Source organism: Pirellulales bacterium, assembly GCA_019636335.1.
In the GTDB taxonomy this organism is placed as follows: domain Bacteria; phylum Planctomycetota; class Planctomycetia; order Pirellulales; family JAEUIK01; genus JAHBXR01.
Genome location: JAHBXR010000011.1, coordinates 115344 through 173014 on the forward strand (window position 1 = coordinate 115344; position 57671 = coordinate 173014).

The window sequence follows — 57671 nt, forward strand, 5'->3', positions numbered from 1 at the left end:
AATCGCCGCTGGCGGAACGGTGTACGCCATCGAGATGGACGCTGAAGATCACGGCCTGATCGTCGAGAACGCCGAACGCTTCGGCTGTCGCAATCTCGTGCCGATCCACGGCCGCGCCCCCGACGCCTGGGCTGATATCCCCAGCCCCGATGCCATCTTTGTCGGTGGACAGGGGCGCGAAATCAGCCGCCTGGTCGAACTGGCCTTCTCGCAACTGAAGCTGGGGGGGCGTTTGGTGGCCAACGTCGGCAGCCTGCAAAACCTCTCCGAAGTGCATGCCCTGCTCGAGCATGGCGGCTCCGACGTCAAGGTGTGGATGGTCAACATCGCGCGCGGTACTTATCAACTGGAGCGGGTGCGTTTCGAGGCATTGAACCCCACCTTCCTGCTGGCGGCTGTTAAGGCCTGATATTGGCGATTGTCCGCGGATGGGATCTGGGATGAGAATTCGCCCCTTCCAAGAGTCTGACGAAGCCGAAGTGAGCGCCTTGTGGACCAAGGTGTTTTCGTATCCACAGCCCCACAATCAACCATCTCATATCATCCAACAGAAACTTGTCTTGCAGCGCGAGCTCTTCTTTGTGGCAGAAGAGGATCACGGCATTGTCGGCACGGTGATGGGGGGCTACGACGGACACCGCGGCTGGATCTATGCGCTGGCCGTGAGGCCCGAGTCGCGACGCCAGGGGTTGGGTACCGCTTTGGTGCGACATCTTGAACGGGAATTGTCGTTTCTCGGTTGCACGAAGATCAACCTACAGATCGTTGCGTCAAATGCCGCGACCGCGGAATTCTACAAGCAGCTTGGCTACCTGGTCGAAGAGCGAATCAGCATGGGCAAGGTGATCGCTTCCGCTCATCCGAACAATTGAAGAAGGCATCCATCGTGGCCAGCGAAGTTGCGAGTAACACGGTCGAGCGACTCGACGTGATCGCCGTGGGAGCGCACCCGGACGACGTCGAGATCGCCTGCGGCGGAACCCTCGCGCGGCTCGTCCGTCAGGGATATCGCGTCGGCATCATCGATCTGACCGATGGCGAACCGACGCCCCGTTCGCCGGGTCCCGAGGTGCGTCTGGAAGAAGCTCGCCGCGCGGCGGAAGTGCTGGGCGTGCAACTGCGGTTGAACCTTGGCATGCCCAACCGCCGGCTCTTCGATTCGTTCGAAGCGCGCGTGGCGCTGGCCACGGAGTTCCGCCGCTATCGTCCCCGGGTCGTGCTGGGCTTCGGCGACAAGACGCCGATGAACTCGCCCGATCACTGGCAGGCGATGCAGATTACCGATGCGGCGGTGTTTTATTCACGGCTGACAAAGTGGGACGAATACTTCGCCGGCCTGCCCGTGCATACGATCTCGGCCCAGCTCTACTACAGCCTGGCGTTCGGTTCGCCCGAGGGGATGTCGCACGGCAGCAATCTGGTGGTCGATATTGGCGAAACGCTGGAGACGAAGCTCGAGAGCGTGCGCTGCTACGAAACGCAGTTTCCGCCCGAGAAGGCCCATATCCACGAGCGGATCCGCGCGGTGGCACTGACCTTGGGGTTTGCCGCCGGCTATACGGCGGGCGAGTTGTTCAACGCCACGCGGATGCTCGGCACGCGCGACCTGATGCACTTCCTGCTGGGCGAACGTCCGGCCGATGCGCCGCGCCGCGACGACCCGCGCTAGCAGGCTGCTGAAAAAGGTCCGTCGTGGCCTTTTTCAGCCTCGCGAAGTGCGGAGTTGAACTCCGCACCGCTCGCAAAAGAACGACTTCCGTCGCTATTTTGTGATCGCATCCAGGCGATCCTAGCAGGCTGCTGACTTTTTCAGCAGCCTGCTAGTTCGGCGGCGTCTCGGGCTCGGCCCGTTTGGCGAACGTGCGAATCGCGGCATCGATCAGTTCGAGCGGATAATCGGGCGACGTGGGATTGGCGACCCCCTGAAAGACGATCCGCCGGTCGCCATCGTCGATCAGATAGACCACGGCCGCGATCGACTGCTCGTTCGGCAACGTCGCATGATAGGCCATCCGCGAAGCGGGGAAATCGCCGATCTTGCCATGCTCGGTCTTCTGCCGCTCCGAGTTGGGCCACGTGGTCGAAATATTCGCGAACATGGCCGCTAGCATGGCATCGTGAGCCGGGTATTGCTGGCTCGGCGGATGAAATGTCGCCGCGATGACGGCGGGCGTGGCGCCTTCTTGCGCCGGGCCTTGATAACCGATCATGAAGGGCTGCGGCGAATCGGGCCGATCCGAACCGCGGGCCGCTTCCGTGAATCCCACCGGCACACGCAGACCATAACCACCGAAGTCGGCCGGCTCGGCGACGAGCTTTTCGTCCCATTCGGCGCCGACCTCCCAGGAATCGTCCGCCGCGTCAGCAGCCGCCGGTTCGCTGGGTGCGGATGGTTCTTCGGCAGACACCGGTTCAGCAGGCGGCTCGATTGCTGGCGCATCGACGGGCGCCGCAGGCATCGACGGTTCTGGTGTGACGTTCGCCGCCGGGGCGGCCGCGGGGGCAGGCGTTTCGGCGACTGCGGTTGCCTGTGTCGATTCCGTCGCCGCCGGCTTGCCGCAACCGGTGCCCAGCGCGCCGAGGGACAATGCCAAGGCAAAGGTCATCGTGTGCCAGGCACGCGTCTCAAAAAACGACCGACCACACCGATAACGATTTGCTTGCATGGGAGTCCTTGGTTGGCGGGCCCGCTCAGCCTTGCACGACGGTGTTCGCGAGCGTGCCGATGGGTTCTATCGTAATCTCGATTTCGTCCTGGGGCAGCAAGGTGAAATCGTCTTTCGGCACGATTCCCGTGCCCGTCAACAGAAAGGCTCCCTCCGGAAAGCTATTGTCGCGGGCCAGCCAGCCGATGAGATCGTCGAACGTCCGCGCCATCTGCCCCAGGTTCGTCGTATCGGTGAACGCCACCTCGCGCTGGCGACGGACGGTGAGCTTGATTTCGGTCTGTTTCGGCAGGTCGTCGGCCAGCAGAATCGCGGGGCCCAGGGCACACGACCCGTCGTACACTTTCGCCTGTGGCAAATAGAGAGGGTTTTCTCCCTCGATATCGCGCGAGCTCATGTCGTTGCCGATCGTAAAGCCGACCAGCTTCATCCGCGAGTTGAGCACCAGCGTCAGTTCGGGCTCGGGCACGTTCCAGGCAGCGTCGCGACGAATGCGCACCGCGCCGCCGGGGTCGACCACCCGATGCGGGTTCGCCTTGAAGAACAACTCGGGACGCGGCGCCTCGTAGACGAGGTCGTAGAAGCGGGCGGCCCCTTCCGATTCCTCCATCCGCGCGGCGCGGCTGCGCAAGTAGGTTACCCCGGCAGCCCAGACTTCCTGCCGATCGATCGGCGCCAGCAGATCAATCTCGGCGGTCGTATAAGGCGTTGCCCGACGATCGACTAGTTCGTGAACGGCGGCGGCCGGATCATCGGCTTCGAGGATGTCGGCGAGCGTGGCGAAGGGCGTTCCTGGCTCCAGACGCAATGGCACGATGGCGTCGTTCTCCCAAAGCCCTGTTTTGATGCCGGCACTGGTTTGGAATTTGACAAGTTTCATGGACCGTCTCTGCAAAGTTCCGAATCAAAGTGGCACAGACTGCCAGCCTGTGCATTGGGAGTGTCAGCTCACTTCATGAGTGGAGCATGTCGCGGCGTTCAATACTGAAACTGCACAGGCCGGCGGCCTGTGCCACTTTGATGTCAAGCACCAATACAGCGCTTCTTTACACCTGTTGCGGTTCCTTGCCCGCGTGCGAAACGAGCAGGCGCATCAACCGCTTGATGTGCTGGCGATAAGTATAGTGCTCGATCTCGAGCAGGTGGCGAGTCGAATGAACGTAATGTATTCCGGCGCCGAGATCGGGCTGCGGCCCCGCCTTGATCTGCCGCACACGTGCGGCACGCTCCGGCGCGCGCTCTTGGGCGGCAACGTACTCGGCGATCAATTGGGCCTGGTAGTCGACGAGCCCCAGTTGTCCGCTGTCGGGCTGCAGTAGCCCCGCCACAAAGAGATTGTCGTAGCGGGGATGAAAAATGTGCAGATACAACAGTGGCTTGTCGTCGTGCCAATTCAGATGCGCGCGATCGATGAAGGGAAAGCTGATCTTGAAGCCGGTCGCGTAGACGATGACGTCGATCGCCTCCTCGCTGCCATCCGTGAAGCGCACGTGCGTGCCGGCCAACTCGGCAATATCGGGCTTCACCGTGATGTCGCCATGCCCGACGTAGTAGAGCATCTGCGAATTGACGATCGGGTGGCTTTCGAGCAGCTTGTGATCGGGCTTGCGTAGGCCGTAGTCTTGCGGACTGCCGAGCACTATCTTGGCCAACACGCTCGCCACGGTGCGCCGCACGGCGAGCGGCACGCGCCAGCGCAACAGGCGTTCGCCCAATTCGTCCGAAGGGCGGCCGAGAAAGTATTTGGGCAGGTAGTGGTACCCGCGCCGCGAGCTATGGAACGTCTGGGAGGCGTTCTGAGCCGACTCGACGGCGATATCGCAGCCGGAGTTGCCGGCCCCCACCACCAGCACGCGTTTGCCACGGATCGCGTCGGGCGTCTTGTACTGCGCGGAGTGCAGGACGAGTCCGTCGAAGTGGCCGGGATACTCGGGATATTTCGGATCCCAATTGTGCCCGTTGGCAATCACCACGCCGCGATAGCGCCGCCGCTCGCCCCCCGACAACGCGACGTCCCAGAATTCGCCGGCCGGCTCGATGCGCTCGATCGCGCGATTGAATTCAATCGCGCGGTAAAGATCGAAGTGCCGCGCGTAATCGCGCAGGTATTCCCACACCTGCGTTACGCCCGGGTAGTCGGGGTACTCGGCCGGCATCGGAAAGTCGGTGAACTCGGTCATCCGCTTCGAGCTGAGCAGATGCGTCGAGCGGCAAACGCTGCTGGCGGGCTTGCCGAAGTACCAGTTGCCGCCGACGTCGTCCTCGCGCTCGATCACCTCGACCGCGATGCCGCGCTCGAGCATGTTTTTGGCAACGGTCAGGCCCGATGATCCCGCACCGACGATACAGTAGGTCTTCGTACGATCGTGTGGGTCCATGAGGAGGATTTTATGCCGTGGTGCGGGGCAAAGAAGCGAACTGGCCGAGGCCGCGTTATTGTAACAGCCTCAACAAGCAGAGAAGTGGCCCCGTCCGCCGGCTTATGCCATACGAGTGCAAGCTGTACCCAGCACAGGCCGGCGACCTGGGCCACTTTTGTTGTGAGCGTCTGTTCTTATCTCGTAGCACGTATAGCCCTAACTGGTCATTTGACGACCAGGTGCGTGGAAAACAAGTCGTTTCGAGGTCCGATAGTCCGGCGAGCCGATCTTTGTCCACCCGGCAGATTCCGCTATGATCTAGCCGCCAGACCCCAAATTGTGCAGCTTTGCCGAACCCACACACGAACCAATTGCCGCGATGACCGACTTCCGCACTGAACACGATTCGATGGGGGACGTGCGCGTCCCCAAGCATGCGTACTATGGCGCCCAGACGCAGCGCGCCGTCGAGAACTTTCCCGTCTCTGGATGGCCCCTGCCGACGCCACTCATCCGCGCGCTCGGGCTCATCAAATACGCTGCCGCTGTCGCCAATCGGGATCTGGGCAAGTTGACGGGCTCGGGCAAGAACCCGCTCGACGACAAGCAGGTCGAAGCCTTGCTCAAGGCCGCGCGCGAGGTGTACGACGGTCGCTTCGACGCCGAGTTTCCGATCGACGTCTTCCAGACCGGCTCGGGCACCTCGAGCAACATGAACGCCAACGAGGTGATCAGCAATCGCGCGATCGAGATGCTGGGGGGGGATCGCTTCTCGCAAGCGAAGCCGGTTCATCCGAACGATCACGTGAACATGGGGCAGAGCACGAACGACATGTTCCCCACGGCCATTCATGTGGCCGTCGCGCTGGCGATCAAGAACGATCTGATTCCCGCGCTCGAGCGGTTGCAGGGCGTGCTCGAAGACAAGGCGCGCGCGTGGGACAAGATCATCAAGATCGGTCGCACCCATCTGGCCGACGCGACGCCGTTGCGTCTGGGCCAGGAGATCGGCGGCTTCGCGCGACAGATCGAATTGTCGCTCGACCGCGCGCGTCGCGCCATCGAGGCGGTGCTCGAGCTGCCGGCGGGGGGCACGGCGGTCGGCACCGGTATCAACACGCATCCCGAGTTCGGCAAGCGCGTGGCGGCCGAGTTGGCGCGCGAGACCGGTATTCCCTTCGTCGAGGCGGTGAATCACTTCGAGGGGAACGCGCAGCGCGACGGGCTCGTCGAGTGCCACGGCCAACTGCGCACGATCGCCACGACGCTGTTCAACGTGTCGAACAACATTCGCTGGCTCGGCTCCGGCCCGCGCTGCGGCTTCTACGAACTGAAGCTGCCCGATCGCCAGCCGGGCAGCTCGATCATGCCCGGCAAGGTGAACCCAGTCATGTGCGAGAGCATGATGCAGGTCACGGCCCGGGTCATGGGGAACGATCAGACGATCGCCGTCAGCGGCGCGGCTGGTGGCCAGTTCCAGTTGAACATCATGATGCCCGTCATGGGGCATACGACGCTGGAAAGCATTGCCATCCTGGCGGGGGCCACGCAGGCGTTCGTCGACTTCTGCGCCCTCGAGATGGAGGCCAATGAAGAGGCCTGCCCGGCTTCGGTCGAGAAGAGCCTCTCGATGGTGACGAGCCTCAATCCGCTGATCGGCTACGAGAAAGCGGCCGCCTTGGCGAAAGAGGCCTTCAAAACCGGCAAGACGATCCGCGAGCTGTGCCTGGAACAAAACATTCTCGCTCCCGACGTGCTCGAACGGGCACTCGACCCCTGGAGCATGACCGAACCGCACGGTTAATGTCTCTCGGTGAGCTTGCGCGGGGAACGCAACCAACCGAACTCCAACCTAGCGTGAACGATCAGGAGACCGAATCATGGCAGGTCGAATCAAGGCGTGGCGCGTCGCGGCGATGGCGGGCTGCCTGTCGCTGTGTTGGACGCTGGCGGCCGTGGCGCAAAACTCGTCCCAGGAAGGCGCCGTCGGGGCCGACGCCGTGCGCGAGGCGCACCGCATCAGCAAGACCGCCAAGACCGAGGAAGACTACAACGCCATCCTCGCGCTGTGCGAAAACGGTCTCACCACGATCACCGGCGAAGAGAACCTCAACTACACCAAGCAGCTCATGTCGTGGGCGTTGAACCGCCGCGGCGAAGTGCGCGCGGCCGACGGACGCGACCAGGAAGCCGCGGCCGACTTCGACCAGGCCATCGAGCTCGATCCCACGCGCTGGCAGGCCTGGCACAACCGGGGCGTCAGCCGTGCCATGTCGGGGGACTTCGAGGGGGCCATCGCCGATTTCGATCAGACGATCAAGCTCAAGCCCAACTACGCCAACGCCTGGTTCAACCGAGGAGAACTGCGCTACGAGCAGGGAGAATACGAAGCGGCCGTTGCCGATTACAACAAGTCGATCCAGCTCAACTCGGTCGACGCCGCCGCCTTCAACAGCCGGGGGCACGCCTTCTACCGCTTGGGCCAGTTCCAGAAGGCCGTCGACGATTTCACCCAGGCCATCCGCATCGAGCCGTCGAACGCCGCGGCCTATACGAACCGGGGCGATCTGTACGCCGATCTGGGGCAATTCGATCAGGCCGCGCGAGACTATCGTGCGGCCATCCGCATCGACCCGAACCTGGGGCGCGCCTATCAAAGTGCCGCCTGGCTGATGGGCACCTGCAGCGACGAGCGCTATCGCAACGCCCAATTGGCCGTCGATGCCGCCGTCAAGGCGATCGAGCTCGACGGAGCGGACGACTTCCGTTACCTCGACACGCTGGCGGCGGCCTACGCCAACGCGGGCGAGTTCGACAAGGCGATCGAGAACCAGGAGAAGGCCATCCAGCTCGCGCCGGAAGAGGTGGTCGAACGCTATGAAGAACGGCTCGCCCTCTACAAGGCCAACGAGCCTTATCGCGACACGCTCGACGACGAAAAAGGGGCTCCCGCGTCCGCGAACAACGCGAAGACCACGCCCGCTCCGGCTAGGCCGTCTGGTCCCAGTGCCCAGCGCAACCCGCTCCGCGACCGCCCGTTGTAGGCCGCTTGATGAAGTGGTCAGGGGTCAGTGGCTAGTGGTGAGGGGGCGTTCTGCTACGGGAGTCGGCGTCCGGACGGACTTGTCATAGCAGGTGCCACTGGTCGTAGCCGGCCAGATGGCTGCCGACCACGTAGAGGCCCAACAGCCCGTTCGTCACGCCGTGGGCCACCACGCAATCCCAGATGTTCCGCGTGCGGATCATCAGCCAGGTGACGAGCGAGAACCAGCAGAGCTCGGCCAGGATCTCGGCGGGGTGCATCGATACGGCCGCCGCGGTCGCCAAGGCGATGCCCAACAGGTGGGGCGTGCCGAAAGGGACCTTCCACCAGTCGGCAGCAGCGACGAAACGCATCACGAAGCCGCGCAGAAAGAATTCCTCGATCAAGGGGACGATGGCCACCAGGCCATAAAACCGTAGGGCGAGGAAGCCCCACGCCCAGGCGGGCTGATGCTGTAGCTCGACCAAAGGATTGAACGCGCTGCGCCGGCCGGCGTCGATCAGGCCGTCGAGCCCCACCGCTCCCAGCACCGTCGGTTCGAGCGCCAGGTGTGTCAAGGCGATCCAGACGAGGACCCCCACCGCGCCGACCAGGGGGGCCAGTGGACTTAAACGCCAGGGAAATTGCTTGTAGCCGGGCCACACGAACCCGATCGCCACCAGCGTGCAGGCGATCTTCAGCGTGTAGATGAGCGGGTAGGAACGGTACTCGATGCCCAGGTCGAACCAGGCTTTTTCTTCTCCGGCCCCGCTCGGAGGCGTCGGCTCGAAAGAGTTGCCCAGCATGTAGACGACAAAGGGGAGGACGAAGACGAGCCAGGGATGGCGCGCCAAAAGCGCCGCTCGGCCGCCTAAAGAGCTCTCGTCCAACTGTCCTGCTGGCGGCGGCGTGCCAGCAGAATCACCCGGAGAGGCCGAGCGATCCCCTGCGCCAGCGTGGTTTTGTGGTTCTCGATTCATGGCACCTAACGCTAGTTTCGATAAAGAGATGAGTCAAGCAACGGGGGGGCGAAACGGGGTTGGGCGGAGAGCATGAAGAGGGCTTTTCGCAGTCTGGTTGTAAAGTCTCGGTGAACCTTGCAAAATCGCCCTTCGCTAAACGGCGAAATCGATTACTATAGGTAGGTTAGAGCTGCGCCCTGGCGGGAATATACCGGTGGGGCCGTCGCAGAAGGCCCCGCCTGCGCGGGTCGCCCTGTACGCTTGGCGGGGATAATAGGCGTCCCGCTCGGTGGCAACCGGTCAGGGCGGATCGCGCTACACGCCACGTCGCCGTTGTGCGGCCACTTGGCATCCCCTGCTCCAAACAACCCCTGCCCCGCGCGGGCACAGGGCTGGTGTCGTTCGTTTCGTTATCGATCTCGTTGAGAAGATGCAAGCCATGGACTTGAGCAAGCTGCGTAACATTGGGATTTCCGCTCACATCGACTCGGGCAAGACGACGCTCAGCGAGCGCATCTTGTACTATGCCGGCCGCATTCACCGCATGCAGGAGGTGCGCGGCGAAGGTGCCACCATGGACCACATGGAGCTCGAGAAGGAGCGCGGGATCACGATTACCAGCGCCGCCACGAGCGTGACGTGGGACGACCACGCCATCAACCTGATCGATACGCCGGGGCACGTCGACTTCACCGTCGAGGTGGAACGCAGCCTCCGCGTGCTCGATGGCGCCGTGCTCGTGCTCTGCGCCGTGGGTGGCGTGCAGTCGCAGTCGATCACGGTCGACCGCCAGATGAAGCGCTACCACGTGCCGCGCCTGGCTTTCATCAACAAGATGGACCGCACCGGATCCGATCCGCACCGCGTGATCCAGCAGTTGCACGAGAAGCTCGATTGCGACGCCGTGTTGATGCAACTGCCGATCGGCAAGGAGCAGGATTTCCTCGGCGTGGTGGATCTCATCACGCAGAAGGCGGTCTACTTCGATGGCAACGACGGCGCCGACGTCCGCGAGGCCGAAGTGCCCGCCGAGATGAAGGAAGAAGTCGCCGCCGCGCGTCAACAAATGCTCGAGACGCTGGCCATGTACAGCGACGAGCTGATGGAGATGTTGCTCGCCGAGCAACCCATTCCCGAGGAATTGATCTATCCGATCGTCAAGTCGGCGGTGCAGGAGCAGGACCTGACCCCGGTGTTCATGGGGACCGCCTATCGCAACAAGGGGGTGCAGTGCCTGCTGGACGCGGTGGTGCGTTACCTGCCGTCGCCGCTGGAGCGCGAAGTCACCGCCCGCAAGTACGATCAGCCGGACGAGAAGTTCCCGCTCGACCCCGATCCCAAGAAACCCTCGGTGGCGATGGCCTTCAAGATCGTCGACGACCCGCACGGCCAGTTGACGTTCATGCGGATCTATCAGGGAACGATCGCCAAGGGCGAAACCTACTACAACCAGCGCACCGGCAAGAAAAGCCGCATTGGCCGCGTCGTGCGGATGCACGCCGACAAGCGCGAGGAAATCGATTCGGCCTCGGCCGGCGATATCGTCGCCGTGATGGGCATCGACTGCGCGAGCGGCGATACCTTCGCGAGCGAGCACAAGTACGGGACGCTCGAGAGCATGTTCGTGCCGGAGCCGGTCATCAAGATGGCCGTCACGCCGACCACACGCGACGGCGCCGACAAGATGAGCAAGGCCCTGCAGCGCTTCATGCGTGAGGATCCGACCTTCGTCGTCGGCACCGATGAAGAATCGGGCGAGACGGTGATCGCCGGCATGGGCGAGTTGCACCTCGAGATCTACGTCGAGCGCATGCGTCGCGAATACGGCGTGGCGGTCGAGGTGGGTGCGCCAAAGGTGAGCTACCGCGAAGCCCCGACCCAATTGGCCGAGTACGACTTCCGCCACAAGAAGCAGACGGGCGGTTCCGGTCAGTTCGCGCACATCAAGGGCAAGATCGAGCCGCTCCCCGAGGACTCGGAAGAAGTCTTCCTGTTCGAGGAGACGGTGGTCGGCGGTCGCGTGCCGCGCGAGTACATCCCCTCGGTCGAGAAGGGCTTCCGCGATTCGATCAAGAAGGGCCCCGTGGCGGGCTTCCAGATCGTGGGCGTGAAGTGCATTCTCGAGGACGGTTCGTACCACGAAGTGGACAGCTCCGACATGGCGTTCCAGACGTGCGCCCGCAACTGCTTCCGCGAGACGTTCCTGAAGACGAAGCCCGCCCTGCTCGAGCCGGTCATGAAGGTCGAGATCGAAGTGCCTTCGGCCGCGCAAGGTTCGGTCGTGGGAGACTTGACCAGCCGCCGCGGCATGGTGGTTTCGACCGAAATGAAGGGCCCCCTCGCCACGATCGAAGGCGAAGTGCCGCTGGCCGAGACGTTCGGCTACTCGACCGACCTGCGCAGCATGACGCAGGGTCAGGGCACCTTCACCATGGAGTTCGCCCGTTACCGCCGCGTGCCCGCCTCGATTCAGACCGAGATCGTGGCCGAGCGCAAGGCGCAGCTTGTCGGTGCGAAGTAAGACTACTTCGCGAACTTTACTGAGCGAGAATTCATGAAGAGGCACAGGCGTTTCGCCTGTGCCTCTTTTATTCCAGCTCACCACGATGCATCGTCGGGCGCGCGAGCCGCGACGGTGTCGCACGGCTGAACACCCTTGTCGATCACAATGGCGCGCGCACGCGCCGCTACGACTTGCTTCGCTCCGAGTGTTGCCAAGAGAGATTGCGTTGTCCGCCGGCATGGGCGCAGCGCGCGAAGAGCGCCCGACCGCAGCTTCCGCCGGTCATGCGACGCGCCCCTACGCCGCGGTGCAAGCAGCGCTCACTGCGCTCATCACTCGATGTTGATTTCAACGACACCGGCGCGCGCAATGCGACACGCACGAATAATGCGCGGCGTTCCACTAGAAGGAAAACGTTGGCACTTGCTATGGTGCGGACATGCTGCTGCTTTTTGCATGTCTGCGTCATGGCACGCGTCGGATGCTCTCGCGACGCCTTGCGCCTCGCAGGAGCGATTGCCCTCGCTCGGCACCGCGCCGCGCGCTGACGCTCGTCGAGTTGCTGGTGGTCGTGGCGATCATCGGCATCTTGATGGCGCTCCTGTTGCCCGCCGTGCAGGCCGCGCGCGAAGCGGCCCGTCGCATGAGCTGTCTGAACAACATGCGGCAGATCGGTCTGGGGGTACACAACTTCGTCGACTCGCGCAGCCGTTTTCCCGCGGGCTACGAATTCAAGATCATGGACGATCAGACGATCGGCAATCGCGGCTCGGTCGTGAATGGCTTCTTCACTCTGATCCTGCCCTACCTCGAGCAGAGTGCGATCGAAGGCATCTACGACTACGAGCAGGGCTACGATCACCTGGTGAACCAGCCGCTCGTCAACCTGCCGGTGTCGATCTATCAATGCCCTTCGACGCCAGGGGATCGCTCGATGAAGATCATCAACAATCTCTCCTTCTATTCGCTGGGCACGCCCGACCTGGGACGTATGGGACAAGCCACCGATTACTTCGGCATTCGCGTGGTCATGGACCGCGATCAAACGCGGCGCAAAGGGGTGTTTCGCGCCGTGTTCCCCCAGATCTCCGGCTTCGAGCGCGAAGAACCGCTGAAGCTCAGCCAAGTGACCGACGGTTTGTCCAACACGATTCTGCTGGTCGAAGAGGCCGGGCGTCCCGAGCGCTATGCCGGTAAGCAAGCCATCGGCAAGCAGAACTACTACGCCGGCACCTGGGCGGGGGTGAATGGCGAGATGCTCTACTCGATCGATCCCCACGTGCAAACGGCCCCGGCGGCGGGGGACTGCTTCATCAACGGCAACAACTTCTACACGCCATACAGCTTTCACCCCGGCGGCGTGGTGATCTGCCTCTGCGATGGCTCGGCCCGATTCCTGCCCGAGACGATCGAATTCTCGACCTGGTGGGATCTGGCGGCCCCCGACGATGGGCACATGATCCCCGAATATTGAGCGGAGTATCGATCCTCTCCTGGCTTGCGCGCAGTTGCAGGAATGCGACGCTGAGCGGGATCAACGTTGCATCAGTCCTTGCCTGCGTCGCGCGGCAGCCGCACAGCAACTCTCGCGCGAACTGCTGGCGCACGACTCACACGATCTTCACACTCATTTCACATGCCGAACACCTGGAGGTGTTAGGTTCATCGTGACATGGGACTTTTAAGGAAGCATCGTCCCCGACTCTACGAGCGGCTTGCCGACGGTCGTCGCACGGCGGTCTTGGCTCCCACTCGATTCGCCTTGGTGCGGCGAACTGCCAGAGAGCTTCCCACGGTCGTTGTTGGCCGCACTTCGTCCGCCATGCCTCACAGCACGTCGTGCCCATCGGCTGCGCAGCGTTTGAACCTCCGCGCGTTCGCTACGTGTCACACCGTCACTTGTCAGGAAGGCAGCACTCCCCATGACCGCACGCGCCGATGTCCACGTCCATAGCAAGTATTCCGACCGTCCCAGCGAATGGCTCCTGCGCCGCATCGGCGCACCCGAGAGCTTTGTCGAGCCGCTGGAGCTCTATCAACGCGCTCGCCAGCGCGGCATGGATTACGTCACGATCTCGGATCACAACTGCATCGACGGCGCGCTCGAGATCGCGCACCTGCCCGGCACGTTTCTCTCTGCGGAGATCACGACGTATTTCCCCGAGAATGGCTGCAAAATACACTGCCTGGTGTTGGGCATCAGCGAAGAACAGTTCGCCACGATCCAGCGTATCCGCGGCAGCATCTACGATTTTCAGAGCTACGTGATCGAGCAGGGCATTATCTGCTCGGTGGCGCATCCGCTCTTTCGTGTCAACGGGCAGCTCACGGTTCGCCAACTCGAAAAGTTGTTTCTGTTGTTCCATCGCTTCGAGGCGATCAACGGTACCCGCGACGGCCGCGCCTGTGCCCTGTCGAACTACGTGCTTGGCAGCCTCACGCCCGAGCTGATCGAGGAAATGAGCGACTGGCACGGGCTCGCCCCCTGCGGCGCCATGCCCTGGCGCAAGACGTTCACTGCCGGCAGCGACGACCACAGCGGGCTCTACATCGCCAGCGCGTATACGACGACGCCCGACGCCATCACCGTCGACGAATTCCTGGCACACCTGCGTCGCGGCGAGCATGAGCCCGCGGGCACGTCGGGTACAAGTCTGCGCCTCGCGCACAGCTTCTATCACATCGCGGCGGCCTTCTACAAAGCCCGTTTTCTCAACCAGGCCGACGAGCAGCACTCGTTTCTTGGCGAGCTGTTCCGCAAGCTGCTCGAACGCCCGAGCCGCCCCACGTCGATCTTCCTGGGCGACAAGCTGCGCGGCATGGCGGGCTGGCTCATCGGCGCCTCGCCCCAGCACGAGTTGACTGAGATCGAACAACTGCTGCTCGAAGAATTCCACGACCTGTTCGCCGCGCGCGATCTGGCCGAGAACCGCTCGAGCGAAACGCCCCCCGCCGAGGCCGACGATCGACACGTCTTTCAGCTTGCCTCGACCATCAGCCAGCAGCTCAGCTACGCCTTTCTGAAGAAGTTCGTCGCTGGCTTCCAAAAGGGGCGTTTGATCGAGAGCCTGCAAACGCTGGTGTCGCTCGGTCCCGTCGGATTGGCCGTCGCTCCCTATCTGGCGGCGTTTCACACGCAGCACAAAGACGAGCGATTTCTGCAAGCCGTCGCCGCGCGATTTCATCTGCCGCCAGAGCTGTGCGAAAAGAGTCCACGCAAGGCCTGGATCACCGACACGCTGGCCGACGTGAACGGCGTCGCCCGCACGATCGTGGCCCTCGGCCGTGTCGCCGCAAACACGGGTTGCGATCTCACCGTCGTGACGTGTCTCGACCGCGTGCCGGAAGAAATGCAGACGCCCCTCTTGAACTTCCGCCCCGTCGGTGATTTCGAACTGCCGGAGTACGAATCGCAACGACTGGCGATTCCTCCTTTCCTTGAAGTGATCGAGCGGCTCGAGCGAGAATGCTTTTCAGAGTTGATTATTTCGACTCCCGGTCCGCTCGGGTTGATGGGACTCGCGGCGGCCAGACTGCTGGGCCTCAAAGTGACGGGCATTTACCACACCGATTTCCCACGCATGGTGCGCCACTTCACGCAGGACGCCGGGCTCGAACAACTCACGCTGCGCTACATGCTCTGGTTCTTCGGTCAGATGGACACTCTCTTCGTGCCGAGCGAAAGTTATCGCGAGCTGCTCACGCGACAAGGTTTCGATCCCGCCAAATTGGTTGTGTTACGTCGCGGCGTCGATTGTGCGCTCTTCCATCCCGCGCGACGGGAGGAGAGCTTCTGGCACCGTTATGGTCTGGGCCCCGGGCCGAAGCTGCTCTATGTCGGTCGCTTGTCGAAGGAAAAGAATCTCGATCGTCTCTGCGAAGAATTCGCGCTGGCCCAGCGCCGTGGGATGAAGGCCTCGCTGATTCTGGTCGGCGATGGCCCTCAGGCCGACGAACTGCGGGCACGTTGGCAGCAGCACGGCGTGCTCTTTACCGGCGTGCTCGAAGGCCCCACGCTCGCCACGGCCTACGCCAGCGCGGATCTATTCGTCTTTCCCAGCACGACCGATACGTTCGGCAACGCCGTGCTCGAGGCGATGGCCTGCGGTCTGCCGGCGATCGTCTCGGATCGCGGCGGGCCGCAAGAAACGGTCGGCTTCTACCAGGCGGGCGTCGTGGCCGACATTTACGAACCGGGACGTTGGGCAGAGGTCATGGCGCGGCTCGTCCAGGACAACCACGAACGGGACGAATTGTCACGCCGCGCGGTAAGGACTGCGCGCGAATCTCGTTGGGAGCTTGTCTTCGACCAGCTCTGGAATGCTCGCGCCGCGGCGCCTCTTTCGCCCGAGCTGCTCGATGCGCCCGTGTGCTCGGATGCGGCCGAGTTGCCGGCCTACGAGGCGTTCGATCTCGCCTGAACGCTAGGACCCGAACCGTGCGGACTTTCAAAATAGTCCCCAAGGCCACTCGGTCCTGCTAGCAGTGTATGCTTGCTTCGCCCCCTCCGGCGCGAGAGAATCCCCCCTGCCTTGACGGTGCGGGGATTTCGGCCGCCCGGTGAAGGGCCTTCGCCGCGGACCGTACGACATGGCCGCGGGCACACTATTAGAGGAGCGCTGTCCGCAATGCGACTAGTCCCGCTCGGCGACCAGGTCGTCGTCAAACGAATGACCGCCGAGGCCACGACGGCCGGTGGCATCGTGCTGCCCGAATCGGCCCGCGAGAAGCCCCGCGAAGGGCGCGTCCTTTCCATCGGAGACGGACGGCGCGTCGAGAATGGCCGCCGCGTCAAGCTGCAGGTGAACGAAGGAGACCGCGTCCTGTTCAGTAGCTACGCCGGCACCGAGGTGAAGGTCGAGGGGGACGAACTGCTGATCCTGCGCGAAGCGGACATTCTGGCGGTGCTCGAATAGGGACTTCTGGCCACGTGAACGCCGCCGGCACGATCCCCTCAAACGGCGCCTGATGCCTGGCGCGACTCGCCGGCGCGAACCAAATGCCCTGCGAGAGCGAAGAAATAACGGCTTACGCCGCGCAGCCAGCACCGCGTCGAACGGCTAGCGCGACTTGTTGATTTTTTCGACACGGCAGGGAGCTGATGATGCGTGGCGGATCCGCGCGAATCGCTTCCCTCACGTCGCCACGGGGCTAGAATTCGGGGGTTGTCTGTTGTGCTTGGCGCGCGAGACGGTGTCCGCACATCGCAGCGCCGGCGGTGAATTGCCTTCGCCGCGCTGTCGCCGATTCTATCTCTGCGAATACAAGGAACCTGAGACGATGTTCGCTTCCACGGTCCGCCGCTATTCAGCGCTTGGCTTGATACTCGCGTTGGTTGCCTCGAATCACGCCCGCGCAGCCGATGTGCCTTCGCCCGGCATCGATACGAAGCAGTACGCCGCCGTCGTCTCGCAGGGGGCCGAGTTCCTGAGCAAGGCGCAGAGTGAGGATGGCTCGTATAGCAAGCAGGCGGGGCCGGGCGTGACGGCGCTTGCCACCACGGCGCTGTTGCGCAGCGGGCGTGGCGTCGACGATCCGATTGTCGCGAAGAGCCTCAAGTATCTCGCAGGTTTCATCTCGCCCGATGGCGGCATCCACCAACCGAATTCGCCCTGGGCCAATTACGAGACTTGCATTTCGATTCTCTGCTTCACCGAAGCCAATCGTGACGGGCGTTACGACAAGCTGCTCGCCGACGCGGAGAAGTTCATCCGCGGCATTCAGTGGGACGAAGACGAGGCCCACGACACGACGAGCAACAGCTACGGTGGCGCCGGCTACGGTGGACACAAGCGTCCCGACTTGTCGAACACGCAGTTCCTGCTCGACGCGTTGAAGGCGGCGGGGGCCGGCCCCGATGATCCGGCCGTGCAAAAGGCGCTCGTCTTTGTGTCGCGCTGCCAGAACCTCGAGAGCGAGCACAACACCACCGCCTTTGCCGCCAAGGTGAACGACGGCGGTTTCTACTACACGCCCGCCGCCGGTGGCTCGAGCCAGGCCGGCAAGACCGACGACGGCGGACTGCGCAGCTACGGCTCGATGACTTACGCCGGACTGAAGAGCATGATCTACGCGGGACTCACGCCGAGCGATCCGCGCGTGCATGCCGCGCTCGGCTGGCTGGCGAAGAACTACGATCTGACGCAGAACCCCGGCATGGGTGACGCCGGCCTGTTCTACTATTACCACACGCTTGCCAAGGCGCTCGCCGCCACGGGGAACGATGAGTTCCAGGACGCCGCGGGCAAGCAGCACAACTGGCGCCAGGAGCTCGTCGAAACGCTGGCTTCGAAGCAGCGTCCCGACGGTGCGTTTGCCAACGAAAATGCACGTTGGATGGAAGGAGACCCCAACCTGGTCACGGCCTACGCCCTGTTGGCGCTCAGCTACTGCAAGCCGTAACCCAAGAGACGGTTCCTTCGTCTACGCAGACTTTGCAGGTTTTTGCTCCTGGGGCAAAAGCCTGCTTGCGTTGCTACTCGCCTCTCGCGTTGGATACACTGATGGCACGCCACACATCGCGTGTCATGGGTAATCCACACGAGGAGCGCCACGCTTGTTTCAGCCCGGGAACATCTCGCGCCGCGAAGTGTTGCGCATCGGCTGCGTAAGCCTGTTTGGCTCGGCGGTCGGCCGCGCAAGTCTGGCTGGCACGGCCGAGAGACCCGCGGCGTCGCACAACGGCCGTAGCTGCATCTTCATGTTGCTGCAAGGTGGCCCCAGCCATCTTGATCTTTGGGACCCCAAGCCCGAGGCGCCGGCCGAAGTACGCGGCGGTTATGCTCCGATCGACACGAACGTGCCGGGCATCCGCTTCACGACGATGCTGCCCGAGACCGCCCGCGTCGCCGACAAGCTGGCGGTCGTCCGCTCGGTGACGCACGCGTTCAACAACCACATCGCCGGCACGTACATCACGCTGACCGGCTCGGCCGATCAGCCGAACCAGGATCGCGAGGCGAAAGGGGACGACTTTCCCGGCCCCGGCGCCGTGCTCAATTATCTGCAGCGCGTGCCGACGGCCGTGCCGCCGGCCATCTCGCTGCCGACGTGGCTCAGCATTCCTGGTCCGTCGAATCGCATGCCGGGCCAGTACGGTGGGTTTCTCGGCGGCGTACACGATCCGTTCCTTATTTCGGGCGATCCGGAGCAGGAAGATTTCCGTCCGCTGAGCCTGACCCTGCCCGACGGCTGCGACGCGGGCCGCATGTCGGGGCGCTGGAGCCTGCTCGGCGAGATGGATGCGGCCGCTTGTGCCATCGATCGCCGCGAGACGCAGACGTACGATCGGCTCCACTCGTGCGCGTACGAATTGCTCACCGATCCGCGCGTGCGCGAGGCCGTCGATCTGTCGCGCGAACCTGACTCCGTACGCGAGCGCTATGGCAAGACGAAGATCGGACAGTCGTTGCTCCTCTCGCGGCGCCTGGTCGAAGCGGGCGTGCGGCTGGTCGGCTACAACGCTTTCAACCAGGAATGGGACACGCACCAGAACATTCCTGGGCGATACAGCCAGATCATGCCCGGCATGGATCGCGCGTATAGCGCACTCATTTCGGATCTGGCCGAGCGTGGGGTGCTCGACACGACGCTGGTGATCAACGCCGGCGAGTTCGGGCGCACGCCGCTCATCAATCAGGATGGCGGCCGCGATCACTGGCCCGATGTCTATACGGTAGCGCTCGCCGGCGGGGGCATTCGTGGCGGACAGGTCTACGGTTCATCGGACAAGAAGGGGGCGTTCGTGGGCAGCGACCCGGTCAGCCCCGCCGACCTGCTAGCCACGATGTGGCAGATCCTGGGAATCAACCCCGCTACGGAACTGCGCGACCGCTTGAACCGGCCACTGGTATTATCGCGCGGGCGTGTGCTGAGCGAGCTTTTATAGTGGGCACACTTCCGTCGTGAGTGGTCGCCTGTCGTCAGGAAGTCCGAGGAACCTACTTTCTATACTCTGGACGACGCCCAACATACATTGCCGCGTCACATGACTCCGAGTTAGAGAATCAAAGCGTGAGCTGGGCATGGGACACTACGAAGCCCGGGCCTGGACAAGCTGGCATCATCACATGGCACTGGTCGACATGACACACTTGTTCGCGACCTTGGTCCGCCAGGAATGCCACGCCGACAAGACGCAACTGACGTTCTACAAAACCGCAAAAGACTTGCCAAAGAACGGATACTGTAAGAACTGGAAGGCTGCCAGGGGAGTTGCTGCACATGGCGGAACAAGCGTTTATCGGAGTCGATCTGGGGGCCTCGGGCGGTCGCGTTCTGGTGGGCCTCTTCGACGGCAAGAATCTCCGGCTCGACGAGGCGCACCGCTTCGGCAATGGTCCCACGAACGTCGCCGGCACGCTCCATTGGGATCTCCTCGCCCTGTGGAATGACGTGCAGGCCGGACTGCGACGCGCGGGCGCGAAGTACAAAGGACAGATCCGCAGCGTCGGGGTCGATACCTGGGGCGTCGATTTCGGACTGCTCGGGCGCGGCGACACCCTCTTGGGTAACCCAGTGCATTATCGCGATCGACGCACCGAGGGAATGCCCACGCGCGCCTTCCGCTACGCCTCGCGAGAGGCGATCTTCGCGGCGACCGGCTTGCAATTCATGCCCTTCAACACGCTCTTTCAGTTGCTCGCCATGCGCGAAGGCCATTCGCCACTGCTCGACGTGGCCGAGCGGATGCTGATGATGCCCGACCTGTTTCACTGGCTGCTGTCGGGCGAGAAGACCAACGAGATCACGAACGCCACGACCACGCAGTGCTTCAATCCGCAGACGGGCCGCTGGGCGACCGACCTGCTGCAACAATGCGGTCTTGCGCCGGGCCTGTTCGGCGAGCTCGTCCAGGCCGGCGCCGACATTGGCGCCTTGCGCCGCGACGTGGCAGAAGCGACGGAGCTGGCGAACGTGCGCGTGGTCTTGCCAGGCACGCACGATACGGCCAGTGCCGTGATGGCCGTGCCCGCCCAGTCCGACGGCGGAGGGCCCTGGGCCTATCTCAGTTCTGGCACGTGGGCGCTCTTGGGGGTGGAAATCGATCGCCCGATCGTCAACGATCGTTGCCGCGAGTTGAACTTTACGAACGAAGGAGGTGTCGGCGGCACGATCCGCCTCTTGAAGAACATCACCGGGCTGTGGCTCGTGCAAGAGTGTCGCCGCGTCTGGAGCCAGGCGGGACGCGACTATAGCTGGGAGGAGCTGACGCGCCTGGCGGCCGAAGCCCCGTCGCTCGCCTCGCTCGTCGATCCCGACGATGCCAGCTTCGCCGCGCCGACGGACATGCCTGTTGCGATTCGCGAATACTGCCTTCGCACGCGCCAGCCGGTGCCCGAGAGCGAAGGTGCCGTCATCCGCACGGCAATCGAGAGCATTGCGCTCCGCAGCCGCCAGGTCTTGGGTTGGGTCGAAGAACTGAGCGGCCAGCGCATCAAGACACTGCACATCGTCGGCGGCGGCACGCAGAATCGACCACTCTGCCAGGCCACGGCCGATGCTTGCGGAGTACGCGTGGTCGCGGGCCCCGTCGAGGCGACGGCGATCGGCAACGTCATGATGCAGGCCGTGGCGGCGGGCGCCGTTGGCTCCATCGCCGAGGCGCGGCAGATCGTGGCCCGTTCGTTCGCAGTCGAAGAGTATGCACCGCGCGAGACAGATCGCTGGCAAGAGGCCTTCGCACGGTTTCAACAAGTCACGCGTCGATAGACGCATCGAAATAGCGTCACGAAGGAGTACGCATGCTGCGAGTCGGAATTGCCGGAATCGGCTTCATGGGCATGATTCATTATCTGGCCTACCAGCGCGTGCGCGGCGTGCGCGTGGGAGCTATCTCGACGCGCGATCCCAAGAAGCTGGCCGGCGACTGGCGCTCGATTAAGGGAAACTTCGGCCCCCCCGGCGCGCAGATGGATCTGTCCAACCTCGCGCGCTACGAACGGTTCGCGGACCTGATCGCCGATCCGCAGATCGACTTGGTCGATATCTGCCTCCCCCCCGATCAGCACGCCGAAGCCACGATCGCGGCGCTCCAGGCCGGCAAGCACGTCTTCTGCGAGAAGCCGATCGCCCTTTCGACGGCCGACGCCGAGCGCATGGTCCGTGCCGCCGAGAAGGGGGGCAAGCAGCTCACGATCGGTCACGTGCTCCCCTTCTTTCCCGAGTACAAGTTTGCCCGCCAGGCGATCGCCAGCGGAAAGTATGGCAAGCTGTTGGGCGGGAACTTCAAACGGGTGATTTCCGATCCGCTGTGGATTCCCGACTTCTACGACCCGCGGCGAGTCGGCGGACCAGTCGTCGATCTGCACATCCACGACGCGCATTTCATTCGCCTCGTGTGCGGCATGCCGCGCGTGGTGTCGAGTCGCGGACGCCGGCGCGGAGAGGTGGTCGAGTATCTTGAAACCCACTTCGAGTTCGACGACCCGGCGCTCGTGGTCACGGCCACGAGCGGTGTCATCCGCCAGCAGGGACGCGCCTTTACGCACGGCTTCGAGATTCATCTCGAGCGCGCCACGCTGCTCTACGACTTCAGCGTCCTCGCCGACAAGCCGACGTTGTCGATGCCCTTGACGGTGCTCAAGCAGGATGGCAGGGTCGAGCAGCCGAAGCTCGGCGCCGGCGATCCCCTCGAGGCCTTCGTGGCCGAGATCGCGGAAGTGGCCGGCTCGATCAAACGCGGGACGCCTTCGGCCTTGTTGAGTGGCGATCTGGCCCGCGATGCCTTGGTGCTGTGCCAGAAGGAAAGCCAATCGGCACTCACCGGCAAAGTGGTCCGCATCGGGGGTGCTGCCAAGAAGTGATCGAGAGGCTTCGTGAACGAGCGCTCTGACTGGATTTGAACCGCATCTCGCTGCTGGGCAAGCCAGCAGTGGCACACTTGCGTGCGTGCGTCGTGGTTCAAGTCAGACTCCCGATCGGCCTTCCACCGTCGCTACCAGTTGGGTCGGCGTGTGCCGGTTGTGCGGGCGAGCCGGGTTCTTCCGGGGGGCTGCGGATAAAGCGCACCGAGGGGCGCCGGCGGCCTGTTCGGGCAAATTCGGCGCAACAAATTTTTCTGTTTTCCAGGGGCGAACCGTCCCCTTGTACACCCCGTAGAAACGCCTGTAGGGGTCGTGCCAGCGAGCTCTAAATTCTCTGCACCAAGTTCTTTGACCACCACCAGAACGTGGCCTATACTCATTTTTGGCTGACCGGCTAGACCCGCCGATGAGCCACCGCCTTTGACGGAACTGAGTAAGGCCGCGCCCGCCGTTGCCCGTGGTGGCGTCCGAACTTCACGGACGGTGCTGCTCGCCGGGGTGCACGACCGCGATATCCTTCCGCGGTTCAGCGCATTCCCCTTGGAACACATCATGCTACGTTGGGTCTCCCCCGCTATCCGAGCGCTCGTACTCGGCTTCGTCGTATCCCTGTCGATTTCCGGCGTGGGTTACGCGCAGACGCCGCCGGCCGTCGTCGACAGCTCTGCTAGCGTCATCGACGAAGTGTTGCGTCGCGGCGGCGAGCTCGAGCTCGAGCGTCGTTGGGCCGAAGCACTCGTGCATTACGAGAAAGCGTTGCGCGAGCATCCCAGCCAGCGCCAGCTCGAAGAACGCTGCACGCTGTCGAAGATTCACTACGACCTGGGCCGTCGCTATCACGACGCCAGCTTCCTCGATGCGACCCGCACGATGTCCGAAAAGGACGCGCTGGGTCTGTACAGCGAGGTGCTGCTCAAGATCCAGCACCATTACGTGGACAACCTCGATTGGAAGCGGTTGGTCGATCGCGGCACGCGTGCGCTCGACGAAGCGCTGATCGATCCGATCTTCCTCGAGCGCAACCTGCCGGGCATCGATCCGCAACGGATTCTCCGCTACCGCCAGGATCTCCGCACGTCGTTCTCGACGCGCCGCGTGGCCGATCGTTACGAGGCCCAGGCGGCGGTGCGTGCGGCGAGCGCCCTGGCCCGGCAGCAGTTGGGGTTGGCCCCGGCCGTCGTGGTGTTCGAGTACACCTGCGGCGCGGCCAACTATCTGGATGAGTATTCGGCCTTTCTCACCGCCGATCAACTCAACGAAGTCTACTCGCAGATCGACGGCAACTTTGTCGGTCTCGGCGTGGAGTTGAAGTCGGGCGATGGCTCGCTCGAGATCGTCGGCGTCATCACGGGCAGTCCCGCCGCCAAGGGGGGCGTGCTCGCCGGCGATCGGATCATCGCTGTCGACGGTCGCTCGACGGAAAATGTGAACTCCGACGAAGCCGCCGACCTGTTGCAGGGTCCGGAAGGGAGCACGGTCGAAATCACCTTGCGCCGTCAAGGCGGCACGCACACCGTGCGGCTGCGCCGTCAGCAGGTCGAGGTCCCCAGCGTCGAAGACATTGCGATTCACGACAAGGATTTCGGCATCGGCTACTTCCGTCTGACCTGCTTCCAGAAGACGACCACGCGCGATATCGACGCGGCCCTCTGGCAACTTCATCGCCAGGGCATGCGCAGCCTGATTATGGATCTCCGCGGCAACCCGGGCGGTCTGCTCAACAGCTCCGTCGAGGTGGTCGATCGCTTCGTGTCGCGCGGCACGATCGTCTCGACGCGCGGCCGCGATCCGCGCGAGGACTATACCTACTCGGCCCACGATCAGGGTACTTGGGGCGTGCCCCTCGTCGTTTTGATCGACCGCGACAGCGCCAGCGCCAGCGAGATCTTTGCCGGCGCCATTCGCGACCATCGCCGCGGTGTCATCGTGGGCGAGCGCAGCTACGGCAAGGGGTCGGTGCAAGGGATCTTCCCGCTCGGATTCAGCCGCACGGGTCTGCGCCTGACGACGGCCAAGTTCTACTCTCCCAGCGGTCAGCCCTTCGCGCGGGTTGGCGTGCAGCCGGATGTGCTCGTGCCCGAGCTGGCGCGCCCGACCGGACTCGACGGCGCCGAAGGCCTTTCGCTCGACGCCGCCGGTGCAACCGAGGTCGATCCGGCGTTGGCCGCGGCCTTGCGAGTCTCGCGCCAGCAGATGGCCAGTCGTGCGACGAAGACTGCCGAGTAAACCACCCACGCCACGCCCATGTCCCGAAGACCTGCGGCGTCCGAACTTCTGTGGTGCCACGAGACGGAAGCGGCGATCGGGCTGTTTTCGTTCGCCGCCGAAACGCAAACGGTGGCGCTGGCCACTTCGACCGGAGTCGTCCAGCTCGTCGAACGTAACGGCTTCGTGGCCTCGCAGTGGCAGGCCGGTGGCACGCTCGTCGCGCTGGCCGCGAGCGACGACGGGCGAGCGGTCGCATCGCTCGATTCGGCCGGCATGCTGTATTGGCACGATCGCCGCGGACGGGAGCATTGGCGACAATTCGCCAGCGACAGCGCCCGGGCGGTGGCGATCGATTCGACCGCCTGGTACGCCGCCATCGCCGATAGCGACGCGCGCGTTCTGCTGTTCGATCGTCACGGTCGTCTCGCGGCTCAATTTCCGTCGCCCGCCCCCTTGTCCGCGATCGCATTCTCGCGCGAATCTCCCGAGCTCGTTGCCGTCAGCGAGTCGGGTTTTGTCTGGGCGATGTCGCTCGAGGGAGAATTGCTGTGGCGTTCGCGCGTCACGGGATCGCCCCGGCAGCTCATCTTGAGCGCCGGCGATATTCACGTCACGAGCGAGGCGGGTGTCAGCACGCTCGACGTCGCGGGGCGTTTGATGAGTGGTCTGACGGCCCAAGGCGCCGTTCCCCTGGTCGCCTCGTCGGCCGATGGAGACACCTTGCTGCTGGCCGATCGAGGCACCGTGACGCTCGCCCGCCGCGATGGCGCGCCGCGCTGGAAGTACACGGCCGAGGCGCCGATTCTCGCCCTCGCGCTCGATCCCCTGCTCCGCCACGCCTGGCTGGCCATCGCGCCGAATCGACTGGCCTGCTTTCCGCTGCCACGCGCGTCGTGAGACGCGCGGAGGCGCGCCATGTGGCGAAACGCGCACTCGTCGTGTCGGCTGCTGCGCACCCCTACGAACAGACTGCCCCGGGAAGAGAGGGCTACGGTGCGGTGGCCGTCTCGTGCGAATGATCCAACGAAGTCGTCCCTTCACTGGTTGGCCGGGCATCGCGTGCCTTACTTCTGGCATGTTGCAACGCTTCAATCAGCCGGAGTCCCCAACGGGCCGAACGACCACGACCGCCGATGACGAGCCGCGCGATCTCGTATTGCCGCGTGCTCCACCGTTGCGTGGCGTCGCTGAGTGGGCCGAGGTAATCCACCAGTCGGCAATCGCCAGTCGTGTGAAAGGCTTCGTACAACTTGCTACGTAGCAGTTGGCCCGGGCGATACGACGCGAACTCGCCATCGTAGCCCACCTTCAGCGAAAAATAGACCTGCTTGGCGCGCCAGCCATACTCGAAGGCGATGGCTCGCTCCTGATGCTCGAGGAAGACGAGCTCGAGTTCTCCGCGCGCATTGAGCAGTTCGGCCTGCCGCGCGTAGAACTCGCAGGCGCCAGGTGTCCGCAAGACCGACGTGCTTGTGCCCCCTTTCCACGAGCGATCTTCGACTTCGAAGCCGCGCCGCAGCAGCGGCGCCACCTCGGACGCGGACAGGTCGGCATGGCGCACCAGCCGCGTCGCGCCCTGACGCTCGATGCGGCGCCACAATTTGCGCATCTGCTGACGATGATTCCGGGACCGGGATGCCTCGTAGGTTTCCCAGTCGTGGCCGATCTCCACCTGACCGATGGAGTAGAGCGGTTGCACGCTGGTGGCCAGCCCGTGCCGCTCGAATGCCTCGAGCATGGCGCGCCAGCGAGGCAGTCCCCAGGGCACGAAGTCGAACCAGGCCAGCATCCACGGTCCGCGCAGCAATTCCTCGGCCAGCAAATCGGTGGCCCGAGCCACGTCGCTTTGGGGATCGAGTAGCAGGTCGCCGCTGGGAGAAGCCAGGTTTGTCGGCAGGCTGGCCGTCTTGAGCAGATGCCCGCGACGCCGCTCCACGAGCGGCAAGGCGGCCACGAAGCGGTTTCCCTCTTCCACGACCAGAGCACGCCAGGGCACGCTACCTGCAAACGTCTCGAGCCACCAGGCCACCTGCTCGGCACGCAGGGTGGGCAGGGCCAGTTCGCTGCGCAGCCAAAGATCGTCCCACAAAGTGGCCGCGCTTTGGAGCTCGTCGATCGAATTCAACAATGTGAGTTTCAAGGCAGGTGTCGCTTTTGCAGCCAGTTCGATCGCAGCGGGGATCGACAACTTCGGAGCCCCGTGGTTCGGCGCGCTGATCGCCGTCTTCAACTCTGGCATGCGGTCGCGCGTTCGTCGCCGGCCGCCGCGGATTCCAAAGGAAAAAGTCGGCACAATCACTACAGGCCGTCGCGCGGCTCCCTTCGAGTCGACCGGCTACTGGTCTACAATCGTGCAAGCTCTGCCTGTTGTCTCCCGCTGCTTTCGCCCCGCCGGTCTTACATGCGTGCCCTCGTCTTGGTGATCGATGGATTGCAGCCTGCCTATCTCGGCTGCTACGGCAATTCATGGGTCGGAACGCCCGAACTCGATCGGCTCGCGGCAGAGTCGTTCGTGCTCGATCAGGCCTATCTCGACAGTACCTCCTGGCAGTCGCTCTACCGCTCGTACTGGGAGGGCAAGCACGCCTGGCAACAGCGCGAAGGAGAGCCCAACGGAGTATCGCTCGTCGACCGCTTGCGCGCGGCCGGCGTGACGACGGCCCTGCTGACTGACGATCCGGCAATCGCCGATCAATCGCTCGCGGGCGATTTCGACGACATCTTGCTGGTGCCGGCGCCACGTGTCGATCAGGCCGCCGAGTCGATCGAGGAGACGCAGTTCGCGCGGCTGATTGCCGCCGCCGCCGACTGGCTGACGCGCGCTGATGAATCGTTCCTGCTGTGGATTCATGCACGGGGGTTGTCGGGCCCATGGGATGCTCCCACGGCGTTGCGCTACCAGTACCTCGACGAGGTCGACGAGGAAGAGGGGGCCGACACGCCACCTCCCACCGAGGTCGAGTTTCTGCCGCGGCGTTTGCCGGACGGCTTCGATCCCGATGCTTTACTAGGAATTCGCCGCGCCTATGCCGGGCAGGTGGCGGCGATCGATACCTGCGTGGGCGCGTTGATCGATGTCCTGGACGAGGTCGGCCTGCAAGACACGCTCATGCAATTGGTTTCACTCCGCGGCTATCCGCTGGGCGAGCATGGTCGTCTGGGACACGTCGACGACTCGCTCGACGAGGAACTCGTACACCTGGCCTGGATCGTCCGGCAGCGCGAGCGCATTGAGCCCGCCGTGCGCAGCCAGGCCTTGGTACAGCCGGCCGATGTACACTTCACGTTGCTCGAGCACTTCGGCATCGAGGTTCCATCCAACGCCCCCTGGGCCGCCAGCACGCTCCCCCTGGCGCGCGAAGAGGCCGCACCACTGCGCGACCGCGCCTTGCTCGAGAACGAGTCGGGCGAGCGGGCCATTCGCACGCCGGCCTGGTATCTCAAGCTGGTGCCCGCCGTCGAGGATGAGGACTCCGCCTCCACGGCCAAGAACGTGCGTCATGCACTCTTCCGCAAACCGGATGATCGCTGCGAGGTGAATGAGATCGCCAATCGTTGCCACGACGTGGCGCTCGCGCTCGAACGCGTTGCAGGGGCCAGCGCGCAAGCGGCCGACGATCCCGCCGCGCCAGCAAGCTGGCAGCCCCTCGACGATGTGCTCGTTGAAGGCATTGAATAGCTAGCAGCGCGCCGGACGAAAATGCACAACCTGCGCGGCAAGCTGCGCGAAGCAGGCGAGACTTGGTGGCGGACGCCCTGCCAGCAAACCGCGCCCACGAGCGTAATCTCTCGCCGGTGAATCCGGCGTAGCTGGTGCCGGGGGCGCTCGCTATAATCCCGCCTCTTTTCCCCGACCTTATCCCTTGGCACTCCGCAAGTTACCACGATGATCGGACAAGGATGTCCGACTGCATCGCGGGTGCGGCGAGGGCCTTCCGCGCGGGTGCGGCGCAAGCCGCTCACACGGCGCGCGAAGTCTCTTGTGCTCGCCCTGCTGGTGTTCGCGCTCACGGCGATCGCGCCCGCGATGGCCGAAGAGGTGTCGCTGCGCCTGCGCATCGCGTGGGGCGGCGGCGCCGAGCGTCGCTGGGAGGGACGCGTCGCGATCGAGGGGGCGAAGCTGGCCGAGCCGGTGGCGCTGGGCGTCGAGGCCGACGAACCCGGTTCGATCTGGCTGGAAGAAGGCGCGATTGTCGTGCAGGCGCGCAGCCCGCGCAATTACGACGGACTCGACGTGACGATCACGGCTCCCGCCGAGTCAAAGCTTGTCGTCGCGCTCGGCAGCGCGGACAGCACGACCGTTCCCGCGCCGATCGAAGTCACGCTCGAGCAACTGTTGAAAGAAGAGTTCAACGCGACGCTCGACGAGCAAGGCAATCGCCTGCTCGTGCGCCGTGCCCCGGGCGACTTGTTGCGCGTCCGCCCCGCGAAGGACGCGCTCGTCTACGCGCCGGGCGAGATGGCCGTGTTCGAGATCGAGCCCCATGCCAGCCTGCTGGCGCAAGAGCCGCAGCTTCGCATCAGTGCGCAGTTCTACGAGATCCGCAGCGATCGGCGCGTGGGACCGGCGGTCGAGCTCGACCCCGTGTCGGGCACGCTGCCGCTCGAGATCGCCGTGCCAAACCTGGAAGGCGCTTACGATCTCGTGCTCACCGCGCTCGGCAAGCGTTTGCCGTTGCGCTTGAACACGTTGGGTCCGCTCAACCGCGGGCTGGCCGATCGCCGCGTGCAGTTGATCGTGCTCGGCACGGAATCTCCCGAACGCGGGCTGGGGCGCGAGATTGAATTGCGGCGGCTGGTCGAGATCGACCCGGCGACGAATCCGCGCTGGTGGGATCGACTGGCATCGTTGCCGCTGCTGCCGGGCATGCGCAAGGGGCCGCTCGGCAACGGTGACGCCCACACCTGGGAGCATCCGCTCGGCCAGCTCATCCAACTAGGTCCGCGCGGCCGCGAGCCCGAGATGAGCTGGGAGGCCTACACGCTACCGATCGAGCACACGGGCAAATGGCACATGCTCGAGGTCGAGTTCCCCAGCGACGTGCCGCAGTCGATGGGCATCTCGATCCTCGAGCCGAACGCCGCGGGGGCCATCGCCCCGGTCGGGCTCGATTCGGGCATCTATCTGCCCGATTCCGCGGCGGGTAGCTCCCCCGAGTGGCGCCGCCATCGCCTGTGGTTCTGGCCCAAGACGCGGACGCCGCTGGTGCTGATTACGAACCGACGCGACGGAGCGCAGGCCGTGTATCGTAAGCTCCGCGTGCTCGAGGGCCCCACGCGGCTGCCGCGCGCCTTCGCCCTCGGCACGCCCAAGCCCGAGCGATTGCTGGCGGGTTATTTCGACCAGCCCCTGTTTCCCGAAAACTTCGGCGCGAGCGAGGCGCTCGACGCCTGGAGCGGGCGAAGTCTCGACGACTGGGCCACCTTTCATCAGGGAGCGGTGCGTCTGGCCGAGTATCTGCAGCACGTCGGCTACGGTGGCGTCATGCTCAACGTGTTGGCCGACGGCAGCACGATTTATCCTAGCCGCCTGCTCGAGCCGACGCCCCGTTACGACACGGGACTCTTCTTCGACTCGGGACAAGATCCGATTCGCAAGGATGTGCTCGAGCTGTTGCTGCGCGTCTTCGATCGCGAGCAGTTGAAGTTGATTCCCGCGCTCGACTTCTCCGCGCCGCTCCCCGAACTCGAGCAGTTGCGCCGGCAAAGCGGCACCGCGGGGATCGGGCTCGAATGGGTCGGCGCCGATGGTCGCACCTGGAGCGAGGCCAATCCGCAGCATCGCGGCGCTGGCCCCTACTACAACACGCTCGATCCGCGCGTGCAGCAGGCGATGATTCGCGTGGCACGCGAGCTGGCGACACGCTATGCGCGACAGCCCGCGTTCGACGGCCTGGCGCTGCGACTCTCGGCGAGCGGATACGCCCAGCTTCCCGGCATCGAATGGGGATTCGACGATCATACGATCGAGCGGTTCGTGCGCGAGACGGGGACGCAGGTGCCCGGCGCCGGCGAAAACCGCTTTGCCGACCGAGCCCGCTTCCTGACGGGACCCGGTCGCCAGACGTGGCTCGCGTGGCGGGCCAAAACCCTGCATCAATTCTATGCGGCACTGCAGGCCGACGTGGCTCGCGTGCGTCCCGGGACACGGCTCTACCTGGCCGGGGCGCAGATGCTCGATCATCCGTCGCTGCGGTTGGCGCTGCGTCCCAGCCTGCCGCGCCCCGTGGCGGTGGAAGACGCCTTGCGGCTGGTCGGCATCTATCCCGAACTGTACCACGACTCGCGCGAGCTCGTGCTGCTGCGACCGCAGAGCCTGGGACCGCCGCAGCCGGGCTCGCTCGATCGCGTGATCGATTCCGAACTGAACGATTCGCCCGACATCGACAAGCACTTCCGCGGCGCGGCTCACCCGGGCGTGCTGGCCTTCCACCGGCCGGCGCCGGCGCGGCTTCCTTCGTTCGATGCGCGCAGCCCCTATCGCAACAGCTACACGTGGCTGCTCGCGCAGATGTCTCCTGCCGCCGAACGCAATCGTCGGCAACTGGTGCATGCGCTTGCCTCGCTCGACGTGCAGACGCTCGTCGACGGCGGGGCCATGCTCCCCCTGGGACAAGAAGACGCCCTGTACGACGCACTGGTCGTCTATCGTTCGCTTCCCGCGGCGCCCTTTGCGACCGTCGCGCTCGACACGCAACCGGTCGTCGTGCGCACGCTCGAACGCGACGGCCGCACACACATGTACCTGGTCAACGATTCTCCCTGGCCGGCGCACGTCGAGCTGCAGGTCGCGGCAACGGCCGAGGCGAAGTTCGTCGAACTAGGGTCGACCAACCGTGCCGCGCAACTCACCCGCGACGCGTCCGGCTGGAAATGGACGCTCGATCTGGCCCCCTACGATCTGGTTGGCGGGCATTGGACGACTGCCGACGTTCGCGTGGCGGAAGCCAGCGTCAAGCTCCAGCAGAACATCGAGACGGAACTGGCCGAACGCGTGCATGACGTTCACTTGCGCGTGATGGGGCTGCAAAATCAGCCGGCGCTCGAGGTCCTGTCGAATCCCGGCTTCGAGAATCCACCGACCGTCGACGAGACGCTGCCGGGCTGGCAGATCGCGATGGGACCGGCCGAGGCCGCCACGCTCGACGGTGCGAATCCTCGCACGGGCGGGCAAACGCTCAAATTGACGGGAACGGGCGCCCTGACCACCGTGGTCAGTCGCGCCTTCGATCCCCCCAAGACGGGTCGCCTCTCGATGTTCGTCTGGCTTCGCGTCGCCGACGCCAGCCGTCAACCCAACTTGCGACTAGCGCTCGAGGGTATTCTCGACGGCAAGCCGTACTATCGGCATGCCATCGTCGGGCTCGAACGCCCCGACGGCCAGATCGGCACCGGGTGGACGCAGTATCAGTTCCAAGTGAACGATCTGCCGCTCGAAGGGCTGCGCGATCTCAAGGTTCGCTTCGACATGAAGGGGCCCGGCGAAGTCTGGATCGACGACGTCGACCTGCGCCACTTGAGCTTCACGAAGCAGGAACTCGTCGAGCTCTCGAAGCTTGTACACCTGGCCGATGCGAAGCTGCGCTCGCGACAGTTTGTCGACTGCGTCCGCGTGCTGGATAGCTATTGGCCGCAGTTTCTCGTCGCGCACGTGGCGCTGACGGAAGGACGCGTGGCACGCGCTCCCGATCCAGTGCGGGCGCCCCCCCCCGTCATGCCGGCCCCGAAAGAGGACTCTCTGTGGGGCAAGGTCAAACGGTTGGGTGGATCGATCCTGCCCTACTGAGTCGTCTCCTGAGTGGCGGCGGCTAACCGGGAGGCCAGCCGTGCCCGCGGCCTCCCAGGAGATGCAAGTGCAGATGGTCGACCGTCTGCCCACCATCGACTCCGCAGTTGATCACGACGCGGTAGCCGTTGGTCAGCTTTTGCTCGACGGCAATCTTGCGCACCGCGGTGAGCAAGTGCCCCAAGAGTTGCTCATCGCCGTCCGACGCATCGGCCAACGAAGGGATCTCCTGCTTGGGAATCACCAGGATGTGCGTGGGCGACTGTGGGTTGACGTCGTGAAAGGCCAGGCACTGATCGTCCTCGTAGACGATGCGGGCCGGGATCTCGCGGTCGATGATCTTCTTGAAGATCGTTTTGCCGGACATCATTCGTTCTCCGGGAGGTCGGCGAACCAGGTCATCGGTACGGTGGGCACCAAGACGTCGCGTCGCAACGGCGCGGTTTGCCCCGAGCATGTCGAACGGGGGCTTGAGGAGACACGCGATCGCGCTGCTTCAGGCAAGTTGGTCGAGCGGAATCGCCTCGTCGACGAGCATCACGGGAATGCCGTCGCGGACGGCATAGAGCAGCGTGCCATCTTCGCGCACGAGCCCATCGTCGAGCCGCTCCTCGACCCGGGCACCCGACCGATTGCGGAGGCGGCCCGCCGCCACGGCCTCGTTCAAGCGGCGTATAAGTTCCCCATCCGCGCGCGTCAGGCGGGTGTGATTCTCGGGACAGACCAGGATTTCGAGCAGTTCATTTCGAATCACGCCGCGGCTCCTCTCGGTGGCTGGTTACCCCTGGCGAAGCATTTGCTAGCGCCTCGGGCTTTACCCGCTTCACGCTTGACCTTACGTGCAATAAACGCCTGGTACGGGGACGTTCAAAGTGCCCCATTTCGCGTCGAAATGCAAGGTGGTCGTGGCCGTTGCCACGGCCGGCTGTGCCTCCCGTGGCGGTCGTACCTATTCATGATTTTGTTCCACGTGCGCCGATAACGACGAACAGCCAGCCGGGCGATCCAGGATGCTGCACTGACGTGTCGCCCGAGCCAGGGGATGGCAACTCGCAGCACGAGACCGGGAGCCGGAAGCATGCGTCACCGGATCAAATTCGTCGCGACGACGATCGCCTTGCTCGTCGCGTCACAGGCCCAGGCCCAACAATCGCGGGTCTACCAGGAGGGGGACGTCACCTATCACGAGACGCGGCACGTGGTCCAACGACCCGTCACCGAGACGACGATCGAAGCGCGACCTCGCACCGTCTACCGCGAACGCTACACCACCGATCTGCTCGATTCTCACCGCGTTTCGTGGACGCCCGTAACCGAATATCGCTGGGAATCGAACTGGCGGGGACGATTTAATCCCTTTGTCCAGCCCTGGATGGAGACCCGGCTGGTGCCGCGGACCTACTGGTCTCCCCACACCGAAATCGTGAAAACGCCCGTCACGCGACGCGAGCTGGTGCCCGAGACGGTCACCGATCAGGTGCCCGTCGTGACGCGGCGCTTCGTGGCCGAGGAGCACATCAGCCGAGTGCCGATCAGCCCGACCACCACGGCAAGCACCCCAACCACGGTGGCCCGTGCCAATCAGATTGGCGGCGTGGCCAACCTGTCGAGCGATCGGCCGATTCGCTCGGCCGACTCCGAGTGGCGTCCGTCGGTAGCCCCCAGCGTACGGTACTAGCAGCCTGCTAGGATCGCCTGGATGCGATCACAAAATAGCGACGGAAGTCGTTCTTTTGCGAGCGGTGCGGAGTTCAACTCCGCACTTCGCGAGGCTGAAAAGGCCACGACGGACCTTTTTCAGCAGCCTGCTAGAACCGCTACGGTGGGAAAAGCTTGCCTCCGAAACGCAACATGCCCACTCGGCAATGGCCGGGTGGGCATGTGCTGTTTTCGGGATAGGAAAGAATCTAGCGGGCACGCGAACGGCGTTTGCGTCCGCCACGATTGGCCGACCATTCCTTCGTCAGGGTCTCGAAGACCTCGGGCGATTCGTAACGGACGGTGTCTTTCCCCTCGGGAATGGGACCGATCAGGCCCCGGAAGACCGGCATGCCGCGCAGCCCCAGGTCGGTGCTGCAATCGTCGACGCCGATCTGCGTGTGCATTTTCAAGAGCGCGTCGCTCTTGGGATAGTCTTTGATGCGGATGCTGCCATCGGTGCCACGGGTGACAACGCGAAAGATCTCCTTCGCCATCGTGTCTGCACTCCTCGAAAGCGCGGTCGCTGGGGGGACGACTGTTGGACCAAGAGCAGCTATCGGCGCGCCTGGTCGGCGACGCGCATGCTTTTATCCCGGCGCGACATAGCGATTGATTGCGCCAGAACCGGCATATCGCGCTCGCGAGTTGCCGACCGCACAATCGGCGCGCCGTCGCGATGCGTGCGAACGCTCGCAACAGTCGTACGGCCCTCGCTCCGGTGGTCGCAAGGAATGTGACACCCTGGCTGCGCTGAGCCGTCCCTTCGCCCCGAGCGCGACGACCGCTAGAACCGAACCGACCGGCCGCGGGCGTGTCCTCGTCAGAGGCGGCCGCGGAGCGCCGTGGACGTGAAAGCGAGGGCCTGGACAACGGATCGGGCCAAAAGCAAATCGTCACCCGACCCCACTCAGGCGAGCTTGCCGATCGGCCCTCTTGCCGCTAAATTTCGAGTATTCCGGAGGGTAAGCGAATTGGCCAGCGGCCTGACTCGAAATCAGGTGCCCCGCAAGGGGTTGTGGGTTCGAATCCCATGCCCTCCGCTTTTTCGCCCTTGGGCCGAAAAAGCAGAGCAGTCGAGCAGGAGAGCAGTAGAAAGTCGATGTGCTCGACTGCGGTCTACTGTTCCACAGCTCTGCTGTCCTTCTTCAGGTTTCTCTCACGGGCACACGGGCATTGCCGGCTTCAACACGCTGGCCGCCAGTTGGGCAAAGTGCTGCTCGGGTCGGGTAAAGAAGGCCGGTTCGAGAAGTTTGTAGTCGTCGAGCGCCAATTCGACGCGATCCCAGCCGACCACGGCGGCCAGATCGAAGGCCGTCAGACCGTTGCGGATTCTTTCCTGCTGGTCGGCAAAGTTGCGAAAGGCGAGACACTTGCCTGCCGGTAGATAGGCAAACCGCACGCGGGGGCGCAGTGCCAGGAAGCGGACCAACGGCCACTCGAATTCCTGGGTCGCACACGCGACCGTTTCGCCCACGATCGTGCTCTGCTCGTGCAGAAAATGAGCCTCGAACACCGCACGACGTTCGAGATCGGTAAGCGCCACGCCACGTTCGCACGCCGCGTGGAGCATGCGCAACGCCGCGAGCAATTCGCCAGGAATATACGCGGCGAGATCGGGATGCGTCGCATAACGCTGGCTCAAATGAAACTGAACATAAGTATCGACGCAGACGCGGCGATTCACTTCGCGCAACGCATCGCGGAAGGCGGCCAGTTGTGCGAGCCGGCGCTGCCGCAACCTCTCGCGGCCGACGTACTGCCACGAAAGCAGCTCACCGATGCGCATGTGCTTGCGGAAATGGCCGCCGGCCCAGAGAGCACCGTGCGCGGCAATCAAGGGAAATACGTGATTGCGCTGCGAGGCGCGAAAGATGTGCCGGTAGACGGCCGCCCGCTGGGCAAGATCACTCAGCCCACCGGCTAACGCGGTGGCTTCTCGTTGCAGGGCTTCATACGCATCGGCAAGCGGTGGCTGGTGCATGATCGTGATCCTGCCAAGGTTCTCGTGTTAACCCGAGAACCGCAGGAATCACGTACGTCATAACCGCAGGCAACAAAGAAAGATGGTCAGCCTCTCATCACACAGGCCGGCGGCCAGTGCCACTTGCTTGCACTTTGCCAGCTTTGCGTCTCTGCGTCTTCGCGCCTTTGCGTTAAAAAAATTCAGTCTTCCGCACGGCTGCCGTCGCCGCACATTTTGACGACGCGAGGATCGAAGCGGGCCACGATCTCGACCAGGTCCTGCTGTTCGGCCATCACCTGCTCGATATTCTTGTAGACCCCCGGCACTTCGTCCGCGCCGGCCGAAAGCACGCGCACGCCGCGGGCCGCAAGCTGCTTGCGCACCGTGGGCCAACTGAACTTGCTCTTCGCCTGCGTGCGCGACATCTGCCGGCCGGCGCCGTGCGAGGCGGAGTTCAAACTGTCGGGGTTTCCCAGTCCGCGCACGACGAAGGCCGGATCGGCCATCGAGCCCGGAATCACGCCCAGCTCTCCGCGCGCGGCCGGGGTTGCTCCCTTGCGATGCACGATCACGTCGCGGCCGCCATGCTCTTCGCGCCAGGCGAAGTTGTGGTGGTTCTCGACGTCCGCGATCACATCGGCGCCAAGCTCCTGCGCCACGAGGCGGTGGATCACGTCGTGATTCGCGGCGGCGAAATCACCCATCAGGTTCATCGCGGCCCAATATTCCTGCCCCTCTTCGCTGTCGAGGCTCAGCCAGCCCAGGTGCGTCAGGTCGCTGTAGTGCGCCGGCAGGCGCGCCCGCGCGATGCGGCTGTAGAAATCGCACACCGCGGCGCCCGGCCCACGGCTGCCACTGTGGCTGAGCAGCGCCACGTACTTGCCCGGGGCCAGGTTGAAATCGTCGCTCGGCTCGCTGACGGTCAGCAGGCCGAACTCGACGAAGTGATTGCCCGAGCCGGAGGTGCCAAGCTGCGATCGGGCCTTGTCCTTGTTGTCGCGCGTGACGCGCGAGACGCTCCAGTCGGCGTCGAGTACGGCATGCGACTGACGCTTCTGGTGAACCGAACCAACGCCGAAGCGCGTACCGCGCTCGAGCGCCTGGTCGAAACGCGAGGCCTTCGAGTCGTCGTCGAGCTGCTCGGCCGGCACATCCAGCACCGAGAGCTTCATGCGGCAGGCAATATCGACGCCCACCGCGTAAGGGCAAACCGCGTTGTCGAGCGCCAGCACGCCGCCAATCGGCAAGCCGTAGCCGACGTGCGCGTCGGGCATCAGCGCGGCGCCGGTCGCCATCGGCAGCGCGCAGGCCTGGCGCATCTGCGTGTGCGCGGCGGGATCAATGCCTGCGTCACCCCAAGTGCGATAGCCGATCGGTTCGCCACGCACATAGGGCGCAGCGTCGATGAGACTCTCGGCCAACTCGCCGAAGAGCGGATCGCCCAAGTGTGCCTGCGGATTATCGAGCACGGCGGAGATCAACCGCTTGACCTCCTGGCCCTGTCCCGCCTTGGCGGCCCGCTGCACGCCGACGATGGCCGGCCTGAAGCTCGACTTCGGCACGCCCAGTTTTTCGAGTTGCTTGCTATTCATGACCGATTGCCCCCACGAGACCGCAAAGCTGCGTATGGACCGATACCGACATGGTACCCGATCCTGCGGGTGACAAGGGTCACTACCGCGAGGTTCGCTTGCCAGCACCGCGGAAGTGATGCAAGGAAAAAGGGGTTACCGCGAAGGCGCGAAGAACGCGAAGGAACGGCGCAGAACAGCAAGCTTCTTCGCGCCTGTTGCTTTAGAGGGTGCCGCTTAGCGATGCAAGTCAGCAACAAATACAGTCAGTTCAATTAAGGGCCCAGCTTGATGGCATAAGCCGTTAGCTGTGGCCAAATGAGCGGTGCCGTTCGCGAGATGAATAATACCTATTCAAACTGCAATGCCTGAAACACCTCCGCGACTGCGGCAGCGCTTTTTTCCACGTTGCCTCGCAGTTTTGAAACGCCTATTCGGCCTTCACCTGAGATCTGTCCGGTGTTGATCGTGCCGCGAACCTCCCATCCGGCAACGCGCAGAGCAGCCAAGGCGCGATCCTTCGCACGCGGAAGCCACTTCTTGACGTTCTGGTGGTGCTCACCTCCAGTCTTAAGCCATTGAAACGTACAGATCACTTGCTGCAAATCTTCGTTCGCTTCTACAACTAGCTTGATGGAAGCCATATCACATTGCGCTTGAAGGCGGTCCGAGTTCCAAGAATAACGATTCGGAAATGCCCTGGCAGCAATCTCTTCAGCGAGTAATTCAGCGGACGCAACTCGTTCAGGGGCAGTCGCTGCATCTCGAAGCCTAACTAGTTCATCCTCTATTCTTGCGACATCGAGTCGTTGCTCCTGTTTGTCTCGCGTAGCGCTGTGGATCAGCCTGCCGAACCGGTTAGGTAGCGACTCCCAAGCGGCACATGGGTGCTTGCGAGCACATTCCTGCAACGTCTCGTTCCAGTCGGAATAACGGTGTTGTCCAAATCGTGGCTCAATCGCTGATCGCATGAAGTACAGTGTCATTCCAATCCCGAAGGAGTCTACCGCAGCGTTCCGTGTCGATACGCCCGAGCTGCGGTCAACCTGTTCTGGTGCAAGAAAGCCGTTCGTGGCACTCGGTTGCGAGATCGACACATCGAGTGAATCCAAATGATAGGACAAGTCAAAGTCGAGGACCCATAGTTTCACTTGTTCCCATTTTGGATCAGGTCCCCAGCACCCTTCAAGCATTATGTTTGAAGGCCGAATATCCCTGTGCAAGACCCGTTGCGGCAGCCTATGTGAAGTTCGGATGATCTCAGCGAGCCGCACTGCCCATTTGAGTAGGACGTCCCAGTCACGCAATACTCCTTTACGAACGGCCTCTGCAAGGTCTATGCCTTCTATGAAATCCATAGCAACCATCGCAGGGATTTCGGACGCGTTGTAGTACTTTACAACCCCATCTAGATTTGCCTCTGTCAATATCCTCATTGACTGAACACCGCGTCGAAAGCTATGGAGCATCTCCCGATTCGACCGAACTCGCTCGTGAAGGATCTTTAAGGCATACATGCGCTCTTCGCTATCCGTTGCGCGATACACCGTACCGAACGCGCCGTCAGCGCACTTCTCATGCAATGTATATCCAAGCACGTTGTTTTTTGGCGGATCGAGTGAGACGTACCAGGCGCGATAAATTGCTTCGGAGTACTTTGACGCGAATTGCTCAAACTCGTTTATGCTTTCTTCGTTTGTGTCAGCAAGTATTGCCGAAGCCTTTGCATTGAGAATCTGTCGTATGTCGGTCGCCGACCTTTGCTCCAATTCATCTGGAGCGGGCACTTCAGCACTTTCAATCGGTACCTTGGGGCGGACTGGCCGCGCAGCCGTCTCCACCGGCTTGTATTGCTGTAGGTCGTCAAAAAGTTCATTCAACTCAGAATGGTTCCCATCCCGAGCGTTGTATTCAATTAGGCGAATGCCGGACTCTTCTGCCCACGCCCTCTTGTCGCGGCCAAGATGAGTGATCCAAAAATGGTTGCCGCAGTCGATTCCTAGCTGTGTCAAGCGCCTTAGGTGGCCACCAGCTGCTATGTCATCGGCGGTGATGCCAACAAATACGACTGTTCTCGCGGAAAAGCATGTCGATAGTAGATTGTCGTAGCCGTGTTGACTAAAGAGTCGTTGTAGATCACTCGCAGTAAACACCCAGCTAGACACATCTTCTAGTTGCCCGTGGAGATGTGCCTGCCAGGGGACCTGTCCCTTTAGTAGGTGGGTAAACTGTCCGGCTCGCTCTCCAGAGAATTCGTGAAGTAGTTTTCCGCCAAAAACAGTAGTGAAGGCGCGTGTCGCAATACGGTCGATATTCAGATTCAATAGACCGGATATACCGAGCTTCCACAGTCGTTCGTAGATTGGAGGTATGCTGCAAGTTTCGGCACCGCGAAATGCTCTCCGAATTGCCGACTTGTATGATTCGCTGCCTAGTTTTTCTTTCAGCAGGCCAAAGGCATTCCACAAATTCGGATCCACGGCGGCAGCATCAGCACATCTCCGAAGTGTAAGCTGGGTTTCTGGGTCAGATATCGCTTGCGCCAGCTTTCGCAGTTCTGTAACGAGTAAGTCACGAAGTTGAGCCCACGTGGGCATTCCTGCCGCTACACTTAGTCCGGCACCTACCCACGCAATGAGGGGATCAGACCGTTCGGCTACGATACTTCGAAGATCTTCGTAAGCAGATTGCGAGGTATTAAATGACATGTTGACCTGCCCTTATCGCGCGGACTCACTTAGTGCGGCATTGTTAAACACCACATGCGATCAGTTTAAGCGAGCGAAGTCAAGAGGCTATCAGGGTGATTAAAGCGAGGTTCTATCGCTCTTGATGGAATATTCGATCACCCCCTCGCACCAGCTCGTTCGTATCCGTTCTTCTGACGTTGCGGTGCCGCCGGCTTGGGTGGTTCGGCGACGAGGCTCAATTGCCCTGGGCCGAGAAGTTCCTCCACGCGGCGGCGCATTTCGGCGTTCACCTCGACGCGCATCTTGTCGCACTGGCAGCGGACGCGACTGCCGTCGTTCAGCGTCAGCACCAGGTGCAGTTCGTGCTGGCCCGGGTAGCCGCGGAGGATCTCGTAGAGGCGCTCGAGCCCGCGCTCGCTGTGCGTCGCTTCGCTGACGCGGATGCGCACGCCCTTCGTGAAACGCCCGTCCAGCTCGGCCATGGGAATCAACTCGTTGACGATCAGGTTCGCCTCTTCGCTACCGGGGCGCTTGTCGACGGCGCCGCGGATCACCAGGATCGCGTCGGGGGCGACCAGCTCGCCGCATTTGGCGAAATCGTCGGGCCAGAGAATGCAGCGCATCATGCCGGCGGTGTCTTCGAGATCGAACATGGCGTACTTCGTCGCCGTGCTACCCGGCCGTGCGTTCTTCGTGTGCGAGAACTTGATGGCCGAGAGCATGCCTCCCACGATTACCTCGGCGCGGTTCGAGAGTTGCGCCGCCTCGACCGTGGTGTGGGAGCAGAAGAGCCTGAGCTTCTCTTCGAATTCGGCCAGCGGATGGCTGGTGAGATAGAAGCCCAGCACTTCCTTTTCGGCGGCCAACTTTTCGCGTTCTTCGAGCTCGGGGATGTCGGGCAGGCTGGCCTGCACGGCGGCGGGCGAATCGTCTTCCTCGGCATCGTCGAAGAGTCCCTTCTGGCCACTGCGGCGATCGGCCAGCGTGGCGGCACCCGCCTGCAGGGCGCGCTCGAGCACCGCCAGCAGTTGCGAACGCCGCGCGCCGCTGAAGTCGAACGCTCCCGCCTTGATGAGCGATTCGATGGTCGAGCGGTTGACCACCGCCGGGTCGAGCCGGCAGCAGAAGTCGTACAGATCGCGGAAGGGGCCATCCTTCTTCCGCGCGGCCTTGATGGCCTCGGCGGCCAGCACCCCGCAACCTTTGATGGCGGCGAGGCCGAAGCAGATCTTGCCGTCGGCCACCGTGAAATCACCTTCGGAGAGATTCACGTTGGGCGGCACCACGGTGATCTGCATGCGGTGGCAGTCTTCGAGATGCTCGACCAGCGAATCCTTGCGTTTGAAGTTGCGCCCCTGGATATCGCCCGAGAGGAGCGCCGCCATGAACTCGACCTGATAGTGCGCCTTCAGGTAGGCGGTCATGTAGGCGATGAGCGCGTAGGCCGTGGAGTGGCTCTTATTAAAACCGTAGCCGGCGAACTTCTCGACCATGCCGAACAGTTCTTCGGCATCTTTCGAGGAGAGGCCTTTTTCCGTGGCGCCGGTGATGAACTCGCCGCGGAACTTGGCGATGATCTCCAGCTTTTTCTTGCTGATGGCCTTGATGCACGTGTAGGCACTCGAGAGCTCGATGCCTCCCAGCGCGTTCAAGATGCGCATCACCTGTTCCTGGTAGACCATCACGCCGTGCGTCTCTTCGAGAATGTCGCGCATCACGGGGTGCTTGTACTCGGCCTGCTGGCGGCCGTGCTTCACCTCGATGTAGTCGTCGACCATGCCCCCTTCGAGCGGGCCGGGACGATAGAGCGCCGCGGTGGCGATGATGTCGCGGAAGTGGTCGGGCTTCATCCGCTGCAGCAGGTCGCGAATGCCGCCGCTTTCGAGTTGGAAGATGCCCTTCGTCTCGCCGCGGCAGAGGAGCGCGAAGGTCGGCTTGTCCTCGAGCGGGAACTTATACGGGTCCACACGCTCGCCGGTCGTCTGCTCGATCAGGTCGACCGCCTTCGAGAGAATCGTCAAGTTCCGCAGCCCGAGGAAGTCCATCTTCAGCAGGCCGGCCGCCTCGACGTCCCCCATGGCCCACTGGGTGATCGTTTCTTCTTTGTCCTTCACGCGGCACAGCGGCACGTACTCGTCGAGCGGCCGATCGGCGATCACCACCGCCGCGGCGTGGGTGCCGACATTGCGCGCGAGGCCCTCGATCTTCATCGCCAGCGTGATGACCTCGCGGATCTCGCCGTCGCGATCGAAGGCGGCCTTGAGTTCCGCGCTCTTCTCGAGCGCGGAGGCGAGCGTGATGTGCAATTCCTCGGGCACCATGGCCACGATCGAGTCGACCCGCGCGATGGGGAGCCCCAGCACGCGTCCCACGTCGCGGATGGCCGCCTTGGCCGCCAATGTGCCGAACGTGCCGATCTGCGCGACGTTCGCCTCGCCGTACTTGTCTTTCACGTACTGGATCACCTCGCCACGGCGATCCTTGCAGAAATCGATATCGATATCGGGTGCTTCCTTGCGGCTCTTGTCGAGGAAGCGCTCGAAGAGCAGGTCGTAGCGCAAGGGACAGACGTGACTCATGCCCAGGGCAAAGGCCACAAGCGAGCCGACCCCCGAGCCGCGCGCGGTGGCCGGAATGTCGCGCTCGCTGGCAAACCGCACGAAGTCCCACACGATGAGGAAGTAATTGGCAAAACCGAGCGTGTTAATTACTTCAAGCTCGCGCTCGAGCCGGTCGATTACTTCGGTCGAAAGCTGACCGTCGACCAGACGCTCGGCGTCTTCCGCGTAGCGGCGCTCGAGCCCCGCGATGCAAAGCTCGCGCAGGTATTCGGCCGCGGTTTTCTCGGGCGGAAGCTGAAACGAGGGGAAGTGGCGTTTGCCGAGCTCGAGATCGATGTCGACCCGATCGGCAATCTCCTGGCTGCGGGCCACCGCGTCTTCGTAGCCGGGGAAGGCGGCGTACATCTCTTCCGGCTCGCGGAGATAGAAGAGATCCCCCTCCATCCGCATGCGATTCACGTCGGTGCGGAACTTGCCCGTATTGATGCAGAGCAGCACATCCTGCGCCTCGGCATCCTCGCGATTGACGTAGTGGGCATCGCTGGTGGCCACCAGGGGCAGGCCCATGCGCTGTGCCACATCGACGGCCCCTTCCATCGCCAGACGTTGGATCTCGAGGCCGTTGTTCTGGATCTCGATGAAGTAGCGATCGCCGAACACCCCGCTGAACCAACGGGCGATTTCCTGAGACTCGGCGATGTTGGGCTCGGCTCCCACGCCACGCAGGATGGCGCGGCTGAACTCGCCCGACACGCAGCCGCTGAGACAGATGAGTCCTTCGTTGTGCGCGGCGAGCAACTCGCGATCGATGCGTGGCTTGCGATAGAAGCCTTCGAGATAAGCCGCCGAGGCCAACTTGAGCAGGTTGCGAAAGCCGGTGCGATTCTGCGCGAGCAGCGTCAGATGGTAGCTTGCCTCGTCGTTCTTGCTGGCCTCTTTCTTGAACCGGCTCTCTGGGGCGACGTAGGCCTCGTAGCCCACGATCGGGTTGATGCCGGCATCCCGCGCTTTGCGATAGAACTCGAGCGCCCCGTGCAGGTTGCCGTGGTCGGTCAGCGCCAGGGCGTTCATGCCGGCCGACTTGGCCTTCTTGACCAGTCCGCCGATCGAACTGGCGCCGTCCAGCAGGCTGAAATGGCTATGGCAGTGGAGGTGGACGAAGGGGCGGGTGCTCATGGGACTCCTCAGAGCAAAGCGGCGGTCCATCGGCAAACCGAGCGGCGCGATTGGAACGGTCATTCTACCCTGCTGCCGGGCACCTTCAACGCAGTAGGAGAAGGCTCACGCGGAGCCGCGGAATCGCGGAGGATTGGGGGATTTTAACGCCAAGACGCAGAGGCGCAGAGGCGCAAAGGCGCAAAGGAATGCTGTGTAGGGGTCACTGCTGATTCAAGAGGCAATTGCACTTGGAAGGATTGCGGGACTTGGACCGCCGCTGGTGAATCAATCGTTAGTTATTTCCCTTTGCGTCTCTGCGTCTTGGCGTCTTGGCGTTAAAAATGCTCCGCGTGAGCTTGTTTGCCGAAGAATTGACACGCGCCGGAGGGTGCCCAACAATGACGGGTCTATTCACTGTCAGGGGAAACTCGAGCGGGAGATTTCGAGGATGGCCAAGCAGGCAGCGCCGGCGGCTGGGCAGATCGAGAACGTAATGCAGGAGACGCGGCTCTTTCCGCCCCCGGCCGAGTTTGCCGCCCAGGCGCGCATCGGCTCCGTCGAGGCGTACGAGAAGCTGTGGAACGAGGCCGCCGCCGATCCGCCCGCCTTCTGGGGGCGTCTGGCCGAGGAACTGCACTGGTTCCGTCCCTTCGACCAGGTGCTCGACTGGAAAGAGCCCTTCGCCCAGTGGTTCGTCGGCGGGCAGACGAACATCTCGTACAACTGTCTCGACGTGCATCTCGACACGTGGCGCAAGAACAAGGCCGCCATCATCTGGGAAGGGGAGCCCGGCGAGCAGCGCGTGCTCACCTATCAGATGTTGCACCGCGAGGTGTGCCGCTTTGCCAACGTGCTCAAGCAGTTGGGCATTAAGACCGGCGACGTCGTCTCGCTCTATATGCCGCTGGTGCCCGAGCTGGCGATTGCCATGTTGGCCTGCGCGCGGATCGGTGCGGTCCACTCCGTGATTTTCGGCGGCTTTTCGAGCGAGGCGATCGCCGATCGCAACAACGACGCGAAAGCCAAGCTCGTCATCACGGCCGATGGCGGCTGGCGACGCGGTTCCGTGTTGCAACTCAAGGCGAACGTCGACGAAGCCTTGACGAAATCCCCCACGGTCGAGAAGTGCGTCGTGCTGCGCCGGATCGGCAACGACGTGACGATGCAGGAAGGTCGCGACTTCTGGTGGCATGACCTCGTGGCCGCGGCGTCGGCCGATTGCCCCGCCACGCCGCTCGACAGCGAGACGCCGCTGTTCATCCTCTACACCAGCGGTTCGACCGGCAAGCCGAAGGGGATCAAGCACACCACGGCGGGCTACAACCTGTTCGTCAAGAAGACGACCGAATGGGTCTTCGATCTCCGCGACGAAGATACCTTCTGGTGTACCGCCGATATCGGTTGGGTTACCGGGCACAGCTATGTCGTCTACGGCCCGCTTTCGAACGGCGCGACGACCGTCATGTACGAGGGCGCCCCGAACTGGCCCGACGAGGGCCGCTTCTGGGAGATCATCGAGCGCTACCGCGTGAACATCCTCTACACGGCGCCGACGGCAATCCGTTCGTTCATCAAGTGGGGCGATCACTGGGTCGAGAAACGGGACCTGTCGAGCCTGCGTCTGCTGGGCACCGTGGGCGAAGGGATCAATCCCGAGGCCTGGATGTGGTACCACGAAAAGATCGGCGGACGGCGCTGCCCGATCGTCGATACGTGGTGGCAGACCGAGACGGGGGGCATCATGATGAGCCCTTTGCCCGGCGCCATCGCCACGAAGCCGGGCAGTTGCACCAAGCCGCTACCGGGCATCGTGCCGCAGATCGTTACCGAAGATGGCAAGCCGGTGAAGCCCGGCTCGGGCGGCTGGCTCGTCATGGCACATCCCTGGCCCGGCATGCTCCGCGGCATCTGGGGAGACGACGCGCGCTACAAAGAGCAGTACTGGAGCAAGATTCCCAACAAGTACCTGGCCGGGGACAACGCACGTTGCGACAGCGACGGCTACTACTGGATCATGGGGCGTATCGACGACGTGCTCAACGTGGCCGGGCATCGCTTGAGCACGATCGAAATCGAAAGTGCCCTGGTCAGTCATCCCAAGGTAGCCGAGGCGGCGGCCGTGGGACGGCCCGACCCGATCAAGGGGCAAGGCGTGGTGGTCTTCGTCACGCTCAAGGGAAGCGACGCCAGTGACGATCTTCGCTCGGCGCTCAGGCAGCACGTGCGGAAGGAGATCGGCGCACTCGCCCAGCCCGACGATATTCGCTTCACCAACGCGCTGCCCAAGACGCGCAGCGGCAAGATCATGCGGCGGCTCCTGCGCGACATCGCCGAAGGAAAAGAAACGGTCGGCGATACCACCACCCTCGAAGATTACTCCGTGCTGGCAAAGCTCCGTTCGGATGAAGAGTAAGAGCTCACGCGGAGCCGCGGAATTCTTTGAACGCAAAGACGCCAAGGCGCAGTGACGCAGAGAACCTGAATGTTTGCCGCAAGCCAAACGGCGGTGTGGCACTGCTGGCTTGCCCAGCGGTCGAGATCGCGGCAGATGCTGTCTGGCAGAACTGCCCTCATACGCTGGATCAACAGGTGTTCCCGCTGCTGGACAAGCCAGCAGTGCCACGCGAAGGCATTTCCCGGGATTTCTCATCTATCTTTGCGTCTTTGCGACTTTGCGTTGAAATCCCTGTCGGCACAAAGACCAGGGTTAGTCTTCCCCCGCCGGTCGGGCTATACTGAGCGGCCGGAGGATTCTCGATGGATGCCGCACACGGTCGATCCCATGCCGAGCAGCACGCCTTCACGCATTTCCATGCGCGGCGGCGCGAGGGGCTGACCGTCGTCGACCGGCGTGGCATGCTCAAGGCCAGCCTGCTGGGCATCGGCGGATTGACGCTGCCCGACCTGCTGCGTCTGCGCCACCAGGCGGCCGCCGCGGGCCGGCCGTTGCCGGGTCGCAAGAGCGTCATTCTGCTCTGGATGACCGGAGGCCCCAGCCACATCGATACCTGGGACGTCAAGCCCGACGCTCCCGTCGAGATCCGCGGCCCCTTCCGCACGATTCAATCGGCGCTTCCCGGCGTGTTGCTCTGCGAGCATCTGCCGAAGCAGGCCGCGATGATGGATCGACTGACGATCATTCGCTCGATCGATGCGCGCGGGTCGAATCACGAGCCGAACCAGGTCTTTCAGACGGGCAACGTGCTGGCCGAGCCGCGCGTGAATCCCGAGGCCGATAAGTATCCGGCGATTGCCGCCCTGGCCGCCAAGCTGCGCGGCGAGCAGCGTGCCGAGTTACCCCCTTATGTCGTGCTGAACATGAAGTCGACGTCGCACGTCGCCTGGGGGGGCTATCTCGGCAAGCAACACGATCCGTTCGACGGCAACAAGGTGGGCAAGCTGTTCGAGTTGCCCAGCGGGCTTTCGCACGAGCGGCTCTATTCGCGCCAGTCGGTCCTGCGGCAACTCGATCGCTTGCGGCGCGATCTCGATCGATCGGGCTCGCTGGCGGCGATGGATGCCTTCGAGCAACAGGCCGTCGATATGGTCACCGGCGGCGTGGCGCAACGGGTGTTCGACCTGTCGCAAGAATCGGAAGAGACGCACCGCCGCTACACGAATCACGTCTGGTGTCAGCAGGCCCTGCTCGCGCGGCGACTCGTCGAAGCGGGCGTCAGCTTTGTCACCCTCGACATGAGCCATCACGGCGCTTCGGGGACGTGGGATACGCACGGCGACAACATTCCGCCCTACGGCGGCATCATGAACGGGCTGCGTCCGCTGCTGCCCGTGTTCGACCACCTGCTGACGACGCTCGTCGAGGATCTGACCGAACGGGGCTTGATCGACGACGTGCTGGTGCTCGCCATGGGCGAATTCGGCCGCACGCCCAAGATCGGCACGCAGGGAAGCACCGACGGCCGCGACCACTGGCCGAACGTCATGTCGATGACGCTGGCCGGGGGCGGGTTCCGTCATGGGCAGGTCATCGGCTCTTCGGAACGAGACGGTGGGCAGCCGAAGGAACGCCCCGTCACGCCCGGCGATCTCGCCGCCACGATCTATCACCACCTGGGCGTGCCGCTCGACGCGACCTATCTCGATCACCGCGGCCGCCCGCGATATATCGTCGAGAACGGCGCGCCGATTTCCGAGCTGCTCTAATCCCCGGCTCGCGCAGAGGCGCGGAGGGGAGCTGAGGAGTAAGCTGCTCGTCAAATAGATCAGTCAAGTGGCACAGGTCGCCGACCTGTGCATTCGCCCTACTCAACATTCTTGCACAGGCCAGCGACCTGTGCCACTTTTGTTGCTGCACGCCCTTGCAATCTGCATGGTGGAACCAACTACAGTCGCACGCCGAAACGGCGGGCCTGTTTGGTCATCGCGAACTGAAAGTATTGGAACGGGTGACGTGGCTGGCGTCGCGCCCAGAGGAAAACCTGCTCGACCTCTTTGCGCGGCAAGCGACCGGCGTCGACCTCGGTGACCACCTCGTCGACGAAGGCGAACTCGCTCTTGCGTCGCGACTTGAGTCCCTTGTTGAGCATGTCTTTCAGGTCGACTTGAATCGCGCCGTCCAGAGCGCGGCGTTCCGAGACGGCCCGTTGTTTGGCCAGCGCCGCCGGCAACCAGGAGACAACGGCGCCACCGACGAGCGCGGCCAGAAACGTGCGACGATGGAAGTACCGCATGAAGTGCGCCTCCCGACGCGTGGTCGTGACAGGGATCTTGCCGTGGTGGATGTGGGAAAGCCACCGAGAAAAGAGGGGAGACTTCTAATCGGTTCTGCCGGGGCCGGCAAGCCCGACCTCGCGATACGCCGACAAAGACAGGCGTTCACATCGCGCGCTGCTAGCACGCGTTGCAGGCAGAAGGGGGCGACTGCATTCGACCTTGACCCTGCGGTTCGCAGCCACCTATACTCCCCGCCCTTCGCGGTGAATTAGAGTCTCTTGGGCTTGAGACACGTCCGCGTCCGCATTCAACGATCGTGCTAGGGAGAGAACGCGATGTCCAAGGATGGAATCGTACTCGGCGCCAAGCGCCGGGCCGCCGGCTGGCAAGTCGTCGTGGCGAGTATCGCAACGTCGGCCGTTTCGCTGGGACTGGTTCTCTCGGGCCTGTCCACGGCAGTCTTCGCTCAAGCGCCGGCGACACGTCCGGCGGCGGGTCCCAAGTTGTCGACGTCGCCACGTTCGGCCAAGGAAGTGGCCGCCACGCCCGCTCCGGCGGGGAGACCGGTCGTGGGGGGCTCGCCCGACGCCAACAAGCCGCAAATCGTGGCCGTGGTGAATCGAGAAGACATCAGCCGCAACGAATTGGCGCAGCAGGCGCTGTGGCACTACGGCGAGGCCGTGCTCGAAAGCCTGGTCAATCGACAAGTCGTGACGCAGCAGTGTGCCGCGCGCGGCATCACGGTGAAGCCCGAAGAGGTGCGGGCCGAGATCGAGCGCCTGGCGACCCGTTTCGGACTGGCGACCGATCAGTATCTACAGATGCTCGAAGAAGGTCGCGGCATCACGCCGACACAATACGCCGACGACATGGTCTGGCCGACCCTCGCCCTGCGCAAGGTCGCGGCCGAACGCCTGACCGTGACTCAAGAAGACATCGATAAGGCCTACGAGACCGAATACGGACCATCGGTCCAGGTGCGCGTCATCGTCTGCGACACGGAGCAGAAGGCGCGGCACGTCCACCAGATGGTGATGAACGATCCCGAAAATTTTCCGAACATCGCCAAGGATGAATCGGACGATCCCAACAGCGGTAGCGCCCGCGGCCTGATCCAGCCGATTCGTCGGCATCTGGGCGACCTGGCCGTGGAACAGGCGGCGTTTGCGCTGAAGCAGGGTCAGATCTCGAACATCGTGCCGGTGAACGACAAGTTCGTGATTCTCAAATGCGAGAAGCACCATCCGGCGCGTCCCGTGGCGATCCGCGAGAATGTCGACAAGATTCTGGCCGAAGCGATCCGCGACAAGAAGCTGCAGGCGGCGGCGGCCGATCTCTTCAAGGAACTGCAGGCCGCGTCGCAAGTCGAGAATATCTTCAACGATCCCGCCAAGCGCAAGGCGATGCCCGGCGTGGCGGCGATCATCAACGGGCACAAGATCACGATGCGCGAGCTGGCCGAGGAGTGCATCGATCGCCACGGCGCGGAAGTGCTCGAAGGCACGATCAGCCGCAAGCTGCTCGAACAGGCCCTGCGCTCGAAGAACCTGACAATCACCGACGCCGATATCGACGCCGAGATCGCCCAGGCGGCGATGCTCATGGGCAAGTTCACCCCCGACGGCGGCCCCGACGTGCAGGCCTGGCTCGACGAAGTGATACAAGAGCAGGGCATGCCGATGGACCTCTACGTCCACGATTCGGTCTGGCCGTCGGCCGCGCTCAAGAAGCTGGTCGGCGACAAGATCGAGGTTACCGAGGCCGATCTGCAGATGGGCTTCGAAGCAAACTTCGGCCCCCGCGTCCGAATTCGGGCGATCGTGCTGAACGACATGCGCCGTGCCCAGGAAGTCTGGGAGATGGCCCGCAAGAACCCCGCGTCCGACTACTTCGGTCAACTGGCCGAGCAGTACTCGGTCGAAGCCAGCAGCCGCGCCCTGGCCGGGCAGGTGCCGCCGGTGCAGCGTCACGGCGGACAACCCATGCTCGAGCAAGAGGCCTTCTCGCTCAAGCCGGGAGAGCTGTCGGGTATCGTGCAGGTCGAGGACAAGTTCGTCGTCATGCTCTGCGAGGGTCGCACCGAACCGGTCAAGGTCGACTTCGCCGAGGTCCGCGAGGAACTTTTCACCGATTTGCGCGAGAAGAAGATGCGCATCTCGATGGCGGATTACTTCGCGCGGTTGAAGGAGACGGCCCAGATCGACAATTACATCGCCGGCACCACGCAATCGGGCGTGCGTAACAACGAGAAAATGAAGCTCGACCCGGCGATTCGCAAGGCCAGCGCCACCGAGGAGCTGCAGATGCCGGCCGTCGAAGCGCCCAAGGAAGCGAAGGCCGCCGAAGGCCTGCCTCGTGCGGGTTCGGCACAACCGGTTCCCCAGGCCGCTCCTCCCGCTCGCACGCGCCGCTAAGGCGAGCGTCGTTCGTGAACCATCGAAGTGTCATGGCCACGGCGGTTTTCCGTCGTGGCCATGTGCGTTGTGTGGCGTGGCGGCTTCACGCCCGGCGCCGGGCTTCGCGGCGGTCATCAACCCGCCGGCTAGAATTTCACCACTTGCAGGTCGCCGGCGATCTCCGTCGGCGGAAAGATCGCGCGTGCCACGTTCAGATCGATCGCGTCGGGCTCGGGGCCGAGCGGATTGACGTGGACCAGCAACAAACGCCCCACTCCGGCCTGCCGCGCCAATTCGGCCACCGGCGTTGTGTAACTGTGTCCGGTCGTGCGGGCCCAATCGGCCATCGCATCAGGGAAATAGCATTCATGCACGAGCAGGTCGACGCCGCGGATGTGGCGGATATAGTCCGCGTCTTTCGTCGCCGTCGTGTCGGTCACGTAGGCCATCGATGCCTGGGGCCAATCGAGCCGGAAGCCGGTCGAGCCCCCCGGATGCTCGAGCGGAAAGTGGGTCAGCCGTCCTCCGTGCATCAGCGCGGCGTCTCCTTCAAGGGCCCGGAATTCCCACGGCGGATCGACCGGGAAAAGTGGACGCGAGAAGAGATGCTCGCGCACCGCGGCTAGCTTGTCCGCAGCCCCATGAATCGTGACTCGGCGCATCGACCGCCCCACGAAGATGTCGTGCAGGAAGGTGAGGCCCATGATGTGATCGAGATGCGCGTGCGACAGGAAGATGTCGAGCTCGTCGGTCACCAAGCGCGGACCGACTCGAAACATGCCCGAGCCGGCGTCGAGCACGATGCCCAGCTCGGGCAGCATCAGGCACGCCGTGTGCCGGGTCTCGCTGGGGTGATATCCGGTGGTGCCGAGAAAGACGAGCTGCATAAGGCTGTTCTAACGGACGCGGAAGGCGGATCAACAGGGCGAGCCTAGATCGGCACTTATTGTGCCAGATCGGCCAACCACGGTCGCCTGCCCTCGAAAAACGCCGTTCTTGGGGTCTTTCAGAAGCAAACGCAAAGACGCTAAGGCGCAGAGACGCAGAGAGATACCAGGTGGGTACGTGACGCGCAATAAAAGTGGACAGGCTGCCAGCCTGTGCAGGAATCTTGCGCGAGTTCAAGCATACTGCTCAACGCTGACGCAAAATCGAGACAGTACCATCAAAGTGACTGCTCCCTTTGCGTCTTTGCACCTTTGCGTTGAAAACGATTCAACGAAAGACATCAGGAAGCCGAGCGGCGGCTGAGTTGCAGGATGACGCTCTGCGAATCGGTGCCGTGCAAGGGGTACTCGGCCAGCTTGCGCAGGTCGAGATCGTTCATCAGCCCGCGATGACGCGCCTCGCCCCGTTCCTCGACCCAGGCGGGGCCTTTGATTACCAGCATGCGCCGGAACGAGCCCCAGTGCGGCTTGACCCATTCGAGCAGCTTCTCGAGCCGGGCCACCGCGCGCACCACAAGCGTGTCGTAACGGCGCCGCGGCAGATGATCTTGCAAACGCTCGGCGTGGACGTTGATCGGCAGGGGCAAACGCCGCACGATGTCTTCGACCGCCCGGGCCTTCTTGCCCACCGAATCGATGAGCGCCACCTGGAGATCGTCGCGCACGATGCGGAGCGGGATGCCCGGCACGCCCCCGCCGGTGCCTACGTCGAGGACGGCTTCGTGCTGTTCCATCAGCTTCGCCAGTTGCAGCGTATCGGCGAGATCGCGCGCCACGAATTTCTCGTAGCTGGTGTGCCGCGTGAGATTGAGCTTTTCGTTCCACTCCCACAGCAATTGGCAGTATCGATCGAGTTGCTCGACCTGCTCGGGGGGCAAGGCAATCGCATGCCGCACAAGTACGGCGTTCAGATCTTCGCCCGTGGAGTTTTCGTCGCTCATGGGTAGGTCAGGTACTCCGTACCTGACAATGGTGTTAGTGTTCTGTCAAAGCCTAATTTTCGGTTCCCCAGCCGGGTAGCACCGACGAGGGTGCGGCGCGACGTCGCACACAACAACACACTCGAGTCGCACCGTCGTCGGTGTTGCGCAGCAACCAGAGGGTTGATCGGGCCTGCACATTTCAGCAGCGCAGCCTCATCACAACGCCGGTCCGGTCGAAACGAACATCTTGTCGCTGCGCGACACCGACGAGCTTCCGACTTGCACGAGAAAAGTTTTAAACCGTCTCCGGAAACTCGTCGGTGCTACCCCCCTAGTCCAGCGTCACACAATGATGCGTGCCCTACGAACGTATCGCACGCGCCGCGATTGAACCAGGGGCGAGCGGGCACGAAACGCGGCGGAATTTGCCCGGCCTGTGCGGCCTGGGTATGCTGCGAAGCAGCGATTTTCCCGCCCTGCCGCCTCGAAGGACCCACCGCGATGTACGATCCCGTCAGCCGACGAGAATTCCTGCGGCGCGCCGCACTGGCCGGCGCCGCGACCGCCACGGCGAGCATGCTCCCCCGGCCGCTGCTGGCGGCCACGCGCTCGCCCAACGAGAAGCTGAACCTCGGCGTCATCGGCGTGGCGGCGCAGGGACGCTACAACCTCGACAACGTGGCGACCGAAAACATCGTGGCCCTGTGCGACATCGACGCCCAGCGGCTGGCTGGCGCCAAAGAGGCGTACCCCAAGGCCGAGACCTACGCCGACTATCGCCAACTGCTCGAGCGCAAGGATCTCGACGGGGTGGTGATTGCCACGCCCGACCATTCGCACGCGATTCCCACCGCCTGGGCCCTGAAGGCCGGTCTCGACGTCTATTGCGAGAAGCCCCTCGCACACTCCGTGTGGGAAGTGCGCCAGGTGCGCGAGCTGGCCAAGCAACACAACGCCGTCACGCAGATGGGCACGCAGATTCACGCCGGCGACAACTATCGCCGCGTCGTCGAGCTGATCAAGTCGGGCGCGATCGGGCCAGTCCGCAAGGTGCTCGTCTGGCAGGGCAATCGCATCGCGGTACCAGGGGTGCGCGTGGCCGAAGCGACGCCGCCGGCGCATGTCGATTACGACCTTTGGGTCGGGCCCGCCCCGATGCGACCCTTCCACCCCTCGCACTTCCATTTCAACTGGCGCTACTGGTTCGACTTCGGCGGGGGCATTCTGGCCGACATGGGCTGCCACTACATCGATCTGCCCTACTGGGCACTCGATCTCCGCGCGCCGACCAAGGTCAGCGCGAAAGGCGAGCTCGCCCAGGAAGGCGAGAACGACGTGCCGGCCCACATGCAGGCCGATTGGCATTTCGCGGCGCGGGGCGAGCAGCCGGCGGTCGACATCACCTGGTACCACGGCAGTTGGATGCCCGAGGGGGCCGAGGAATACAAGAAAGGGGCCGCCGTGTTGTTCGAGGGAGATCGCGGACGGCTCTTGGCCGATTACGGTTCCCGCCAACTCTTCATGAATGACGGCGCGACGGTCGAAACGCCCGAGCCCAGCATTCCCAACTCGATCGGTCACCATCAGGAGTGGATTGCCGCGGTGAAGAGCCGCGGGCCGACCACCTGCAACTTCGACTATTCCGGCGCCCTCGCCGAAGCGGTCCTCCTGGGCAACGTGGCCTATCGCTCCGGCGAAGAGATCTCATGGGACGCCGACAAGCTGACGACAAACTCATCGAACGCAGATCAGTACCTCAAGCGCGAATACCGCCAAGGCTGGGTTTTGTAGGTCACGCACTCCGTGCGTGACAGGGATTTAACGCAAAGACGCCAAGAGACAAAGGCGCAAAGACTGAGTTGGTGAAGTGCGCATGTCTGTCGCTCGAAGGTTGCGCAGCAGTTTTTTAACCACACGTCGTCGTGTCGTGGTGCCGCCGTGGTAAGTCGAATGCTTCACCACAACGGCACGACGGGCACAACGCTGTGAGATCAGCGCGCGATTCGGATCTGCGCTCGCGCTCCTTTGCGTCTTTGCTCCTTCGCGCCTTGGCGTTGAAGAGTGTGATCAAGCCGTGAGCTTCAAGCCTACGATGCCGGCGACGACCAGGCCGATGCAGGCCAGGCGAGCGGGCGAGACCGACTCGCCGAACAGGGCGATTCCCACGGCAGCCGTGCCGACGGCGCCGATGCCGGTCCAGATGGCGTAGCCCGTGCCGAGCGGAATGGTGCGGATCGCCTGCGCCAGCGTGAAGAAGCTCACGAGCATGGCGAGGATCGTGACGACGCTGGGCCAGAGCCGCGTGAAGCCATCGGTGTATTTGAGGCCCGTCGCCCACACGACCTCGAAAGCCCCTGCTACGATGAGAAGCAGCCAGTCCATCTCGTTCCATGCTCCGTGCGGGAATTGATTATGTAGTTCGTGGAAGTGTGATTGCGTCAGGCAGGGGAAACAACTGACGAGAGCGCGAGGACCGCCGTCGTGGCGTTGGATCGTTGTGGTTAGCTACTTCGGCTGCGGAAGGATTCGATTACCACCACGGCACGGCAGAGGATTCCGAGCAGTAGAGTTTCTTCTGCAATTTGTCAGGTACGCGCGTACCTGACCTACAAAAATACCCACACTGCAGAACAGTGTGGGTATTGAGATAATCGACAGCTTCCAAACCTAGGCGCCTTCGCGGTGAAAAACTCCTGCGGTTTATTCCGGGAAGAGCTTCGTCGAGAGGTAGCGTTCGCCCAGGTCGGGCAGGATCACGACGACCTGCTTGCCCGCGTTCTCCGGGCGCTTGGCTACTTGAATGGCGGCCCAGGCCGCGGCGCCGCAACTGATGCCGCACATGAAGCCCTCGAGCTTGGCCAACTGGCGGCTGGTTTCCATGGCATCTTCGTCCTGCACCTGCACGACGTCGTCGATGATGTCGACATTCAGCACGTCGGGAATGAACCCTGCGCCGATGCCCTGAATCGTGTGCTTGCCTGGCTTCAGTTCTTGTCCCGCGAGGCGCTGTGCGATGACGGGGCTATTGGTCGGCTCGACGGCGACGATCTTCACCCCCGGCTTGCGCTTCTTGAGCACCTCGCCCACGCCGGTAATCGTCCCCCCCGTTCCCACGCCCGAGACGAAGATATCGACCTGGCCGCCGGTGTCGCGCCAGATTTCCTCGGCGGTCGTCTGGCGATGAACTTCGGGGTTCGCGGGATTCTTGAACTGCTGCGGAATGAAGTAGTTCTTGTTCTCGGCGGCAAGTTGCTCGGCGCGGCGCACGGCGCCCGGCATCCCTTCGGCGGCTGGCGTGAGCACCAACTCCGCCCCCAACGCCTTGAGCATGCGGCGACGTTCCAGGCTCATGCTCTCGGGCATCGTCACCATCAGCTTGTAGCCACGCGCCGCGCAGACAAAGGCCAACCCGATGCCCGTGTTACCGCTGGTCGGTTCGATGATGACCGTATCGCTCTTGATGCGGCCGTCCCGTTCGGCGGCGTCGATCATGGCCCGGGCGATGCGGTCCTTCACGCTCCACAACGGGTTGAGATTTTCGAGCTTGGCCACGACGTCGGCGACGCAGCCCTCGGTCACTCGGCGCAACCGCACCAGGGGCGTATTGCCAATGCATTGCGTGATCTCTTCGCGGATGCCATGTTCGACGGCGCTGGCCATGATCTAGAACCTTTCCCTTGCTCGTAGCCCCAGCGAATGGAATGAGCGGTGGGACGCATAACGATGTGACCCCCCGGTGCGAACCAGGAGTATAGGGGAGCTTGATTTCGCGGGTCAACGCGGGAACGGATTTCGACAGCCCGATCGGCGCGCGCCCAGAACGCCTGCTGGCCGGCGACCAAATGTGCAGGCCAAACACGCTCTCGAAATGCCTATTTCTGGTCTGGCCGATGTTCGACGGTGGGCTCGTCCGCGTCCTGCTCGTCCTGATGAGTGGCGTCGTACTCGGCCGAGTAGACGCTGGGGCAGACATCGGCCACGCCACATTGGGGACAGACGATGCGGATCAGATCGCCGCTCGTGAGCTTGAGATTATTCTGCTGGCAGAGTTGGTAGAGCTGTTTCACATGTTCGCAAGTCATCGGGCAAACCTCGCGGCGGCGGGGGGACTTGTGCCGGGTCGCACTCCCTGCATTGTCGCGATTCGCCCGGCTCGGGTCGAGATGCTCGTACGCCGAAGCGTCGCCGGCCGCTTCTCGTGGAACCCGACGCGGCGGGGGGGTGACGGTTGCGCGGGGAGCGGAAGTCCTCATCTGGGCGGGAAGTAAGTGTGCTGCCAGGTCTCCCCAACTTGACCATGCCGCGCCGACGGACGTACAGTAAGGCCACGCGTACGGGCCGGTCTTACCCGTCGCCGGCGGAACCGCCGTTCCGCCTTCGCACGTCTCGGAAAGTCACCGCGCATGGGAAGCGTCGAAGTTGCCCCGGTCAGTTCGCGCCGGGATCGCGCAGAATTCTTGGATTTTGCCTGGGAGCTTTATCGGGGCGACCCGAACTGGGTCCCGCCGTTGCGGCATAACCAGAAGAAGCTCCTGGGCTTCGCGCGGCATCCCTTCCATGAAATCGCCGAGATGCAGACCTTTCTCGCGCGAAAGAACGGCCGGGTCGTGGGACGCATCGCCGCCATTCTGAACCACAATCACAACCGCCAGTATGGTGAGCAGCGGGGGTTCTTCGGCTTCTACGAGTCGATCGACGATCAAGAGGTCGCCGATAGCCTCTTCGACGCCGCCCGCCGTTGGCTCGCCGAACGCGATATTCACGAATTGCGCGGA

41 protein-coding genes and 1 tRNA gene (2 of these 42 cut by a window edge) are annotated in these 57671 nt (G+C 63.3%); 24 read left to right on the forward strand and 18 right to left on the reverse strand.

All coding sequences use genetic code 11. From position 1 onward, the window contains the following. The 3 genes in view from cbiE to KF708_12805 are tightly spaced (at most 31 nt apart) and all read left to right on the forward strand, a layout consistent with a single transcriptional unit that may run on beyond the window. A protein-coding gene (gene cbiE, locus KF708_12795; GenBank protein ID MBX3413561.1) for a precorrin-6y C5,15-methyltransferase (decarboxylating) subunit CbiE crosses the window boundary here: on the forward strand, positions 1-409 show its end. 836 nt of this gene lie to the left of the window's left edge; the window shows 409 of its 1245 coding nt (coding positions 837-1245); its start codon lies beyond the left edge, outside the window; the stop codon is at positions 407-409. Positions 410-440: 31 nt separating this feature from the next. Continuing rightward, the gene (locus KF708_12800; protein ID MBX3413562.1) at positions 441-872 is read left to right on the forward strand and encodes a GNAT family acetyltransferase; all 432 of its coding nucleotides are present in this window, start codon (positions 441-443) and stop codon (positions 870-872) included. Next, a complete protein-coding gene (locus KF708_12805) occupies positions 869-1669 on the forward strand; it encodes a PIG-L family deacetylase (GenBank protein ID MBX3413563.1) in 801 nt (266 codons plus the stop codon). Before KF708_12800 ends, KF708_12805 begins: the two co-directional genes overlap by 4 nt. 151 nt (positions 1670-1820) lie before the next feature. On the opposite strand, the gene KF708_12810 is transcribed toward KF708_12805, so the two are convergent. The 3 genes from KF708_12810 to KF708_12820 all read right to left on the reverse strand — a co-directional run bounded on the left by KF708_12810 (position 1821) and on the right by KF708_12820 (position 5044). After that, positions 1821-2594, reverse strand: a complete 774-nt coding sequence (locus KF708_12810; protein MBX3413564.1) for a hypothetical protein — start codon at positions 2592-2594, stop codon at positions 1821-1823. 97 nt (positions 2595-2691) lie between these two features. Next, complete coding sequence (locus KF708_12815; GenBank protein MBX3413565.1) at positions 2692-3546, reverse strand: fumarylacetoacetate hydrolase family protein; 855 nt, start codon at positions 3544-3546, stop codon at positions 2692-2694. A 166-nt stretch (positions 3547-3712) separates the two neighbouring features. Beyond that, positions 3713-5044, reverse strand: coding sequence for an NAD(P)-binding domain-containing protein (locus tag KF708_12820; GenBank protein ID MBX3413566.1), 1332 nt, complete (start codon positions 5042-5044; stop codon positions 3713-3715). 361 nt (positions 5045-5405) lie between these two features. On the opposite strand from KF708_12820, the gene KF708_12825 reads away from it, so the two are divergent. Continuing rightward, positions 5406-6830: a class II fumarate hydratase gene (locus KF708_12825; GenBank protein ID MBX3413567.1), complete on the forward strand. Its 1425-nt coding sequence runs from the start codon at positions 5406-5408 to the stop codon at positions 6828-6830. Positions 6831-6906: 76 nt separating this feature from the next. Next, positions 6907-8070 carry a tetratricopeptide repeat protein gene (locus KF708_12830; GenBank protein ID MBX3413568.1) on the forward strand — a complete coding sequence of 388 codons (1164 nt, stop codon included), beginning with the start codon at positions 6907-6909 and terminating at the stop codon, positions 8068-8070. 82 nt (positions 8071-8152) lie between these two features. Here KF708_12830 and KF708_12835 read toward each other — a convergent pair whose 3' ends face one another. After that, on the reverse strand, positions 8153-8902 hold the full coding sequence (locus KF708_12835) for a CAAX prenyl protease-related protein (protein ID MBX3413569.1): 750 nt from the start codon (positions 8900-8902) through the stop codon (positions 8153-8155). A gap of 547 nt (positions 8903-9449) precedes the next feature. On the opposite strand from KF708_12835, the gene KF708_12840 reads away from it, so the two are divergent. The 10 genes from KF708_12840 to KF708_12885 all read left to right on the forward strand — a co-directional run bounded on the left by KF708_12840 (position 9450) and on the right by KF708_12885 (position 25423). Further along, the gene (locus tag KF708_12840; GenBank protein ID MBX3413570.1) at positions 9450-11531 is read left to right on the forward strand and encodes an elongation factor G; all 2082 of its coding nucleotides are present in this window, start codon (positions 9450-9452) and stop codon (positions 11529-11531) included. Positions 11532-11952: 421 nt separating this feature from the next. After that, positions 11953-12987, forward strand: a complete 1035-nt coding sequence (locus KF708_12845; protein ID MBX3413571.1) for a DUF1559 domain-containing protein — start codon at positions 11953-11955, stop codon at positions 12985-12987. Positions 12988-13435: 448 nt separating this feature from the next. After that, positions 13436-15934 (forward strand): glycosyltransferase, encoded by a 2499-nt coding sequence (locus tag KF708_12850; protein ID MBX3413572.1) that lies wholly within the window; start codon positions 13436-13438, stop codon positions 15932-15934. A gap of 207 nt (positions 15935-16141) precedes the next feature. Beyond that, on the forward strand, positions 16142-16429 hold the full coding sequence (gene groES / locus KF708_12855) for a co-chaperone GroES (protein ID MBX3413573.1): 288 nt from the start codon (positions 16142-16144) through the stop codon (positions 16427-16429). A gap of 448 nt (positions 16430-16877) precedes the next feature. Then, complete coding sequence (locus KF708_12860) at positions 16878-17915, forward strand: terpene cyclase/mutase family protein (protein MBX3413574.1); 1038 nt, start codon at positions 16878-16880, stop codon at positions 17913-17915. Positions 17916-18069: 154 nt separating this feature from the next. Then, the gene (locus KF708_12865) at positions 18070-19401 is read left to right on the forward strand and encodes a DUF1501 domain-containing protein (protein ID MBX3413575.1); all 1332 of its coding nucleotides are present in this window, start codon (positions 18070-18072) and stop codon (positions 19399-19401) included. A gap of 335 nt (positions 19402-19736) precedes the next feature. After that, positions 19737-21224, forward strand: coding sequence for a rhamnulokinase (locus KF708_12870; GenBank protein ID MBX3413576.1), 1488 nt, complete (start codon positions 19737-19739; stop codon positions 21222-21224). A gap of 32 nt (positions 21225-21256) precedes the next feature. After that, entirely contained in the window at positions 21257-22318 is a 1062-nt protein-coding gene (locus KF708_12875; protein ID MBX3413577.1) for a Gfo/Idh/MocA family oxidoreductase, read from the forward strand. Between the two features lie 552 nt (positions 22319-22870). Next, positions 22871-24544 carry a S41 family peptidase gene (locus KF708_12880; protein ID MBX3413578.1) on the forward strand — a complete coding sequence of 558 codons (1674 nt, stop codon included), beginning with the start codon at positions 22871-22873 and terminating at the stop codon, positions 24542-24544. 18 nt (positions 24545-24562) lie between these two features. Then, positions 24563-25423: a hypothetical protein gene (locus tag KF708_12885; GenBank protein ID MBX3413579.1), complete on the forward strand. Its 861-nt coding sequence runs from the start codon at positions 24563-24565 to the stop codon at positions 25421-25423. 91 nt (positions 25424-25514) lie between these two features. On the opposite strand, the gene KF708_12890 is transcribed toward KF708_12885, so the two are convergent. Continuing rightward, the gene (locus KF708_12890) at positions 25515-26765 is read right to left on the reverse strand and encodes a GNAT family N-acetyltransferase (GenBank protein MBX3413580.1); all 1251 of its coding nucleotides are present in this window, start codon (positions 26763-26765) and stop codon (positions 25515-25517) included. Positions 26766-26927: 162 nt separating this feature from the next. On the opposite strand from KF708_12890, the gene KF708_12895 reads away from it, so the two are divergent. Beyond that, entirely contained in the window at positions 26928-28205 is a 1278-nt protein-coding gene (locus KF708_12895; protein MBX3413581.1) for a sulfatase-like hydrolase/transferase, read from the forward strand. 303 nt (positions 28206-28508) lie between these two features. Beyond that, entirely contained in the window at positions 28509-32312 is a 3804-nt protein-coding gene (locus tag KF708_12900; protein ID MBX3413582.1) for a family 10 glycosylhydrolase, read from the forward strand. Between the two features lie 22 nt (positions 32313-32334). Here KF708_12900 and KF708_12905 read toward each other — a convergent pair whose 3' ends face one another. Further along, a complete protein-coding gene (locus KF708_12905; GenBank protein MBX3413583.1) occupies positions 32335-32679 on the reverse strand; it encodes a histidine triad nucleotide-binding protein in 345 nt (114 codons plus the stop codon). A gap of 129 nt (positions 32680-32808) precedes the next feature. After that, positions 32809-33066, reverse strand: coding sequence for a Trm112 family protein (locus tag KF708_12910; protein MBX3413584.1), 258 nt, complete (start codon positions 33064-33066; stop codon positions 32809-32811). 324 nt (positions 33067-33390) lie between these two features. Between KF708_12910 and KF708_12915 the strand changes: the two genes are divergently transcribed. Further along, positions 33391-33990: a hypothetical protein gene (locus KF708_12915; protein MBX3413585.1), complete on the forward strand. Its 600-nt coding sequence runs from the start codon at positions 33391-33393 to the stop codon at positions 33988-33990. 229 nt (positions 33991-34219) lie between these two features. Here KF708_12915 and KF708_12920 read toward each other — a convergent pair whose 3' ends face one another. Beyond that, positions 34220-34507, reverse strand: a complete 288-nt coding sequence (locus tag KF708_12920; protein ID MBX3413586.1) for a hypothetical protein — start codon at positions 34505-34507, stop codon at positions 34220-34222. 463 nt (positions 34508-34970) lie between these two features. Here KF708_12920 and KF708_12925 point away from each other — a divergent pair. Continuing rightward, positions 34971-35053, forward strand: a tRNA-Ser gene (locus KF708_12925). 116 nt (positions 35054-35169) lie between these two features. Here KF708_12925 and KF708_12930 read toward each other — a convergent pair. From KF708_12930 to dnaE, 4 genes are all read right to left on the reverse strand, one after another. Further along, positions 35170-35994 carry a hypothetical protein gene (locus tag KF708_12930; GenBank protein MBX3413587.1) on the reverse strand — a complete coding sequence of 275 codons (825 nt, stop codon included), beginning with the start codon at positions 35992-35994 and terminating at the stop codon, positions 35170-35172. Between the two features lie 182 nt (positions 35995-36176). Further along, positions 36177-37568, reverse strand: coding sequence for an RtcB family protein (locus KF708_12935; GenBank protein MBX3413588.1), 1392 nt, complete (start codon positions 37566-37568; stop codon positions 36177-36179). Between the two features lie 329 nt (positions 37569-37897). After that, positions 37898-40255, reverse strand: a complete 2358-nt coding sequence (locus tag KF708_12940; protein MBX3413589.1) for a protein kinase — start codon at positions 40253-40255, stop codon at positions 37898-37900. Between the two features lie 137 nt (positions 40256-40392). Beyond that, complete coding sequence (gene dnaE, locus KF708_12945) at positions 40393-43974, reverse strand: DNA polymerase III subunit alpha (protein MBX3413590.1); 3582 nt, start codon at positions 43972-43974, stop codon at positions 40393-40395. A 430-nt stretch (positions 43975-44404) separates the two neighbouring features. Between dnaE and acs the strand changes: the two genes are divergently transcribed. Both acs and KF708_12955 read left to right on the forward strand, forming a co-directional pair. Continuing rightward, positions 44405-46369 carry an acetate--CoA ligase gene (gene acs / locus KF708_12950; protein ID MBX3413591.1) on the forward strand — a complete coding sequence of 655 codons (1965 nt, stop codon included), beginning with the start codon at positions 44405-44407 and terminating at the stop codon, positions 46367-46369. 344 nt (positions 46370-46713) lie between these two features. Next, entirely contained in the window at positions 46714-48120 is a 1407-nt protein-coding gene (locus KF708_12955) for a DUF1501 domain-containing protein (protein MBX3413592.1), read from the forward strand. A 179-nt stretch (positions 48121-48299) separates the two neighbouring features. Here KF708_12955 and KF708_12960 read toward each other — a convergent pair whose 3' ends face one another. Then, positions 48300-48647, reverse strand: a complete 348-nt coding sequence (locus tag KF708_12960) for a hypothetical protein (GenBank protein ID MBX3413593.1) — start codon at positions 48645-48647, stop codon at positions 48300-48302. A 318-nt stretch (positions 48648-48965) separates the two neighbouring features. On the opposite strand from KF708_12960, the gene KF708_12965 reads away from it, so the two are divergent. Beyond that, positions 48966-51044, forward strand: a complete 2079-nt coding sequence (locus KF708_12965; protein MBX3413594.1) for a peptidylprolyl isomerase — start codon at positions 48966-48968, stop codon at positions 51042-51044. Positions 51045-51172: 128 nt separating this feature from the next. Here KF708_12965 and KF708_12970 read toward each other — a convergent pair whose 3' ends face one another. Together KF708_12970 and rsmG are read right to left on the reverse strand one after the other, a co-directional pair. Then, the gene (locus KF708_12970) at positions 51173-51913 is read right to left on the reverse strand and encodes an MBL fold metallo-hydrolase (GenBank protein ID MBX3413595.1); all 741 of its coding nucleotides are present in this window, start codon (positions 51911-51913) and stop codon (positions 51173-51175) included. Positions 51914-52254: 341 nt separating this feature from the next. Then, positions 52255-52914 carry a 16S rRNA (guanine(527)-N(7))-methyltransferase RsmG gene (gene rsmG, locus KF708_12975; protein ID MBX3413596.1) on the reverse strand — a complete coding sequence of 220 codons (660 nt, stop codon included), beginning with the start codon at positions 52912-52914 and terminating at the stop codon, positions 52255-52257. A gap of 483 nt (positions 52915-53397) precedes the next feature. Between rsmG and KF708_12980 the strand changes: the two genes are divergently transcribed. Then, on the forward strand, positions 53398-54687 hold the full coding sequence (locus tag KF708_12980; GenBank protein MBX3413597.1) for a Gfo/Idh/MocA family oxidoreductase: 1290 nt from the start codon (positions 53398-53400) through the stop codon (positions 54685-54687). A 276-nt stretch (positions 54688-54963) separates the two neighbouring features. On the opposite strand, the gene sugE is transcribed toward KF708_12980, so the two are convergent. From sugE to KF708_12995, 3 genes are all read right to left on the reverse strand, one after another. Beyond that, entirely contained in the window at positions 54964-55278 is a 315-nt protein-coding gene (gene sugE, locus KF708_12985) for a quaternary ammonium compound efflux SMR transporter SugE (GenBank protein ID MBX3413598.1), read from the reverse strand. Positions 55279-55596: 318 nt separating this feature from the next. Further along, entirely contained in the window at positions 55597-56556 is a 960-nt protein-coding gene (gene cysK / locus KF708_12990) for a cysteine synthase A (protein ID MBX3413599.1), read from the reverse strand. Positions 56557-56768: 212 nt separating this feature from the next. Continuing rightward, positions 56769-56978, reverse strand: coding sequence for a hypothetical protein (locus KF708_12995; GenBank protein MBX3413600.1), 210 nt, complete (start codon positions 56976-56978; stop codon positions 56769-56771). Positions 56979-57299: 321 nt separating this feature from the next. Here KF708_12995 and KF708_13000 point away from each other — a divergent pair, with 321 nt between their 5' ends. Then, positions 57300-57671, forward strand: partial view of a GNAT family N-acetyltransferase gene (locus tag KF708_13000; GenBank protein MBX3413601.1) — the start only. 771 nt of this gene lie beyond the right edge of the window; the window shows 372 of its 1143 coding nt (coding positions 1-372); it begins with the start codon at positions 57300-57302; the stop codon falls past the right edge of the window.

Coding starts and splice junctions, on each gene's coding strand:
- KF708_12830 (MBX3413568.1), top strand. CDS start 6,907: ATGGCAGGTCGAATCAAGGCGTGGCGCGTCGCGGCGATGGCGGGCTGC.
- KF708_12930 (MBX3413587.1), bottom strand. CDS start 35,994: ATGCACCAGCCACCGCTTGCCGATGCGTATGAAGCCCTGCAACGAGAA.
- KF708_12955 (MBX3413592.1), top strand. CDS start 46,714: ATGGATGCCGCACACGGTCGATCCCATGCCGAGCAGCACGCCTTCACG.
- KF708_12890 (MBX3413580.1), bottom strand. CDS start 26,765: ATGCCAGAGTTGAAGACGGCGATCAGCGCGCCGAACCACGGGGCTCCG.
- KF708_12825 (MBX3413567.1), top strand. CDS start 5,406: ATGACCGACTTCCGCACTGAACACGATTCGATGGGGGACGTGCGCGTC.
- KF708_12895 (MBX3413581.1), top strand. CDS start 26,928: ATGCGTGCCCTCGTCTTGGTGATCGATGGATTGCAGCCTGCCTATCTC.
- KF708_12995 (MBX3413600.1), bottom strand. CDS start 56,978: ATGACTTGCGAACATGTGAAACAGCTCTACCAACTCTGCCAGCAGAAT.
- KF708_12960 (MBX3413593.1), bottom strand. CDS start 48,647: ATGCGGTACTTCCATCGTCGCACGTTTCTGGCCGCGCTCGTCGGTGGC.
- KF708_12920 (MBX3413586.1), bottom strand. CDS start 34,507: ATGGCGAAGGAGATCTTTCGCGTTGTCACCCGTGGCACCGATGGCAGC.
- KF708_12800 (MBX3413562.1), top strand. CDS start 441: ATGAGAATTCGCCCCTTCCAAGAGTCTGACGAAGCCGAAGTGAGCGCC.
- KF708_12980 (MBX3413597.1), top strand. CDS start 53,398: ATGTACGATCCCGTCAGCCGACGAGAATTCCTGCGGCGCGCCGCACTG.
- KF708_12845 (MBX3413571.1), top strand. CDS start 11,953: ATGCTGCTGCTTTTTGCATGTCTGCGTCATGGCACGCGTCGGATGCTC.
- acs (MBX3413591.1), top strand. CDS start 44,405: ATGGCCAAGCAGGCAGCGCCGGCGGCTGGGCAGATCGAGAACGTAATG.
- KF708_12905 (MBX3413583.1), bottom strand. CDS start 32,679: ATGTCCGGCAAAACGATCTTCAAGAAGATCATCGACCGCGAGATCCCG.
- KF708_12875 (MBX3413577.1), top strand. CDS start 21,257: ATGCTGCGAGTCGGAATTGCCGGAATCGGCTTCATGGGCATGATTCAT.
- KF708_12965 (MBX3413594.1), top strand. CDS start 48,966: ATGTCCAAGGATGGAATCGTACTCGGCGCCAAGCGCCGGGCCGCCGGC.
- KF708_12915 (MBX3413585.1), top strand. CDS start 33,391: ATGCGTCACCGGATCAAATTCGTCGCGACGACGATCGCCTTGCTCGTC.
- sugE (MBX3413598.1), bottom strand. CDS start 55,278: ATGGACTGGCTGCTTCTCATCGTAGCAGGGGCTTTCGAGGTCGTGTGG.
- KF708_12885 (MBX3413579.1), top strand. CDS start 24,563: ATGTCCCGAAGACCTGCGGCGTCCGAACTTCTGTGGTGCCACGAGACG.
- rsmG (MBX3413596.1), bottom strand. CDS start 52,914: ATGAGCGACGAAAACTCCACGGGCGAAGATCTGAACGCCGTACTTGTG.
- KF708_12820 (MBX3413566.1), bottom strand. CDS start 5,044: ATGGACCCACACGATCGTACGAAGACCTACTGTATCGTCGGTGCGGGA.
- KF708_12880 (MBX3413578.1), top strand. CDS start 22,871: ATGCTACGTTGGGTCTCCCCCGCTATCCGAGCGCTCGTACTCGGCTTC.
- KF708_12840 (MBX3413570.1), top strand. CDS start 9,450: ATGGACTTGAGCAAGCTGCGTAACATTGGGATTTCCGCTCACATCGAC.
- KF708_12940 (MBX3413589.1), bottom strand. CDS start 40,255: ATGTCATTTAATACCTCGCAATCTGCTTACGAAGATCTTCGAAGTATC.
- KF708_12815 (MBX3413565.1), bottom strand. CDS start 3,546: ATGAAACTTGTCAAATTCCAAACCAGTGCCGGCATCAAAACAGGGCTT.
- cysK (MBX3413599.1), bottom strand. CDS start 56,556: ATGGCCAGCGCCGTCGAACATGGCATCCGCGAAGAGATCACGCAATGC.
- KF708_12970 (MBX3413595.1), bottom strand. CDS start 51,913: ATGCAGCTCGTCTTTCTCGGCACCACCGGATATCACCCCAGCGAGACC.
- groES (MBX3413573.1), top strand. CDS start 16,142: ATGCGACTAGTCCCGCTCGGCGACCAGGTCGTCGTCAAACGAATGACC.
- dnaE (MBX3413590.1), bottom strand. CDS start 43,974: ATGAGCACCCGCCCCTTCGTCCACCTCCACTGCCATAGCCATTTCAGC.
- KF708_12870 (MBX3413576.1), top strand. CDS start 19,737: ATGGCGGAACAAGCGTTTATCGGAGTCGATCTGGGGGCCTCGGGCGGT.
- KF708_12850 (MBX3413572.1), top strand. CDS start 13,436: ATGACCGCACGCGCCGATGTCCACGTCCATAGCAAGTATTCCGACCGT.
- KF708_12935 (MBX3413588.1), bottom strand. CDS start 37,568: ATGAATAGCAAGCAACTCGAAAAACTGGGCGTGCCGAAGTCGAGCTTC.